At 43.0% G+C, this 57,671-nt stretch carries 51 protein-coding genes (1 of these 51 only partly in view); 17 read left to right on the forward strand and 34 right to left on the reverse strand.

Annotation, left to right across the window (positions count from 1 at the left end):
• Window positions 1-964, reverse strand: the 5' portion of a protein-coding gene (locus tag DS891_RS05555; protein WP_174169125.1) for an MATE family efflux transporter. The gene continues 410 nt to the left of window position 1, outside the view; 964 of the gene's 1,374 nt are visible here — the first part of the coding sequence; the start codon lies at window positions 962-964; the stop codon falls past the left edge of the window.
• A 95-nt stretch (window positions 965-1,059) separates the two neighbouring features.
• On the opposite strand from DS891_RS05555, the gene DS891_RS05560 reads away from it, so the two are divergent.
• Window positions 1,060-1,932 carry a LysR family transcriptional regulator gene (locus DS891_RS05560; protein WP_174169126.1) on the forward strand — a complete coding sequence of 291 codons (873 nt, stop codon included), beginning with the start codon at window positions 1,060-1,062 and terminating at the stop codon, window positions 1,930-1,932.
• 213 nt (window positions 1,933-2,145) lie between these two features.
• On the forward strand, window positions 2,146-2,655 hold the full coding sequence (locus tag DS891_RS05565) for a hypothetical protein (RefSeq protein ID WP_174169127.1): 510 nt from the start codon (window positions 2,146-2,148) through the stop codon (window positions 2,653-2,655).
• A gap of 62 nt (window positions 2,656-2,717) precedes the next feature.
• Here DS891_RS05565 and DS891_RS05570 read toward each other — a convergent pair whose 3' ends face one another.
• On the reverse strand, window positions 2,718-2,954 hold the full coding sequence (locus DS891_RS05570) for a helix-hairpin-helix domain-containing protein (protein ID WP_010605577.1): 237 nt from the start codon (window positions 2,952-2,954) through the stop codon (window positions 2,718-2,720).
• Between the two features lie 37 nt (window positions 2,955-2,991).
• Complete coding sequence (locus tag DS891_RS05575; RefSeq protein ID WP_174169128.1) at window positions 2,992-3,411, reverse strand: nuclear transport factor 2 family protein; 420 nt, start codon at window positions 3,409-3,411, stop codon at window positions 2,992-2,994.
• A gap of 368 nt (window positions 3,412-3,779) precedes the next feature.
• Here DS891_RS05575 and DS891_RS05580 point away from each other — a divergent pair, with 368 nt between their 5' ends.
• On the forward strand, window positions 3,780-4,271 hold the full coding sequence (locus DS891_RS05580; protein ID WP_029215811.1) for a GNAT family N-acetyltransferase: 492 nt from the start codon (window positions 3,780-3,782) through the stop codon (window positions 4,269-4,271).
• Between the two features lie 85 nt (window positions 4,272-4,356).
• Here the strand turns inward: DS891_RS05580 and DS891_RS05585 are convergent, their stop codons facing one another.
• Window positions 4,357-5,112: a DeoR/GlpR family DNA-binding transcription regulator gene (locus DS891_RS05585; protein WP_010605574.1), complete on the reverse strand. Its 756-nt coding sequence runs from the start codon at window positions 5,110-5,112 to the stop codon at window positions 4,357-4,359.
• Window positions 5,113-5,256: 144 nt separating this feature from the next.
• Between DS891_RS05585 and DS891_RS05590 the strand changes: the two genes are divergently transcribed.
• Both DS891_RS05590 and DS891_RS05595 read left to right on the forward strand, forming a co-directional pair.
• On the forward strand, window positions 5,257-5,904 hold the full coding sequence (locus tag DS891_RS05590; protein WP_174169129.1) for an HAD-IA family hydrolase: 648 nt from the start codon (window positions 5,257-5,259) through the stop codon (window positions 5,902-5,904).
• Window positions 5,901-6,188, forward strand: a complete 288-nt coding sequence (locus tag DS891_RS05595) for a hypothetical protein (RefSeq protein ID WP_019647463.1) — start codon at window positions 5,901-5,903, stop codon at window positions 6,186-6,188. The genes DS891_RS05590 and DS891_RS05595 overlap by 4 nt, the downstream gene beginning before the upstream one ends.
• 214 nt (window positions 6,189-6,402) lie before the next feature.
• On the opposite strand, the gene DS891_RS05600 is transcribed toward DS891_RS05595, so the two are convergent.
• The 6 genes from DS891_RS05600 to DS891_RS05625 form a co-directional block, all read right to left on the reverse strand.
• Entirely contained in the window at window positions 6,403-6,873 is a 471-nt protein-coding gene (locus tag DS891_RS05600; RefSeq protein WP_174169130.1) for an RES family NAD+ phosphorylase, read from the reverse strand.
• A complete protein-coding gene (locus DS891_RS05605; RefSeq protein ID WP_010376128.1) occupies window positions 6,873-7,325 on the reverse strand; it encodes an antitoxin Xre/MbcA/ParS toxin-binding domain-containing protein in 453 nt (150 codons plus the stop codon). The genes DS891_RS05600 and DS891_RS05605 overlap by 1 nt, the downstream gene beginning before the upstream one ends.
• A 365-nt stretch (window positions 7,326-7,690) precedes the next feature.
• A complete protein-coding gene (locus tag DS891_RS05610) occupies window positions 7,691-10,852 on the reverse strand; it encodes an EAL domain-containing protein (RefSeq protein WP_174169131.1) in 3,162 nt (1,053 codons plus the stop codon).
• Window positions 10,849-11,799, reverse strand: coding sequence for a cytochrome-c peroxidase (locus DS891_RS05615; protein ID WP_174169132.1), 951 nt, complete (start codon window positions 11,797-11,799; stop codon window positions 10,849-10,851). The genes DS891_RS05610 and DS891_RS05615 overlap by 4 nt, the downstream gene beginning before the upstream one ends.
• A 102-nt stretch (window positions 11,800-11,901) precedes the next feature.
• Window positions 11,902-12,474, reverse strand: a complete 573-nt coding sequence (locus DS891_RS05620; RefSeq protein WP_174169133.1) for an NAD(P)H-dependent oxidoreductase — start codon at window positions 12,472-12,474, stop codon at window positions 11,902-11,904.
• 327 nt (window positions 12,475-12,801) lie between these two features.
• Window positions 12,802-13,161 (reverse strand): MerR family transcriptional regulator, encoded by a 360-nt coding sequence (locus tag DS891_RS05625; RefSeq protein ID WP_102058166.1) that lies wholly within the window; start codon window positions 13,159-13,161, stop codon window positions 12,802-12,804.
• 112 nt (window positions 13,162-13,273) lie between these two features.
• Here DS891_RS05625 and DS891_RS05630 point away from each other — a divergent pair, with 112 nt between their 5' ends.
• From DS891_RS05630 to DS891_RS05640, 3 genes are all read left to right on the forward strand, one after another.
• Window positions 13,274-13,909 carry a glutathione S-transferase family protein gene (locus DS891_RS05630; protein WP_174169134.1) on the forward strand — a complete coding sequence of 212 codons (636 nt, stop codon included), beginning with the start codon at window positions 13,274-13,276 and terminating at the stop codon, window positions 13,907-13,909.
• 25 nt (window positions 13,910-13,934) lie between these two features.
• Entirely contained in the window at window positions 13,935-14,303 is a 369-nt protein-coding gene (locus tag DS891_RS05635; RefSeq protein WP_010605566.1) for a nuclear transport factor 2 family protein, read from the forward strand.
• 146 nt (window positions 14,304-14,449) lie between these two features.
• The gene (locus DS891_RS05640; RefSeq protein WP_010605565.1) at window positions 14,450-14,824 is read left to right on the forward strand and encodes a PH domain-containing protein; all 375 of its coding nucleotides are present in this window, start codon (window positions 14,450-14,452) and stop codon (window positions 14,822-14,824) included.
• Between the two features lie 297 nt (window positions 14,825-15,121).
• On the opposite strand, the gene DS891_RS05645 is transcribed toward DS891_RS05640, so the two are convergent.
• Window positions 15,122-17,251 (reverse strand): winged helix-turn-helix domain-containing protein, encoded by a 2,130-nt coding sequence (locus tag DS891_RS05645; RefSeq protein WP_174169135.1) that lies wholly within the window; start codon window positions 17,249-17,251, stop codon window positions 15,122-15,124.
• A 315-nt stretch (window positions 17,252-17,566) separates the two neighbouring features.
• Here DS891_RS05645 and DS891_RS05650 point away from each other — a divergent pair, with 315 nt between their 5' ends.
• The 3 genes from DS891_RS05650 (at window position 17,567) to DS891_RS05660 (ending at window position 21,065) form a co-directional block, all read left to right on the forward strand.
• Window positions 17,567-18,175, forward strand: a complete 609-nt coding sequence (locus DS891_RS05650; protein ID WP_174169136.1) for a hypothetical protein — start codon at window positions 17,567-17,569, stop codon at window positions 18,173-18,175.
• Between the two features lie 38 nt (window positions 18,176-18,213).
• Window positions 18,214-18,969, forward strand: a complete 756-nt coding sequence (locus tag DS891_RS05655; RefSeq protein ID WP_174169137.1) for a DUF3307 domain-containing protein — start codon at window positions 18,214-18,216, stop codon at window positions 18,967-18,969.
• 563 nt (window positions 18,970-19,532) lie between these two features.
• Complete coding sequence (locus DS891_RS05660; RefSeq protein ID WP_254605717.1) at window positions 19,533-21,065, forward strand: ATP-binding cassette domain-containing protein; 1,533 nt, start codon at window positions 19,533-19,535, stop codon at window positions 21,063-21,065.
• Between the two features lie 132 nt (window positions 21,066-21,197).
• On the opposite strand, the gene DS891_RS05665 is transcribed toward DS891_RS05660, so the two are convergent.
• From DS891_RS05665 to DS891_RS05675, 3 genes are read right to left on the reverse strand one after another with little or no spacing between them, the layout of a single operon-like run.
• Window positions 21,198-22,025, reverse strand: coding sequence for a DUF4198 domain-containing protein (locus DS891_RS05665; RefSeq protein ID WP_010605557.1), 828 nt, complete (start codon window positions 22,023-22,025; stop codon window positions 21,198-21,200).
• 2 nt (window positions 22,026-22,027) lie between these two features.
• Window positions 22,028-23,119: a PepSY-associated TM helix domain-containing protein gene (locus DS891_RS05670; protein ID WP_174169138.1), complete on the reverse strand. Its 1,092-nt coding sequence runs from the start codon at window positions 23,117-23,119 to the stop codon at window positions 22,028-22,030.
• The gene (locus tag DS891_RS05675) at window positions 23,119-25,113 is read right to left on the reverse strand and encodes a ligand-gated channel protein (RefSeq protein WP_174169392.1); all 1,995 of its coding nucleotides are present in this window, start codon (window positions 25,111-25,113) and stop codon (window positions 23,119-23,121) included. Before DS891_RS05675 ends, DS891_RS05670 begins: the two co-directional genes overlap by 1 nt.
• 122 nt (window positions 25,114-25,235) lie before the next feature.
• Between DS891_RS05675 and DS891_RS05680 the strand changes: the two genes are divergently transcribed.
• On the forward strand, window positions 25,236-26,171 hold the full coding sequence (locus tag DS891_RS05680) for a LysR family transcriptional regulator (protein ID WP_174169139.1): 936 nt from the start codon (window positions 25,236-25,238) through the stop codon (window positions 26,169-26,171).
• A gap of 25 nt (window positions 26,172-26,196) precedes the next feature.
• Here DS891_RS05680 and DS891_RS05685 read toward each other — a convergent pair whose 3' ends face one another.
• From DS891_RS05685 to DS891_RS05735, 11 genes are all read right to left on the reverse strand, one after another.
• The gene (locus DS891_RS05685) at window positions 26,197-26,505 is read right to left on the reverse strand and encodes a cupin domain-containing protein (RefSeq protein ID WP_039495367.1); all 309 of its coding nucleotides are present in this window, start codon (window positions 26,503-26,505) and stop codon (window positions 26,197-26,199) included.
• A gap of 297 nt (window positions 26,506-26,802) precedes the next feature.
• Window positions 26,803-27,186, reverse strand: coding sequence for a VOC family protein (locus DS891_RS05690; RefSeq protein WP_174169140.1), 384 nt, complete (start codon window positions 27,184-27,186; stop codon window positions 26,803-26,805).
• A gap of 100 nt (window positions 27,187-27,286) precedes the next feature.
• Window positions 27,287-27,988, reverse strand: coding sequence for a TorF family putative porin (locus DS891_RS05695; RefSeq protein ID WP_010605551.1), 702 nt, complete (start codon window positions 27,986-27,988; stop codon window positions 27,287-27,289).
• Window positions 27,989-28,000: 12 nt separating this feature from the next.
• Complete coding sequence (locus DS891_RS05700) at window positions 28,001-29,218, reverse strand: BCCT family transporter (protein ID WP_174169141.1); 1,218 nt, start codon at window positions 29,216-29,218, stop codon at window positions 28,001-28,003.
• Between the two features lie 151 nt (window positions 29,219-29,369).
• On the reverse strand, window positions 29,370-31,037 hold the full coding sequence (betA, locus tag DS891_RS05705) for a choline dehydrogenase (protein WP_174169142.1): 1,668 nt from the start codon (window positions 31,035-31,037) through the stop codon (window positions 29,370-29,372).
• Window positions 31,038-31,046: 9 nt separating this feature from the next.
• Window positions 31,047-32,510 carry a betaine-aldehyde dehydrogenase gene (gene betB, locus DS891_RS05710; RefSeq protein ID WP_102058152.1) on the reverse strand — a complete coding sequence of 488 codons (1,464 nt, stop codon included), beginning with the start codon at window positions 32,508-32,510 and terminating at the stop codon, window positions 31,047-31,049.
• 1 nt (window position 32,511) lies between these two features.
• Window positions 32,512-33,102: a transcriptional regulator BetI gene (betI, locus tag DS891_RS05715; RefSeq protein ID WP_174169143.1), complete on the reverse strand. Its 591-nt coding sequence runs from the start codon at window positions 33,100-33,102 to the stop codon at window positions 32,512-32,514.
• Between the two features lie 299 nt (window positions 33,103-33,401).
• Window positions 33,402-34,253 (reverse strand): ABC transporter substrate-binding protein, encoded by an 852-nt coding sequence (locus DS891_RS05720; RefSeq protein ID WP_174169144.1) that lies wholly within the window; start codon window positions 34,251-34,253, stop codon window positions 33,402-33,404.
• A 213-nt stretch (window positions 34,254-34,466) separates the two neighbouring features.
• Window positions 34,467-34,679, reverse strand: a complete 213-nt coding sequence (locus DS891_RS05725) for a helix-turn-helix transcriptional regulator (RefSeq protein ID WP_010605545.1) — start codon at window positions 34,677-34,679, stop codon at window positions 34,467-34,469.
• Window positions 34,672-35,172: a hypothetical protein gene (locus tag DS891_RS05730; protein WP_174169145.1), complete on the reverse strand. Its 501-nt coding sequence runs from the start codon at window positions 35,170-35,172 to the stop codon at window positions 34,672-34,674. The genes DS891_RS05725 and DS891_RS05730 overlap by 8 nt, the downstream gene beginning before the upstream one ends.
• 304 nt (window positions 35,173-35,476) lie before the next feature.
• Window positions 35,477-36,388, reverse strand: a complete 912-nt coding sequence (locus DS891_RS05735; RefSeq protein WP_010605543.1) for a GlxA family transcriptional regulator — start codon at window positions 36,386-36,388, stop codon at window positions 35,477-35,479.
• A 101-nt stretch (window positions 36,389-36,489) separates the two neighbouring features.
• Between DS891_RS05735 and DS891_RS05740 the strand changes: the two genes are divergently transcribed.
• A complete protein-coding gene (locus DS891_RS05740; RefSeq protein ID WP_010605542.1) occupies window positions 36,490-37,005 on the forward strand; it encodes a cysteine hydrolase family protein in 516 nt (171 codons plus the stop codon).
• Window positions 37,006-37,099: 94 nt separating this feature from the next.
• On the opposite strand, the gene DS891_RS05745 is transcribed toward DS891_RS05740, so the two are convergent.
• Window positions 37,100-39,277, reverse strand: coding sequence for a malate synthase G (locus DS891_RS05745; RefSeq protein WP_174169146.1), 2,178 nt, complete (start codon window positions 39,275-39,277; stop codon window positions 37,100-37,102).
• 247 nt (window positions 39,278-39,524) lie between these two features.
• Here DS891_RS05745 and DS891_RS05750 point away from each other — a divergent pair, with 247 nt between their 5' ends.
• Window positions 39,525-41,129 carry an isocitrate lyase gene (locus DS891_RS05750; protein ID WP_174169147.1) on the forward strand — a complete coding sequence of 535 codons (1,605 nt, stop codon included), beginning with the start codon at window positions 39,525-39,527 and terminating at the stop codon, window positions 41,127-41,129.
• A 487-nt stretch (window positions 41,130-41,616) separates the two neighbouring features.
• On the forward strand, window positions 41,617-43,665 hold the full coding sequence (locus tag DS891_RS05755) for an ATP-binding protein (protein ID WP_174169148.1): 2,049 nt from the start codon (window positions 41,617-41,619) through the stop codon (window positions 43,663-43,665).
• Window positions 43,666-43,714: 49 nt separating this feature from the next.
• Here DS891_RS05755 and DS891_RS05760 read toward each other — a convergent pair whose 3' ends face one another.
• Window positions 43,715-46,258 (reverse strand): TonB-dependent siderophore receptor, encoded by a 2,544-nt coding sequence (locus DS891_RS05760; protein ID WP_174169149.1) that lies wholly within the window; start codon window positions 46,256-46,258, stop codon window positions 43,715-43,717.
• Between the two features lie 356 nt (window positions 46,259-46,614).
• On the opposite strand from DS891_RS05760, the gene DS891_RS05765 reads away from it, so the two are divergent.
• Window positions 46,615-47,100 (forward strand): hypothetical protein, encoded by a 486-nt coding sequence (locus DS891_RS05765; RefSeq protein WP_174169150.1) that lies wholly within the window; start codon window positions 46,615-46,617, stop codon window positions 47,098-47,100.
• Window positions 47,101-47,175: 75 nt separating this feature from the next.
• Here the strand turns inward: DS891_RS05765 and rmuC are convergent, their stop codons facing one another.
• From rmuC to DS891_RS05795, 7 genes are all read right to left on the reverse strand, one after another.
• Complete coding sequence (gene rmuC, locus DS891_RS05770; protein ID WP_174169151.1) at window positions 47,176-48,657, reverse strand: DNA recombination protein RmuC; 1,482 nt, start codon at window positions 48,655-48,657, stop codon at window positions 47,176-47,178.
• 62 nt (window positions 48,658-48,719) lie between these two features.
• A complete protein-coding gene (locus DS891_RS05775) occupies window positions 48,720-49,406 on the reverse strand; it encodes a response regulator (RefSeq protein ID WP_174169152.1) in 687 nt (228 codons plus the stop codon).
• Between the two features lie 5 nt (window positions 49,407-49,411).
• The gene (locus DS891_RS05780; protein ID WP_010376203.1) at window positions 49,412-49,615 is read right to left on the reverse strand and encodes a hypothetical protein; all 204 of its coding nucleotides are present in this window, start codon (window positions 49,613-49,615) and stop codon (window positions 49,412-49,414) included.
• 18 nt (window positions 49,616-49,633) lie between these two features.
• The gene (locus tag DS891_RS24785; protein WP_081489954.1) at window positions 49,634-49,855 is read right to left on the reverse strand and encodes a hypothetical protein; all 222 of its coding nucleotides are present in this window, start codon (window positions 49,853-49,855) and stop codon (window positions 49,634-49,636) included.
• Between the two features lie 264 nt (window positions 49,856-50,119).
• Window positions 50,120-53,212, reverse strand: coding sequence for a DEAD/DEAH box helicase (locus tag DS891_RS05785; protein ID WP_174169153.1), 3,093 nt, complete (start codon window positions 53,210-53,212; stop codon window positions 50,120-50,122).
• 170 nt (window positions 53,213-53,382) lie between these two features.
• The gene (locus tag DS891_RS05790) at window positions 53,383-54,345 is read right to left on the reverse strand and encodes a ParB N-terminal domain-containing protein (RefSeq protein WP_102058138.1); all 963 of its coding nucleotides are present in this window, start codon (window positions 54,343-54,345) and stop codon (window positions 53,383-53,385) included.
• 13 nt (window positions 54,346-54,358) lie between these two features.
• Complete coding sequence (locus DS891_RS05795; protein WP_102058137.1) at window positions 54,359-55,591, reverse strand: AAA family ATPase; 1,233 nt, start codon at window positions 55,589-55,591, stop codon at window positions 54,359-54,361.
• Between the two features lie 702 nt (window positions 55,592-56,293).
• Here DS891_RS05795 and DS891_RS05800 point away from each other — a divergent pair.
• Entirely contained in the window at window positions 56,294-57,508 is a 1,215-nt protein-coding gene (locus DS891_RS05800; protein WP_010605529.1) for a hypothetical protein, read from the forward strand.
• The last annotated feature ends 163 nt before the right edge of the window (window positions 57,509-57,671 follow it).

Consider the following 57,671-nt stretch of genomic DNA (forward strand, 5'->3'; position numbering starts at 1 on the left):
TGAGCGCCAGCTTAAACATAGTGTGAATGCGCTGGTAAAGGCCTGCTCCATAATAATAACTGATAGGCGGCTGGACACCATTCGCTACGCCTTCTGCGATAAAATAGTAAATAACGCCAAGGTAACCAACCACAGCGAAGGCCGCCACCTCAACTTCACTGGCAAATATCAGCAACTGCTTGTTATGTAACGCAACGATAAAGCCAAAATACAAAAACATCACCAATCCTGCTGCGCCTTGCTTTAGTATTTCTAGGGCTAGGGGCTGATTAAACGCACCTTTGGGTTTATTTTCTTCACCAGAAGTGAGTAAAAAGTAGAGCGCTGCAAGTGCGACTATCCCTTGTGAAATCAGCGTAGCAAGTGCAGCACCGGGAAGTTGCCATTGCATTTCCACAATCATGAAATAATCGAGCACTATGTTGCCGAGCGCCCCTACAATCAGCAAAGCCGTTGCCATTTCTGGTTTACCATTGTTTCTTAGTAGTAACGGCAACGCACCTGCCGCAATGGTAACTCCAGCTCCCCAATTCAATACCTGCAAATAGGCCAAACTGGAATGTAAAAGCTCACCCGATGCACCTTGAAGCTCAAGCAAAGTAGGTCCGAATAATACAAGGACAGTCATTGCAACCACAGTCAAGATAGCGATGAGCCAAAAGCTAGTGCCCATCAGCTGCTGCACATCGGTATTGTCGCCAGCGCCACGATAAATCGACAGCAAACTGCCAGATCCCATCCCGATTAAAACGCCAAAACCAATAATGATCCCTATAATGGGCCAAGCAAGGTTTACAGCAGCCAACCCCTGAGCACCAAGGTAGTGACCAATAAAAATACCATCGACGATTTGGTACAATCCATTGACCATCATTGCGACAACGGCAGGGATGGTATAACGCCAAAAAGTGCGGGTAACGTTGGTGTCTTTTGTGGGGGTTTTGCTCGCTGAATCTAACAGCATGATGAAATCCTTAAGCAAGAAAAAACCGTTATTATCCTTGTAATTGAGATTGGTAAAAGTTAGTATCCATCCGAAATTCGGATAGGTTAATCATTATGCATTGGACACTCGATCAACTTGAAGCCTTTGTTACCGCCGTCAGGTTGGGGTCATTTTCAGCTGCAGCAAGACACTTGGGGAAGGCACAATCTCGGGTCAGCACCGCAATTGCCAATTTGGAAGCCGATCTAGGTTTTGCACTTTTTGACCGCTCCGCCAGACTGCCAGTGTTAAATCAAGCTGGTCTCGATCTGTTTAAAGAAGCTGAAGCGGTGCTCATGCAGTGTCAGCGCCTGCAATCAAGAGCCAATTCTCTTAATAGTGGCGAAGAGGTGTCTCTCACTGTTGCCATGGATGAAGCAGTGCCCATCATCGCATTTGAATCATTGTTTGAACGATTAGCTCAGCAATTTCCGCTATTAAAATTAGCCATTATTAATGGTTCCCAAGACGACATTGCACAATGGGTGAGCGCAAAAAGGGCAGAAATAGGCATTTTATTTCACCAAAAACCATTGCCAGAATCGCTGGATTTCACCTCAATTAGCAGCTTTAAACAAATCTTGATCTGCTCCCCTCACCACCCGCTTGCACAACATCCAGCCCCGAGTATTGAAGAGCTAAATCGACATCGGCAGCTCGTAATACGCGACCGCATTGGTAATACTCAGTCACAAGCCATATCTACAAGCCACTGGCATATTGACAGTTACTATTACATCATGGGTTTAGCTATTAGAGGGGTTGGTTGGGCATTAGTACCTGAACATGTTGTCAACACGCCATGGTACATGAACGAACTGGTCGAGCTATCAACCGAACATATTCCTAACCCGCTGGTCGTGGAAATGGGTATCGTGCAACGCAGAGATCAAAGCAAAGGGCCTATCGTGCGATGGCTATACAACGAAACAGCAAGCTTATTTTGACTAAACGTACACTGTCAATTTAAAGCCATATTGGCTCTGCATAGGCTGGTATTTTTTCTACACTGGTGGTTAAATTAACCTGTTTTGGATAAATTACCTTTTAGCAAACGCCAGTAACAAAAGTTCACATTTACATAGTAGAGTGGAATTAATACTGAGAACAAATATAGGAGCACGTAGTCTTAGCATTTAAGACCGCAGTTAGGATACATTATGTTTGATAAAAATACGCTTATTGAAGCTTACGAAAACGTTTTAATTACACTTATTAAAAAGCGCATCAACGAACTAAAATTTTATGTAAATCAAAGCGCTTATTCTCATATGTCGTTATCTGTTGAGTTTTGGCATTACGATGTAAATTGGAATATCTATAGCCTGCCAGAAAGCCGTTTTGAACAACATAAAAACGTTGCCTCAGACGAGTTTATCATCTTATCTGACTTTGAAGATGACTGCGCAGAAGTCAGTAAACTGAGAGACATTTTCGAGAGCTGGGAAGATATAGAACTCATTGAAGACGAGGACGAGAATATGGACCTGTTGTTCAAGCTTTCTCATGAAGCACTCGCCAAGGCGCTATGCGGAAACGCAGTAAAACCACTATTGTTAGACATCTTTGCTGAAAATAAGGCATTAAAAAACAAACCGCTTAACGAGCTTATCAAAGTAGAAGATCCGGACGGACGTTTCGACCTCAACTTTGTAGAAACTGTTGCTTAGTAAGCCTAGATAATATGTTTACCAGACTACTTTAAATAAGCCCCGTAAAGGGGCTTTACACGCTAGTTCATCTTACGTGCTTTCGTGATTGCAGCTTGAATGGCAGCTTTGGCCTGCGGGCTGTTTTTCCAACAAGTTGTTTGCAACATAGAAGCGACCCGCTCAGCTATTTCTTCAACTTCATAAGTCGCAAGTTCGCTCAAACTGCAAATACCGATTTCTTCAAAACGCTTTATCACCGTTGGGCCGACTCCCTTGAGTGCGAGTAAGGTATTTTTTTCACTTTCAGAGAAAACCATAATTCAGCTATCCTTTTCTTTATCAAAACGCTCAACATTAGCGCGATAATATTGAAATTCTATCACTATCTTGGCTTGAGAAGTCTGGATCAACATAAATATGCATTCTTGTGATCAAGTTATCAGAGAATTCGAACACACTACAAAAACGGCCAGATGAAATTTGATTATCAGGCCAGTGCGTACCATCACGCATCACATCGCCTTCGCGCCCTTCAACAACAACAGTTTTTCCAGACACAATGAAATTAAAATGCGCAATATCGTGCCAAATGCTGTTGAGTGAGCTGCCAATTTTATCGCCAAACTCAAGTAATGCTTGCTTACCAACAGCGTCACCAAACTTTGGAAAAAAGAAAGTCACTTCATCATGAAATAGGTCTAAATAGCTTGAATCTCCAACATCAATCTTTTTAAAGTACTCAGTCACCAATTCAATTAAGGTATTTTTATCCATCGTTTTTTCTTCCTAATCCTTTGCAATTAATTTGTAATCTCACTCTCTTTATTAGGGCAAACAAAATAAAAACAATATAGGTAACCTGAACTTAGATATTTTAGTAACTTAACTAACTTCTTATCCCGAGTTCAGGTTAGGTAATCTCAGTTGAAGAATTTGCGGTGCAAGGCTTGAAGTTAGTATTGTGCATTCCTCGTCTAAAATAATTAACGTTATTTAATGCAATCAAAATACGCAAAATAAAGTCCGATGACGACAATCAACCCCAGCTTACTTTTCTCTACACAAAGCACGCATTGTATACCTCGAAAGGGAATGGTAACTTATTGATGAATTTACGTTTAAATTTATTGAAAGAGAGCTCAATGTTCAAACTAAGACCGTTCCAAGCCAATGATGTTGACAATATGGTCGTGATTTTGAACGATCCCGATGTCGTTCGGTATTTATCAACAAAAATTCCGCAACCTTACACCGAGCAAGATGCCATGTGGTGGGTAAATGAAGGCAGTAAACAAGGCTATGTTCGGGCGATTTGCGATGGTCAGCAGCTTATCGGCTGTATAGGTGTTAACCCTGGCGGGTTTGAATATGAGCGTTCTGGTGAAATAGGCTATTGGCTCGCAAAAAGCCATTGGCGTAAAGGAATTACTCATAAAGCCATTTTACACATTACGTCAGAGGTATTTAACGAGACCAATATTGAACGGATCTTTGCCGCAGTATTTGACGACAATCATGCATCAATGAAGCTACTAGAGAAGTCAGGTTTTGAGCAAGAAGCGGTGTTAAAACGCGCCATATTCAAAAATGAACGTTTCTATAACAATCATATTTTTACCTTATTAAAACCTTAGATATGTAGCTGTTTAGCTCGACCGTAAGTCGGCTACCCTAGCTGCTAAGTAGCCGATATAAACTTGTTAACCTAATGCAACTAACCTAGACCAAAGTAAGCGCTATCTCTAGCGACTCAATCTGCTTTTTTAAGCTTGGATTGATTTCTTCATCGGTAATAATTGTGTCAATTTCGTTAGCTGTAACAATCTGATAAGTAGCGACTTTATCTAGTTTATGACTCGGTCCCATAATCACAGTGTGGTCGCTCTGACGAATAGTAGCAGAAAGGATCTCCGCTTCTTCTATATAGCTCGCGCTAAAACCGTGGTGAATATGGAACGAGCAAATCCCCATAAAAACAATATCAAAACGGATCCGTTTCACCATTTCGATCGCCGTCATGCCTACCACCCGCATTGCTGGTTTAAACATAGGGCCGCCTAATACAATCACATCCACCAGCGAATGATAGGCCAACTCTTTGGCGATCAGTGGACAACCCGTAACCACAGTCAACGGCATATTTTTAGGTAAGTGTTGTGCTAAATAACGGCACGTCTCGCCAGAATCAATCACTATCGTTTGTCCAGGCACGAGCATCGCTAAGGCAGGTTCAATATAACGAATTTTACTGGTATCGGGTTTATCTAAACGCTCGATATAGTCAGGAGTATTATCCTGCAGCGCTAAAGCGCCACCATGAACACGCCGCAGGAGCTTAAGCTCAGCCAGTTTGTTTAAATCCCGACGGATTGTGTCTTCGCTCACATCAAGTGTTTGCGCTAAGGACACTGAGGTGATCCGCCCTTGTAAATTAAGCTGATCGAGAATGAATTGATGACGTTCTGCCAATAGCATTGCATGTTCCTGCATATTTTTGCGTAATTTTACTTGAAAAAGATCGAGATACAAGCGTATTATTTGCACATACATGCATGATAAAGCCGGTTTAATATCAATAAACGCCTGTTTATGCATGAAACATTATCATAAGGAGTAAAAATGGCACTTAATTCACTCAACCTGAACCATTATCAGGGATTGATATTCGATATGGATGGCACACTTGTTGATTCTGAAGTTGCAGTTCGACAGGCCGTCGCGCCTTGGTGTGAGAAACATCATGTCAATTTGGAAATGGTATTAACAACGGGCCGAGGTGCACGTTTCAAAGACTTTATAGAACAATTTACTCCGCATTTAGATAGCCAGCATGAAGTCGAGCTGTTGGAACAAGCTGAAGCCAACCTTGCCCATACCGTAGCAGCCATTCCTGGAGCTAAATCGTTTTTAAGCGAAATAAAAGCACAGCAACGCAAATGGGCCATTGCAACTTCTGCAAATCGCCACAATGCAATTGCACGACTCACCACAGCAGGTTTACCTATTCCTAAAATATTAATTACCGCAGATGATGTTGGGCAAGGTAAGCCTCACCCTGAGCCATTTTTATTGGCGGCCAAACGATTGGGAGTGGCAGCCTCTAAATGTCTTGCATTTGAAGACTCAGATCAAGGGGTAAGATCCGCACTTAGCGCAGGCTGTGACGTAGTCGTGGTTAACCGATTTTGCACAATTCACCACGACCATATTGTTGCCCGTATCAATCACTATCAGGATATCTACTTATCAGAGGAAGTAAGCGAATGAAAACATGGCTGACAGGCTTTTATCAAACGAAAGATACCTACTGGGATTTCGCCGGTGTATTCTTCGGCGGTATCGGTTTTATCGCATTATTCGGCCAGCTACTCAGCGAACTTGAGCGCCAAGGCCCAACCAACTTGTCCTTTACGTTTTTAATCGGGTATGTGTTGGTGTTTAGTTTTTGGCTGATGTATGGGCTGAGATTTCAGCGAATGGCAATCATTGTTACCAATGTACTTTGCCTACTTTTACAGATCTTAATTTTACTAACTGCAATTTTGCGTTGAGTAGTTGGCAAAGGAGAGAACCTTTCAATAAAAAGGGAGGGTGGGTGAGTGCCTACCCAAGAAATCACCGATAAAATGTTTAAAAATGGTGAATAAGAAATATAGGATACATTTTGATATCAGCGACTGAGGGCTAGATTACCTTATTACCTCACAAAGCTAGCTTATTAATACTTGTATTGACTAAACTATTCTTTTGGCAAGTTTTACGTGACTATTTAAAAATTCGAGGATCAAATCCAGACTCAAGTTTCTCATGGTTTTTAAAACTTGCTTTCATTGCAGGGTGATTCGGGTTAACAACATAGTTTTTATCTCTTGGTGAAATGGTTGATGGAACCTGTAGGGCAGCGTATTGAGGCTTTACTGCATTTAGAAACTCATCACCAATTTCCTGTGTTTCTTCACCTGCAGGAATGCTTCTCCAAGTTTTAGGTAAATCCTCTTCGTCAAGCTTTACAATAAGTTCATCAGGCACCTTTATACAGTAAAGATCGTATTGATCTACTATCTTTGGATCATTATTTACATGCACAAATACTTCTAGAGAGCACAGCGACTCTGATTCAGCGAAATACAAAGCTTCTGTTCCCTTAGAGTTCCATCTACCGCCATATAGCTTCGCACCTTCGGGACTAAAAGGCGTGTCCGCAAACTTTTTTTGAGTTAAACGGTAAAGCTTCATTATGAGAAAACCCCGTGTTTAATTCTTCCTATAAGGTCCTTTACAATCTCAAAGTCCACCGTAGTTGACACCATATCGAGCGGTCTCTTGCCACTCAATCCATAGACATTTTCACGAATCCATTCTAATGCTCTTTTCTCATCATTGAATAACTCGGTAGCTAACTTGATTAACATAGCCAACCTATAAATCGCGTCGCTTTCTTGGGTGCTAAAGCGTTCTTCATTTTTAAGTCGGCGCTTGATAGTGCTAACAGGTATATGAGTTACGGTGTGAAATTCATTTTGAGAAAGCTTTGTCATTTCTATAATATTGCGATACACCTTTGGCTTGAACCCCTGATGTACCGCTTCTGTCCGCGCTATATTTGCGTCTTCAATTCCAAGACTAATCCAAAAGTTTGTTTTGCTACTACGCTTGGGCTTGAAGCTTTTTAATTGGGCTGTAGCCATCCTACCTCTCTCATTTTTTCGGCTCATATGACCTAATAACATTGGCTCAAATGAGCTGCATATGCAAACGATAAATTACACCGAACTGTTGAGATATCGTACTGATAGCTTATATGGTGCGAGCAAAGAGCATAATTGCTATGAGTTAAAAATAGGCATAGGCGACGTTGTTTGCTTCATTCTCTATGTAGGTTCAAAAGAATGGACGAGAAGTGGATAAATAAAACAGAGGTAGATTATTTATTGCTAGACTTCCGATATAAGGAGAAAAGTCCTGAATGATATGTCTGTAATAACTGAGCAAAAGCTAGCATGTAAGATCAGACACCACGAACCCTCACCAAATACAACCCAAGCCACACACTTCAATCCAACCACAGTTTGGGAGGTATTCGCTCCGATGCAATGGCAAATTGCTCAACCCAGTCGATTAATCCTTCAACCGCCATTGGTTTGGCATAAAAGTATCCTTGTACATACTGACAACCAAGGTCTTTTAAGCAATCTAGTTGTCCTTGTTGCTCTACGCCTTCGGCTATCACTTTGAGCGATAAACTCTCCGCCATCGACAAAATCGCGTTGACCAAAACGGCAGCATCTTGGTTTTGATCTATATCTTGAATAAAACCTCGGTCGATCTTTAATATATTGATGGGGAAGCGTTTAAGATAGCTAAGAGAAGAGTAGCCAGTGCCAAAATCGTCGATTGCTAAGTTGACTCCCGTTGCCCGTAGGCTTTGAAGCCAAGCAGTTACGGCTTTATCATCTTCAAGTAAGATGCTTTCTGTGATTTCAAGCGTTAGATTTTCTGGAAGAAAGCCTGATTGCTGTATGATTTGTTTAATGGTAGTGGCGTTAAAGCCAAGTCGATATTGCTGACTCGAGACATTTACCGTCAAATAACAATTCATGCCAAGTGCTTTATTTAATCTGCGAATATCATTACATGCCTTAGCAAGTAACCACTCACCAAGAGGAGCAATAAGACCGCTTTCTTCAGCGACAGGAATAAATTCAGCAGGAGAAATATACTGGCCGAAATCAGTTGGCCAGCGCATGAGCGCCTCGACACCATATAATTTACCCGACACCGTATCGACAATAGGTTGGTAATGTACGGTTAAGCGCTGATGTTCAAGCGCAGCTCGGAGCAGCTGCTCCAGCTCAACTCGCCGATTCACCTGTTGCTGCATTTCTTGAGCAAAAAAGTGATACTGATTGCGTCCCGCTTCTTTTGCTTTATACATGGCTAAATCGGCAAGTCGTAATAACTCTTTTTGATCTTTTGCATCACTTGGTAAAATCGCGATCCCGATGCTTGCCCCCGTAAATACCTCAAAGCCGTTGATCACAAATGGTTCGCTCAGTGCTTTGACAATTTTATCGGCTACTTGAGCAGCATGATCCGGATGCGCAATTTGGCTCAATAACAATACAAATTCATCTCCACCAAAGCGGCTCAAGGTATCGCTTTTACGCAGCAGGCCGTTTAAGCGCTTAGCTACGGAGATAAGTAAGGCATCTCCGGCCTCGTGACCCATGGTGTCATTGACACGCTTAAACCTATCTAAATCAATAAATAACACTGCACTTTGATGATGAGTACGGCTCATGCGTTTAATATCTTGCTCAATGCGCTCAAGTAATAGCGTTCTATTCGGCAGTCCGGTCAACACATCGTAATAGGCTTGATATTCAATCTGCTCTTCTTGCGCTTTGCGCTCGGTCATATCAGACAATATAGCAACGTATTGCTGCACCAGCCCTTTGTCATCATGCACGACACTGATTGCTAGCCACTCTGGATATAAAGTACCGTCTTTACGCTTGTTCCAGATCTCACTTGCCCACTGTCCGTGCGAGTTGAGGGTGCTCCACATCTGCTCATAAAAATGTTTGTCATGCTTACCTGAACTTAAAATATTAGGTCGTTGACCGAGCACTTCATGTTCTTCGTATCCAGTAATTTTGGTGAAAGCTGGATTGACCGCGGTGATCTCAAGTTTTGCGTTGGTGGTCATGATCCCTTCTTGCGTTGCATTAAATACCGCCGCTGCGGTTTTAAGCTGTGCACTTGCGCTTTTTTGTGCAGTGATATCTTCTTTGATCGCAATAAAGTTAATGATTTCCCCTTGCTGGTTTTTAATCGGGGAAATAGACGCGTACTCCCAATAGTAATCTCCAGACTTACGGCGATTGTAAAACTCACCACGCCAGACTTTGCCTTGTTTGATGGTTTGCCACAGCGTTTTGTAGTCGGTAAATCCTTGTTTGGAGCCTAGTACTTTGGGTGTTTGTCCTTTCACATCCTCAAGTGAATACCCAGTAACTTGTTCAAACTTAGGGTTAACGTATTCAATGCGAGCACGAGGATCGGTGATCACAATAGAAGAGGGGCTTTGCTCAATGGCATGGCCCCACTTGCGAAGCTCTTCTTCCGCTTGTTTAAAAAGGGAAACATTAACACTCACAAACACTTGGCCATTGTTGTGTGTATTCGTTTGTTTTACCTGTAACCAAGCGCCAGATTCGGTTTGATGCAAATTGGCGTCGGAGTTAAAAATTTCTCCAAACTGCTGCTGCCACTCTTCTAACTTGCGTGGCATTTTTTCGCTATCGGCAATTGCAAAATGATTACGCCAAGCACTGTTACAGAGCAGCAAATTGCCACTGCGACTAAAAAGAGCAAAGCCTTCGGTTAAACGCGCAACGGCATCAGACAAAGTTTGGCTGGTGCTCAGAATTTTATTTTTGGCCACATAAAGCCGATTTGCAAACACAATCAAGAGCAAAAATAGCACAATGGTCAGCAGTAAAAGCAATTCACTTTGATGCTTGGTTTTTTCTATGGTTTCACTGTGATGCTGGCTATATGCCGCGTAAAGGGCTGAAAAAGCTTGATCACTCGGCAAAGACAAAAAGCGTTGTTTTGCCTTTTTTAATTCTGCACTGTTAGCAAGCGCGACGTTAAAATGCTGATAGATAAGCTGCTCTAAGCCACTTTCAGAGTTGATGGTCAGTAAAGGCTCTGCGACAAATTCATAGAGCTGACCCAACATTAAATTAGCAAGCATTCTATTGGCGTGGGTTGCCAGTTCGGGCTCACTCTGCTCCAGCTCGATTAGCAACTCGGGGAGATAAAGCAGGCTGTTTCTAATATTTGCTGCCGCTGTTTTAATGGATTCGACTTGCAATACTTTATTGCTGAGTAGCTGACGATAGGCATTAAATTGCTGTCGAATATCGGGCGTGGCTTCTGCAAATAATGCATCTCGCTGTGGTGTATTCAAAGCGTCGATTGCATGTGCTAATCGCGCTAACTCATCATATTGATTGAGCTGTGCACTAAGCATTTGTAACACCGCGGCATCCAGTTTGGCATCAATACTCTTGGCTTCAAAGAGCAGGGTAACTCGTGCTTGGTGTGTTTGACTGCTGAGCTCTTGTTGCGAGTAAAAATACGCAAACAGCGCAATTGGCGCGCACAGCAGTAACGCTTGCACACCAATGAAGGCCTTATTCTTCATTCGTGGTTTTCCAAATCCATTTCGTGGTGATGTCCTGCTAGGCTGTCAATAAAGGCAACTAGCTTGTTTATATCGGAGTCTGAGATATTACGACCAAGTTGGTATTTGGCCATGGTCGCAACGGCGGATTCTAGGCTGCTATGACTAGCATCGTGAAAAAAGTATGCTTGTTTGCTAGCAAGTCGCAAGCTCGGTACTTTGAACACAAAGCGATCTTGCTCATTGCCAGTTACATTAAATCGACCATAATCCGCTTTTTGAATTGGTGTATTTCTATCGCCAAAATAATCACCAAAGGTGCCCATTTTGGCAAACATATTGCCACCAACATTGCGCCCTTGATGACAGCTAATGCAACCATACCGTTTAAATAACTCATAACCGGCAATAGCCGACTTAGGTAATCCTATGCTGTTATCCTTAAGCCATAAATCAAACGGTGCATTAAGCGTGATTAACGACCCTTCAAAAGTCGCTATTGCGTCTTTTACCGTGTGTTTCGTTACGCCCTGCGAGTACACTTTAGTAAATTGCGCGACCAGCGTTTTATCTTGATTTAACTTGGCAACGACTTCTGGCCAAGTCATATCATGCTCTTTTGGGTTTAAGATGGGTGAGTCGATTTGATCATAAAGCGATTGCGCACGGCCATCCCAAGCTTGACGAATATTTAAAGCCACATTGTAAACAGTTGGAGTTTTTAGCTCACCGAGTGCGCCATTAACGCCACTGGAAAGGGGCTTTACATCCGCGCCATGACTGGGTAATTGGTGACATGACGCACAGCTGACTTGGTTTCCTCGAGAAAGCCGCTTATCAAAAAAAAGTGATCTGCCCAAGCTGACTTTATCGGCATCAAGCCCTATTGCAGGCTCAAGTGGCAGAATTGGCTCATTTGCAGCTCCCAATAATGGAAACGCAAAAAGTAATAAACTCCAAATTCGCATACACTCCGCCCAAGTTGCCATCTTGGTGTAAAAGATAGCAACATTCGGCATTGCAAATTTTGATTTAAAATAAGCTTAGCAATAGAAGTTATGTGTTTTTATTCACTCACCCCGCACGGCTAGACTTGTCACTTCACTCAGCCAGTTATCAATTACCTCAGGCGTTGCTAAGTGCACAGGGCCAAATAGCGTATGTTGAGTTGGCTCTATACCACAAAATCCCAATGTCCCATGTTCTAGCTGAGCCATAAGCCCAGCAGCAACTTCTTCCAAATAAGTTTGCGGCGTGTCTGAGGTGAGAATGACTCTTGCGGTTTTATGCGGTAGAAGCTTTTCAATTTCAGTGCCGGCCTCACTGTATTTAAAAGCAAAGCCTGGAAGTAATGCTCTATCTATTAGCCCTTTGAGCTTGGCTGGTAACGCCAACCACCAAATTGGGCTTACTATCACAATGTGCTGCGCCCACAGTAAGTTCTCTTGGAATTGCTTAAGGCATGGCTCTAATGGTTGGCTCGCTTCATAACCATACATCAAATTGATTTCAAAGTGCATCTCACTAAGATCCATTCTGCGTACTTGATGTTGGGTGTTTGCAGCTTGCTCATAACTTGTGGTGATAGCGTGGCACAGGCCTTTGGTTTTGGGGTTACCGTTTAGTAGCAGTATTTTTTTCATCGTCGTTTCCTTATCACATGACTGAGAAACGAGTGTACTGTCTCCCCTTAACGGGAGAGTCAAGTTACTCTACCTAAGACTAGGATAACCTGAGCTGCGGATAATTAATGCCTTTCTAGCAGCCAGTTTTAGCGCTAACTGCGTTAAATTCACTTCCAATAGCCAGCTATTGGTGCGTAAATTCGCCTTGCCTACAGGATGTAGGTACCTTAGCGAGAGCAGGACGCGGAAGCGGTGTTTTCCCTAAATCTTGCTGGCTAGACAAGGAAAAAACTAAGTTGTGCTTTAGCAACAATGAGTTGGAACATTCCTTATCCAAACCTCAGGTTAGGATAGTTTTATCTGTGGACATTCATCAAGTGATGCGATGCAATGTTCAATACGTTGTATTTTTTGCTGAAGCTGCGCAACTTGCTCTATGCAGGATGCTTTGAGTTCGACTAAAAATGTGTTGATTTCGACCCAGTTGACTTGCCGCCCTTTAATTTCAATCACTTGCTGTAATTGCTTAATCGACACACCGAGCGATTTTGCTTCTTTTATTAATAACAGCAGATCGACATCTACTTGAGAATAGACGCGATATTTACCAACACGCTCCGGGGTAGGAATAAGCCCTTTTTCTTCATAAAAGCGAATGGCCTTGACTGACAGCCCAGTTTGCTTCGACAGCTTGCCAATATACATTTTTGATTCTCCCAGCTAAAAGCAAAATAACGGTTTACAGCCTCCATAAAAGTTGCAACCATCTAATACCAATTGCACGCTAACAAAAAGTATCGTCAAGGAATAGCAAAAGATGTATCAGTTGTTTTACTACCCTCGTAATGCCAGTTGGGCACCACATCTCGTACTTGAGCACCTACAACTAGAAAAAGAACTGCTCTTGGTCGATAGAAAAACGCAACAACAAAAGTCTGCGACCTATTTAGAACTCAATCCTACAGGACGGATCCCGACATTGGTCGACGGTGACCAAATCATCTTTGAGAGTGCAGCAATTTGTTTGCATTTGTGCGAAAAGCACCCTGAAGGAAAACTTATCCCAGCGCCAGCAACCCCACAGAGAGCCACGTTTTATCAGTGGCTTTTTTATTTAACCACGACGGTTCAGCCAGAACTCATGTTGTATTTCTATCCTGAAAAATATCAGCTGTCACCAGAGAGCAGCAAGACCATGTCTCAAGCCGCTGAGCAACGAGTCAGCGGCATGTTTGCACTTATCGACAAGCAGTTAGCAACAAACACCTACTTAGTTGGTGAACAGCTCACGCTTTGTGATTATTATTTATTTATGCTGGCCCATTGGGCAAGTGGGTTTAATACTGCGCCAAAAGACTATGCACATTTGGGCCGATTTATGCGAATGATGGCACAGCAAAAAGTGGTAAAAAGAGTGTGCGAAATTGAACAAACCGATCTAAATTTTTATTAGCATCCATTACACCAAGGAGGAAAAAATGGAAACCTTAGTGAAAAACTATATCTCTGCCTACAATCATTTTGATATTCCGGGAATGCTAGCTCAGCTCACGGATGATGTCGTGTTTGAGAATCTTGCCAATGGTGAAATTACAACGCGTACAACCAGTAAAATGGAATTTGCAGAATTAGCAAATCAGTCTGCTAAGTTATTTTCAGAACGCAATCAATCTTTAACCGCTGCCACGCAAGACAATGATCTGTTTATTGTTCATGTAACCTACAAAGCTAAATTAGCCCAAGACTTAGCCAATGGCATGAAAGCAGGACAAAGCATCTCCTTGCAAGGCCGCTCAGAGTTTGCGTTCCGCGATGGCAAAATTTGTTTAATAAGAGATATAAGCTAACTCCTTACTCCAAACTCAGGTTATTTATTTGGCAAAATCAGCGCGCTTTTCTATGCTGGTTTTGCACTTTCATCATTAATTCATTTCGACCTAAGCACTATCTTGAGATCAGCCTAAGACGAATTGAAATAAAACGGAGAACAACAATGGGACTATTAAGTGGTCTGCTCGGTAATGCAAGCGAAGTAGACAGTAGCGAAGTAGATAAGTTATTAGCAGATACATTAATTGCTGGAGAAGAAGTTGCACAAGCTTACAAGGTGATCCGCGACTTGTTTATTTTTACCAACAAGCGTCTAATTTTAATCGACAAGCAAGGCATGACGGGCAGCAAAGTAGAAATGCTCAGCATTCCGTATAGCAAAATCACAAAATACAGCAAAGAATCTGCGGGTCACTTCGACCTTGATGCGGAATTAAAAATCTGGATTGGCTCAGACCCAACACCAATTAGTAAAGAATTTAAAGCGGGCGACAATATCAACCAAGTATATCAGATCATTTCACAATATTGTTTATAGCCGCGCTTGCTGTAAAAAGGCACATGCGTGTTGTGCCTTTCTTTTCAGTAAGTAAATTAAGTTGGTTTTCGCTCTGCACGCAGGCAAAAAACCGCAGAAAAGAGCAAGGAAACAAATACTTGATTCCAAAAGTTAGAGACAAAGGGATCAGCTACAAACTGAGATGCAATATGCCAAATACTGAGGTTTAGCAGAAAACCAAGTACAAACCCATAGCCTTTGTATTGTGCGAGCAACTGCCCTAGCTCTTACCTAAAACGCTGATATTGAGCTAATTTGCTCATTTTGATACTCCAGTTATTGATTCGCAACCGTAAGCTCTACCACTTCTTTCTTAGCCGATATTCGATTTATCAAAAGCACATCGTTGTCGTTAATGTCGGTGAGATAGTCGACACTGGTAGGCACTTCGCCGAGTATGGTAAACGACGTTTTGTCTAAATCATAGGACCAAAGTTGATTGTCTTCATTGACGCCATATATCCCATTGCCGCGCATTACAAAAGATTTTCCTCTGCCGCCTTGATTGTTTAGTGCACTGATCCGCTGAGGTTCAACAGCGCCTATTTGCCAAAACTGATCAAGTCTATCCTTATACACAACTTTACCGTGTTCACTTTCAAGTGCCCACAGCACAGGTTGCTGCGTCAATATTTGAAACGATTGTTGAGCAAAATCATAAGCAGCTAACTTCATTTCTCCCTTTACCCTAATCTGTGTTAGTGCACGTTGTGTTGCACTTTTCCATTGATATAAGCGTAAAACAGGGTAGGCGTGCGGGTAAGATGTCAAGCTACCATCTAAAGCAATTTGTGTCAGTACACCACTGGCACTGACCAATATGCTTTGGCCATCCTCAGCCCAGTGGATCCCACGAATAAAAGTATCTAACGGGAAGTTAGTCAGTTGTCGCGTGTTATTGCCATCGCTTAGCCACACCTGTTCAGTACCTGAGCGTTCCGACCAAAATGCCACTAAGTCTCCATCAGGCTGAAAAACAGCCTGATCTTCACCAAGGTTGGTTCGTGCAAAGCTGGTGTATGTTTGAGCGCCTTGTGCTAACTGTGTCAGTGGTAATTTTACGATATCACCGTCGTAAGGTCCTTTGATCATCAGTATACTTTTGCCATCAGGGCGAAATTCAGGCTGCCTCATTCGATCCGAAAACGGCAATTGAATTTTACTCACAAGCCCGTCATAAGTCAGACTAAATAGCTGACGTCCGGTACTAAAAATCAATTGCTGGTTGAGTGGGTCAAAACTTGGGTAGATATCGTGAAATTTAGTAATTTCCGGCGGCCGCTGGATCTGATGACTAGAGAGCAACTCACCGTCAGGTTTTAGCATATCGATATAATGTAGGCCATCGGCATGAATACTACTGACCGCGATTAAATCATCTTGAGGAGAATAGGCGTAATCAATCAACGTCCCGTCTTCTACGATATAAAGATCGACACCGCTTTCGCCGTCAATGGAGTAATTGATCAGCTTCCAGCGCTCGCCTTGTTTTTGCTTCAATACCACATTGCCATCGTTCAGCCAGATAGGCTTATCAACCACCGAGTTTTTACACTGGAGAATAACTTTTGGCTGCTGAGGGCTTTCCAATGCCTTAGTAAAATCGAGAGTTACAAGGTCGTAGCAGCGCTTTTGTGTAACTGGTTCGCCACTACAAGCGTCGGTGGCCAAAAACAGCAACTGCTCACCATCTTTTGAGAAACTATGCCTGCCGTATGCTCCAAAGCGCTCTGTGAGTAGGATCTCTTGCTGGGTATCCGCCTTTTTAGCCCATATCTTATTATCGCAAAACTTATCTAAATAGCGATGAAAAACAATGTACTGACCATCTGGGGAATAGCTTGCATCAAATTCTTTGTCGTCAGTTGCGGTCAATGAGCGCAAAGTATCAAAGAACAGTGGTGAAGGTTTTTTGGTGGAAAAATATTGATAGCCAATAGCCCCAAGCAAAATAGTGAAGGCGAGTAAAACAAACACATAAAGGTGTTTATTCCAACTTTGATTGAGGTGCTTATCTTGTTGCATTTCAGGTTCAGGGATTGGCATCACCTCGAGTTGCGGCTCAGCATTCGTCAGCTCGCTCGTTTGCCCTCCCCAACGTACTTCACACTCTAAGCTATACCCTTTTTTAGCATGCGTTTGGATGTAAGCTTGCACCTTACCATCATCCCCAAGCGCCTTTCTCAATTGCGCAATACTACGCTGCAAAGTATTAGGAGAGACCACGGTATCTGGCCATACTGTATCAAGCAAAGTATCAAGACTCATCACTTTGCCTTGATTCTGAGCCAAGCAAGTGAGCACCGCCAGAGCCTTTGGTGCAAGCGTTTGACATTCACCTTGGTGTGAAATCTGGTTACGTGATAAATCGACAAAAAAATCACCAACCCAATATTGTTCTACCATAAATCCCCAGTATGCCTAGCGCACGCGCTAACAATGCCAATTATTATAATTATCAGTATAAGGATAAACAGGGTAAAAATAAACAAAATCAAAAACTTAAGCTTTAGCGACCTGTAAGATTAAGGACAGTTAATAAACGTCTATTTCTCACATATGCGGGAGCTTTGTCTACCTCCATACCTGCGTTCGCTTTGGTAAAATACTACCAAAGCGAACAAACCTTAGCGACTGCTTGCTTTTTATCCAGCTTCATACCAAAATCAATGTAACCAATATCAGTTACTTATTTAAATGTAACCAAATTAAGTTACCTTTATGGCATCAATACCTCAAGGTGCGGTGATCACAGCAGACATTGTCGGCTCACAGTCACTGTCACAATTACAACTTACAAGGCTGCAAAGCGAGTTAAAGGATTACTTAGCTGAAATAGCGACTGTGGAACAGGGCTATTATAGTTTTTACCGCGGCGACGGCTTTCAGCTTGTGTTGCCAGATGCTACGAAACTGTTCAATGTGGCATTACAGCTAAGATTGTTTTTAATTAGCCGACATAGCGATGCCAGACTCAGCCTCGCGATCGGTGACGTTAATATCACAGCAGCAGATTTATCAACCGCGACAGGTGCTGCGCTGGTACTTGCGGGCCGAGGGTTGGACGCAATTGGACAAGCAAGACTCAGGTATAACAATGACAGTAATGCCCACTTTGCACTAAATCTGGCATTTGTGGATTTATTACTTTCGAACTTAACCCAAAAACAAGCAGAGGCCGCTTTTATTCATATTTCACACCCTAAGTTGAGCCATGCCGATATTGCAAAACAACTCAACACCAGTCGGGTGAACGTAACTAAATTACTCAATAGCGCACACTATGCTTTATTAGACCAATTTTTAGCAATTGCACGCTCACACCAATAGTCGAATGCTCAACACTTAAATATCACGAGGTGGACTTAATGAACGAATGGCAAGTATTGTTATTGTGGTTAGTAATAGGCCACACAATCACTGACTTTTACCTCCAACCTATGAGCTGGGTGCATGACAGAAATACCCGTCACTATAAGTCCATCAAGTTGTTGTGGCATAGTGTCGCGCATGGCGGGGCTGCACTTGCAATCATCCTACTTTGGCAGTCGACTTTGTTTTGGGGAGCACAGTGGAATGCGCTGCTCTTTGCGCTAGCGGTAGGTATTAGCCACTATTGTATCGACTTAGCTAAATCCTATTCTAGCAAAGGCGTTATTCCTTTTGTGCTAGATCAATGTGCACATATTGCCATATTAGTGGCCGTCACTTGGCACATTGCTGAGCCTGAAATTGCGCTCAGTGCCTTTGCAAAGCCTTTTGCTAATGTCCAGCTGCTAATATTGGTTGTGGGCTATTTAATGGTATTGCATCCTGCATCGATATTCACCAGCATGCTGCTTGAGCGTTGGCAACTCAATAATTCAGCTCTTGATAGCCTGCCGCAAGCAGGAAGTTTAATTGGTCAACTTGAACGTGTATTACTACTGAGCTGCATGTTACTGGATAGCTGGGCTGCTATCGGCTTTATTCTCGCTGCTAAATCGGTATTTCGCTTTGGCGATCTAACCCAAAGCCAAGACAGAAAGCTCACCGAATACGTGATGTTGGGCACGCTTGTCAGTGTGTTGCTGGCCCTCGTGGTCGGCGTCTTAATCAAACCATTTATGCCCATTCAATTGTAATTTAATCAATTCCGTGCCTTGACATTTAATCTAGGGCCTGTGTATCTTTCAAGTTTATTTTTGCAGCAGTTTGATTGGTATTTATACAAGGCAGAGCCTGCGTAGCATAGTTATTCTATGTGAGTCAGGCGATAACACAGTAGAAATGCTAATCAAGCGCTGCCCTTTGGGTTCACCTGAGTGCGCTTTGTTCATTGTTGCTCAACTTTTGCCTAGATTACTAGGCGGCAAGTCGAGCGTCGCGACCAAAACACACTCAGGAGAACAAAAGTCAAACAGCAAAGATCAACAGGCCCTTGTGCCTGCAAAATAAACGTAGGCACGATTTATCGCTAATTATTTGCCTCTATTCGTTTTATTTCCTCATTAGGAGTTGCCATCACAATGAATAACTAAGCCCTTTGTAACTGACGAACTTATTATTAATTTCCAGTGCAAGGCTTATGGTTATCTTTGAGGCTTCTCAGACCAATCTATAGACTCTCATTTTCTATTTTACTTTTTACCGCTTTTACGAGTCTTTGTGCCTTTAGCCTTTTGCACTGCTGCAACTAGGAGCATTAATGATGCCTTGGATACAGGTAAAGCAAGCAAACTTGACGCTTGCAAATGGTCAATGTTTATTTAGCGATTTCGACTTAACAATAGAGCGGCAATTTATTGCGATAACGGGCCCAAATGGGGCGGGCAAATCACACTTACTCAAAGTCTTATCCGGTGAACAGCCTCTAACCTCGGGCGAGCGACAAAGCCATGGAAAATGCTTCTATCTCCCACAAGATGCGACTAACCGCTTTACCACCATTTCTGAACTACTCGGGCTTAAAGAGAAGCTAGTAGCACTGCATCGAGCCCATCAGGGGTTAGCCTCTGAGCACGATTTTGACTTAATCTCAGATGATTGGCAGTTAGAATCAAGTTGGCAAGCAACACTTGCACCGCTAGAACTCACTTTGGAAACCCCCTTTACAAGGCTTAGTCCAGGAGAGCGAATGCGTGTTTATATTGAGATACTACAATCTCAGCCTGCAATCCTATTACTGGATGAGCCGAGTAACCACATGGACAGCGTCAATAAGCACTGGCTAGCTGAGCAGCTAAAGCACCACAAACATGGTGTGGTTGCCGTCACACACGATCCTATTTTATTGGATGCAGCCGACCATATACTGCACATAAAACAGGGGGAGCTAACTCATCACTCGCTTGGATTTGACGCCTTCAGAGAGACACTCCTTCAAACTCAAGCTCGACAAAAACAACAACATTTGGCAAATCGCGCAGCACAAAAAGCACTTAAACAAGCCATGATTGCAGCGGTTCTGCAACATCAACGGCAGGCCAGTAAAGGAAAAGCACAAGTGCGCGCTGGTAGCCAAAGTAAACTAGTTACTGACTTTAAGTCAGACAGAGGAAGTAAGCGTCATGCCGGACAAACCCATAAAATTCAGCAAGCTCAAGATAGGGTTAAGAAAAATGCAGTTTACTATCGAGAAGACAAACAGCAGTTTCATTTTAATTCAGCTCTGCGAGCGAAAGAAAAGATCCGCTTATGCGAAGCCGAATTGTGCTTTGGACCAGAAAAGACAGTGAACCTTTTTGCGGATACAACACAAAAGCTCAGGATAATTGGAGAAAATGGCATCGGAAAATCGACCTTGCTTAAAACCCTTGCAGGTAAGCTAGAGTTAAAGCGCGGAGAAATTCAGCGCCCTACAACATCTGTTTACTTAGATCAGCACTGCGCTTGGCTTGAACAGGGCCCTTGCGTTTTAGACATTGCCGAGCGCTTACTTGACACGCCACATCAAAATATAATCACCAGTTTTGCAAGCGTTGGTCTGAGTCTAGATAAGATTTCAGGACCTATCACGAGTCTCAGTGGTGGCGAGAGAATGAAAGCGGCCATCGTTCTGGCCGTGCAAACGCAAGGCTTTTTACTGCTTGACGAACCAGATAACCATCTCGACCTTGAAGCACAAGAAGAGCTTGCTGCCATGCTCAATCAGCTTCCTTGTGGATTTATACTGGTCTCTCACAATGAGTATTTTTGCAGTCAGCTTACCAACATAAAAGTTCTACCGCTGCGTGATTAATAGTCATAGAAGGAAGAAAAGGGGGAGGAAGGAACGCCTCCCCCTTTGGGCACTTAGTGGCGTCTCTGTTATGACCACTAAATTAAATGGGCTGAGACGACTGCACGTCTCAAACCACATGGGGACGATGGGTTAAAGCGGTAATACCTCAAGGGTAGTGACATAGCTGCCGGCACGCTTTGTGGCGGGTGCTTGTGCTTTGTCGTCTTCATATTCCACTTCAAACCAATACATGCCTGGCTCAGATAGTGTTAGCGTCACTTCACCTTTGGCATTCGTTGTATATTTGCTTGGTTGACTGTTATCACGGTACTTTTCATCCTGACGTACCACTATCACTTCTGCACCCTTTGCAGGCTCACCATCCATCGTATACTGCAAGGTAATTGGTTCACCGGTGTACAAATCATTAGGGTGAGTAACCGGGTTTAGTTCTAGCCCTTTGCCGGTTGGCTTAAGCGCGGTATTATTTGGTGCGCCCAAAGTTACAAATACTTCTAATCGTCTTGCAACGTCGGTCACACTTAAATCTTTTGCCGTTTTTGGTACTTCTTTGTTAAAGGCTTCTACTGAACCAACTTTGCCGCGTCCTGGCCAGTAATGCTTTTCACCGTTTTCATCAGTCCAGCGCGCCACCAGCGAGCGACTTTGATTAAACACTTTGTAAGTGCCTTGCTGATTGAGCTCAATGTCAAACACACTGCGATACTTAAGTTTTGCGGCGTTCTTAAGCTCAACCTTGCTACCAGAAGGAGACAGTGCAGATAGACGCTCTAGTGGATAAGCATAATGATCTGGGTTAAAGATCCCGTTGGCGATGGCAGCATCAAACGTGATCCATTCGCTGTCACCAGATACCACGGTGGTACTTGGCTTTATCCATACTCGGTGTGCTTCACTTAACGGGCTATATGCGGCTAAGGCAACTAAGACACCAGAAACTAACGTTGAAATTTTCACGATTAAGGCTCCATTGTTAAAATTGTTGTAGCGAGTTCAGATTTACCTTCTGCAATCACAGTGACAGGCGCAGTGATAGGTAAGGTCACTGGCAGTTTCAATACTTCACGACCTCCAAGCTCACGAGCAGCCTCTACAAACAGCGTGTACTCACCCGCAGGTAAAGCTTTAAACTCATCGCGCCAAGGGGTTAAATCAATCTTTGCCGTACCTGGACGCCTTGTCGCACCAGTCACGCCATCTACAGGCATGGATAAGCTACGACCGCTTCTACGCCACCAAAGGCGTAAGTCTTTTAGCCACTTTTCACCCTCTTTATCGGCCATGTTAACGTCATACCAAACGGCAATATCGGCAACTCGCTGTTGTTTGCTGTCTGCCAGCCATACTGCTACATAAGGTGGGTGATATTCCGCAACGTTTAAGCGCGGGATAGTGATTTCAACTTCATCAGCTTTAGCGTGCGCGGGTACCATCAGCACTAAAGCAGGTAATACAAAGCCTGCTGCTACGAGCGGCCAAGTCGACTTTCTTCCTCGAGAATGCTTGTATAAAAGCCATAACCCTGTGAGTGAAAACACTACACAAGCTACTGAAAACACATCAATAAACATACGCCATGCAAATCCTGTATTACGTCCTTTGTGAAGATCGTTAAGGTATGATACCCAACCACGATCCGTGATCTCTTGATAAAACTCACCGCTATCAAGGGCGATGCTAAACCAGCCATCGCCACCAGCTCTTGGCAGCGCAACATACAATTCGTACTCACTCCACTGCACTTGCTGTAGTGCAGGTAACGCCGAGCCTGTGTGTGACTGATACCAAGATTGAAAGCTGTGTGGCAGCGCTGTTTGCTCTGCCGCCGCGTTAAGCTGGGTCAACAAAGCGCTTGGCAGCACCGCTTCTTTAGCATATGTAGTAGGTGCAGCTTCTATCTGGCTTGCGTGATTTAAGGTGATCCCAGTCACGGCAAACAGCAGCATTCCCACCAAACACACGGCAGAGCTCATCCAATGCCAAGTGCGCCAATCAAACAGCTTTTTAAGTCGCCGATTCGACGACTTAGCCGCTGAGCGAGCTCGTGTCATTAAAAGCTCCACGCCAATGAAGCCCAATAGCGACGACCATCTTCAAAGTAGCCGTATTCTGCTTCAGTAATTTCTTCATCGAAGAGGTTGTAAATCCCAAATCCAAGCTTAATTGCTTCGTTCAGTTGATAATTTGCACCTAAATCAGTTAGGTTATACGAAGGTGCGACTAAGCTACTTTGCGAAGGCCCTGTTACAGGCTGGCTTTCTTCACCACGATAATGGAAGCGTAACCACGTGCTCAGCTCATCCGAATACTGATAATTAAGCGAAGTTTGGAACAAATGTTTAGGTAACTGGTTTAATGGGCTACCAGCATACACTCCGGTTTTTTGCTCCGAATCTGTGTAGGTATAGTTTGCGCTAAGCTTTAGTTTTTCCGTCAATTGACCCGAGAAGCTAATTTCACCACCTTGGGTTACGGCTTCATCAACGTTGACATAGGTTGTCGGTAACGAGCCAAACTCGTTAGGGCCGTCCGTGCATTGAGTTAGTGGGCACGAAACCCGTGAAATTTTATCATCAAACTCGTTATAGAATACCGTTGCTGAGGTGCTGATCCCTTTAGCAAGCTCAACGTATACACCTACCTCGTAATTAATTGAGGTTTCAGGGCTTAACTCTGGATTTCCATAAATATTGCCACCACGACTCACTTGGCCCCACGCCGCAGTACTTTGACGCAAGTTCGGCGCTCTAAAGCCGGTTGAGATCCCACCTTTAACCGTCACCGCCTCTGATGCAGTATAAACACCGTATAAGCGCGGGCTAACGTGGCCGCCAAAGTTACCGTCTTTGTCGTAGCGTAGGCCCATAGTCAGGGCAAATGGCTCAACGATGCGCCACTCATCCTCAGCAAATACCGACCACTGATCGTTGTCAACTTGCTGCAAATCACTAATGCGGTTACTGGTTTTGTCGGTCAAATCTTCATTAAGATAGGCAACACCTATTGAGCTAGTATGAGACTCGCCAAGCGGTAACGTCCAAAGAGACTGGAAGTCTACGTTTTTGACCGTCATCTCGCGGGATTTATTATCAAACTCTTCATGTTTTAGGTAACTACGAGAGCTACCAAATGACCAATAACCGTTATGCGTCAAAGAGATTGACTCACTATCGTATTCGGTTGTAGTGGACTCAGGACAACCACGGCGGCCACACGGCTCACCTGGCGCAAGCGGTGCTACCGTTTTACCTAGCGTGGCATCAAGCGTTTGTGAAGCAATACCATAATCCAATAACCATTCGTGTTCATCTGATGGTGTATAGGCCAGTTTTACCTTCAGCGTATCTGCATCGCGACCTCTAAAGCCAGACACGATTTCGTCTTCATCTCTGTGCGTAGTTTGACCGTAAATTTGTACCCCTAAGGTATCTTTGATTAGCGAGCCTGCTGCAAAGAAATTAGCCTGATAAATATCACCTGAGCGACTGTTTTCTTGGCTGGTGGCGTCAACTCTGACTTCTCCATGCCACTCGTCAGGCGTTTTTTTAGTGATAATGTTAATTACGCCACCAATTGCATCAGAGCCATACAGCGAAGACATAGGCCCGCGTACAACTTCGATACGTTCGATGGCAGCAACAGGAGGCGTCCATGCACCTTCAACACCTGGACCGTCACTATTTGGCCGAGTCTCACGCGAACTTTGTCTTTGCCCGTCGACTAAGATAAGCGTGTACTGACTGCCCATGCCGCGAAGGCTAATATCTTCCCTGTCTCCGCCTCCAGTTACTACAACTCCGGGAACATCTGTCATGGCATCAGTAAGGTCTCGATAAAAGCGCTGCTGTAGCTCCTCTTGGTTGATAACGCTAACAGACGCCGGCGCATTTTTTAGCAGTTGCTCAAATCCAGAAGCGGATACGACGATCACTTCCATCTCTTCTTTTATTTCTGATTTTGCATCACTTTGTGCAAGTGAGGAAAAAGGCAGGGCAGCTGCAACAGCTAAAGAGAGTGGCGCCAAACTACGACAGGCCATCAACATCGAGAAACCTCCATGATAGAATACAAGATAAATAACAATTATTTTCATTTGTAATGTTATGATGATTGCGTATTTTGGAGCAATGCGATTTTTCTTAAAGGTATTTTAAGCAGGGCTTAACAATGAATCAAAAATTGACTCGCGGACTTAAAGTGTTCGCCAAAACAGTAGAAGCAGGCAGTATGAGCAAAGCCGCTGACTTATTGCACATGACCACCTCAGCCGTTAGCCAGCAGATCAGTAAATTAGAGCAAGACATAGGCCTAAGTTTATTTAATCGTAATACTCGCAGCCTAACACTCACTGAAGCTGGTACTATCTATTACAAGTCCGCGATACAAATACTGCAAACCGCAGAACAGGCAGAGCATGAACTTGAGTTATTACAACATACGCCATCTGGCATATTGAAGATTTCTGCCCCCATCGGGTTTGGAGGAGGGCTACTCAGTAAGCCACTGCGCTATTTGAGTGAACAGTTTCCACAAATAAAAGTCGATTTGATCCTGACTGACGAGCCCATTGACATCATTACTGAAGGTGTCGACTTGGCTATCTGTATAGGCCCTTTACAGGACTCAAACCTCATTGCTCGTCATCTTGCTGACTGGCAACTTATCCCCTGCGTTAGTTGCCACCATCCATTGGCACAACTCAATATATCGCACCCAGAAAGCTTAGCGCCTCACGCCTTGATTGGTCATTCGAGTAGTAAACAAAACCCTTACCATTTGAGCCACCAACAAACCCATCAGCGAATAGCGCTGCCGGCAGCGCGCTTTATGGTGAATAATATGCAGGCTTGTATTCAGCTCACCCTAGATGGCATCGGCTATGGTGTTTTACCTGAACCAGAAATTAGGCACCACCTTTCATCAGGGAGGCTAAAACGGCTATGTTCAGAGTGGTCATTACAAAAATATAGCGTTTACGCCGTGACGCCGCATCGCGATACCGTTGCGGCAAAAACAACCGCTGCCATTGAAAGCCTAAAAGAGTGGTTTACCCAAGTTTCCAACGACAACCAAGTGTTTGTTGGCGACTTTAGTTTTATCTAAGCTTCGCTCAGTTGAACTTTGGTGGTTAATAAAAAATTGCGAGCCATATAGTTGGCTCAGAAGTGTCTGTATAACTTACTTTATGCTTTTGATGTGCGGGAATATTAAGACTGTCACCCGCCTTTAAGGTTACTATTTTACCATCATCAAAAGTCAACTCACCACAGCCCTTTAATACCAGTACCCATTCGTTTTCGTCTTGGTCGTAATATCCAGAGCTTGGAGAGGTATGACCGTTTGATACTATCCGTTCAATACGAATATTTGGATGAGACAGCACCGTTTCAAAAATTTCTTCGGTTACATCAGCTGGAATATCTTTTAGAAAGTTCATAAGTTTGAAACTTGGGCCTAGCAATTAGTCAAGGATAGAGAAATAATTTGCCGCAACAGCACATCCGTTTATCTGGTAACGGCAAATTGGGAGAATGGTACAACTTGATCTGTAGAAATGTTCAATACGTCGTTCTCAATCTTTCAAAACAATCCATCAGGCGATTGGTGAAAAATCCCCTAACTTAAGCGACTCCACTCGGACTTCTTACCTAGCTGTACAGTCACCATTAAAGTTACACAATTTAACAATGTTTGTAAAACAAATTTTAACATTAAATAAACAAGAATGAATTTACTAAAATCCTTTAAGTTCCACACGCCAAGGAGGATCCAGTCGATTTTCACCAGCCCAGTATAATTTGATCTTGTTCCCTGCGGGGTCAAACAGTATGGCTTCTCGCCACAGATAGCGCTGTTTAGTCGGCAGTTGCTCAAATATGATACCTCGGGCTTCAAGCTCAGTGACCCACTCATCTAACTGTTCATGTTCAAAGTAAATAACTGCACCATTCTTGATGGGAGGCGTTTCTAAAGATAACGAGAAGGTTGCATTACCTTCAGGGCATTCAAATCGAGCATAGTGAGGTGTATCAACAATTTGAGTAAAGCCTAGCGTTCGATAGAATTGACAAGCTGCATCCATATCATCAACGGGCAGGGTAACTTGGTTAAGATTCATAATCATCATCCTTATAACAATACTGAATCATTGTGCCTTGTAGGCAAAAAAATACCAGCCTAGGTTAGGCTGGTATTACAATCATACATCTTAATGCGAGTTACAAAGCAAATGTTCTCGACACAGAAAGTACGATACGTTCATCTGCCGTATCCCAATCTAAGCTCGTATTTTCAGCCGCCACTTCAATATCAAACCCTTTAAATGCAGTTTGATAAGCAAGGCGATAGTGATTGTAAGATTTATCGTTACCATCCCACGTATATTTATCGCCATCCAATGAATTGGAGATATCAAAGCTTGCTCTTAGTGCATGACCTTCTGCAATTTCAAAAGTATGTGCTACCATCGCAATAGTGTGACCCGCTTCGGTACCAAAATAATCCCAGCTGTACCAGAAATTAAATTCGGTTTGGCCAAATTCACTGGCGTAACCAAACTTAGTATAGATCTCTGGGTAATTACCGTCGCTTGAGTTGTCACCACCATGATAAGAATAGTAAGCAATACCATAGTCAACGCTCCAGCTTTGGTTCAGCTCGACGAAGCGACCAACGTAAAAGTCCCACTCTAGATCTGTGTCACCACCAAAATCGACGTTAGACGCCCAGCTTCCAGCATATACACCGTTTGAAAAGGCTTTATCTATACTGCCTTGTAGGGCTGGGTCATTTTGCGTTTGACTCACACCGTTAAAGGTATAATCAGATACACCCGTTAGGGTTGCAGACCAGTCTGCCGCCGCATAGTTAGACGCGAGTAAAAGTGGTAGTGCACAAAGTGTTTTCTTTAAGGTTGTCATGTAGTTGTATCCCTAGTTTACTGATTCAATTTTTCTAAAGTCGATAAGGTTGTCTTTTGGCGAGCTATCAATCTTGCTCACAGTTTTGTATTTGCTATAAGCAATGTAACCAAAACATGAGAAGAACAAGCCTATAACTAACGCACCAACCCATTGGATCTGTAAAAAGTTTAGTTTAAATAACAGCGTAAGCAGTGATAACGCCACGATATTAAATAAAATATAGTTTCTTTTTCCTAAACGGCTAACCGTGAGGTTAAGGTTGTCTGTATATAGGCGGATCAAAGAGTCGAGTGAGTTAATCACAAACACCACGCCAACAAAGACCATTGCAAAGTTTTTAATACCCGCAGTAGGGATCCCAGCCTCATGGTAGTGATAAAGCACACTAAACCATGCTGCGATTGGAATAGACGGGAAAATTAACATCGCCGCTAGCACTTGATAGGTTTTCAAGCCACCGACAAAACGCGATGTGAATTGCCCTATCATGATGCTCCACGCAAACCACCAAAACAGATAAAACTCGTGATAGTCATTCAGTGGCAACACAAACTGATCTAAATTGGTAAAGTAACCGCCGATCAGTGCCAAGTTGTTGGTATAGCTCGACATTGCACTGTCACCAAAGACAAACGCTGACGCCCACATAAAGGCGATTAAACCGATAAAGACCCATGTTGTCGTGATACTTAAAAAACGCACGTACTTAAGGCTAGTGCTTGAGTAAACCGCAAAAGCAATCGCCGCAAACACAATCAGATAGAAACTAGGAATAATCGACTCACCGTCGCCTAAACTGGGTAAATACCAAGGTAGATTAGACAACAATAAGAATGCAGTAAACGCACAAGTACCGATAATAACTAGGTTATTAATGAATTTAACCCAAGGAATTTCAAAGAATTTTACCTTGGGCTCTATTACGCAGAAATAAAAGCACGTAAGAAAGTAGAACCCCCAGATTAAAAATCCCCAAAAACCAAACTCTATGGCCAGCGGATTAGTAAATGCATACTCTGGGCTTGCTTTTATGTCTGCGTAACCCGCAAACTCCGTAAGCGGAAACATGATGAGGCCAACATCTAGGCCAGAAGTAAATAAGATTGCAATAAAAGTGAACGTTTTAACCGGTGTAACACCAACGCACTGTAAATTCCCCCACTTCAATAAGATAAAGGCAATTGCCAATAGGGTGAAAATGATGCCTGCACTAAGCCATACTGTCATTGTCACCCTCCCAAAATTGATAGAAGTAACTCATTTTTTCTCCGTTGTTTTTATTTACATTATTCCCGCATTAACGCAGTGCAAACGATTTGCACTGCATGCCACTGCAGGTCTCATATGGGGCACGAACTTTCCCATACGAGTGGCGAAACTAGATCTCCGAACTACGTTGAACCTGTTGCCAGTTTTGTGTCATAGCAACGTTTGCTCCCTCAGCGGCAAGTGGTGAATTGCCTAAAATCATATCCGCTGCTTTTTCCGCGACCATAATAGTCGGCGCGTTGAGGTTGCCATTTGGAATGGTTGGGAAGATAGATGAATCCACAACGCGTAGCCCCTTTACACCGTGCACACGGGTTTGCGAGTCTACAACCGCCATTTCATCCTCACCCATTTTGCATGAACAAGAAGGGTGATAAGCACTTTCTACCGCTTGACGCACAAAGGCATCAATTTCTTCATCGGTTTGGATATGCTCACCAGGTTGGATCTCGCTCTGTCTAAAGTCATCAAACGCACTTTGCTCGATGATTTCACGAGTCAACCTGACACATGCTCTAAACCCTTCGATGTCTTCTTGTTCTGCCAGATAATTAAACTGTATTTTAGGCGCCACCGTTGGATCTGCTGATTTAATCGTTACTTCACCACGGCTCTTTGGTTTATTGTGGCCGACATGAACTTGGAACCCATGACCATCAAAGGCACTTTTACCATCATAGCGAATGGCTGCAGGTAAAAAGTGGTACTGAAGATCTGGCCACTCAACGCCCGCTTTCGAACGAATAAAAGCACAAGACTCAAAGTGGTTGGTCGCGCCAAGACCTGACTTATCAAGTAACCATCTTGCACCGATCAAGCCTTTAGAAATTAACCCCAACTTGCCATTCAAGGTGATGGGCTGCTTACACTTGTATTGGAAATAAAACTCCAAGTGATCTTGAAGGTTTTTGCCCACTCCGGGTAAATGGTGTTTTACTTCAACGCCTGCGGCAGTCAACGCTTCTTTATCGCCAATGCCAGATAATTGTAATAAGTGCGGTGAACCGATTGAACCCGCACTCAAAATGACTTCTTTTGCAGCATTCACTATTTTCAGGTTACCTTTCACACTGTATTCAACGCCTGTAGCGGTTTTGCCATCTAACAGTACTTTTTGTACCAAGGCACCCGTGACTATGGTGAGGTTACTGCGATGTTTAATTGGATCTAAATAGGCGCGACTTGATGAACAACGCTTACCACCTTTTACGGTCATATGCATTGGCCCAAAGCCTTCTTGCTGCTCACCGTTATAGTCTTTAGTAAACGCATAACCCGCTTGCTCACCGGCGCTAATAAAGGCGCGATAGAGCGGGTTTGCCATTTCATTACCATTATTGGTGCCAAGAGGACCTTGCTCACCACGGTACTCGTCGCCACCTAAATACCAAGATTCAGCGCGCTTGAAGTAAGGTAAACAAGACTGATAATCCCAACCTTGAGCACCACTGTCTTGCCACTCGTCAAAGTCTTTAGCATGACCTCGAACGTACACCATGCCATTGATTGACGATGAACCACCAAGTACCTTGCCGCGAGGACAATGCATAACGCGATTGTCTAAGTGCGGCTCTGGCTCAGTATGGAACTGCCAAGCATATTTATCGGTATTCATTGGAATAGATAGCGCAGTTGGCATCTGAATAAAAATACTCTTATCACTACCGCCAGTTTCGAGTAGTAGCACTTTGTGCGCTGGATTTTCCGATAGTCGGTTTGCAAGCACACAGCCTGCAGAGCCTGCACCTACGATAATATAATCAAAATCAGTCATCATACTCCTCGATTAAAATGGACTTTCAATATCGCTCATACCAATATACACAGACTTAGTCTGGGTATATTGATCTAGCGTCTCGATGCCATTTTCGCGGCCAATGCCCGACTGCTTATAGCCTCCAACGGGCATTTCAGCGGGTGAGTTGCCATAACTATTGATCCAACAAATGCCAGCTTCTAGCTGGTGGATGACACGGTGTGCACGTTGAATATCTCTACTAAATACACCCGCGGCCAAACCTAAGTGGGTGTTGTTTGCACGTTGAATGACTTCTTCCTCGTCATCAAATACCAATACCGACATCACTGGACCAAAGATCTCTTCTTTCACTATGGTCATGTCATCATGACAGTCGATAAATACGGTCGGTGCGACAAAGTAGCCGTTTGGCGCGGTTTCAGGACTAAGTGCCTCACCACCGGTCAGTACGGTTGCACCTTCAGCTTTACCTTTTTCAATGTAATCCATCACCAGTGTGTGATGCTGCTTTGAGATTAGGGCACCAAGATTTACGTTTGGATCGAGCGGATCGCCCGCGATGATATTTTGTTCGGTACGCTGCTTTAACTCAGCTAAAAAGGCGTCGTAAACCTTACGCTGCACAAATACGCGTGTGCAGTTGGTACACACTTCACCTTGGGTGTAAAAGTTGCCCAACATCGCGGCACTTATCGCTTGAGAGATATCAGCATCTTCAAAAACGATAAGCGGTGATTTGCCGCCTAGCTCCATCGTCACTTCTTTTAAATTGCTTGCCGCACTTTGCATTACTTTTTTGCCAGTACCCACTTCACCGGTGAACGATACTTTTTCAATATCAGGGCTGGTAGTTAGCCATTGGCCCACCTCAGCGGCACCTTGTACCACATTGAATACGCCCGCAGGGACACCGGCTTCAATAAATATTTCGGCCAGCTTAATCGCGCCTAGTGGTGTTTCTTCCGATGGCTTGAAAATGAGGGCGTTACCAGCGGCAAGTGCAGGGCCTGATTTCCAACACGCAATTTGCAGTGGATAATTCCACGCGCCAATGCCTGCACAAATCCCTAGAGGCTCTTTGCGAGTATAGAAAAAGTCCCCTCCCACAGGCTGCTGAGTGCCAACTTGAGCGGGAGCCAACCCTGCAAAATATTCAATTACATCAGCGCCTGTTTGAATGTCTACACATTCCGCCTCTTGCCAAGGTTTACCTGTATCTAACACTTCAATCTTGGCAAGCTCATCATTGCGCTCGCGCAGCAGAGATACCGCTTTATGTAAAACACGACTACGCTCAATTGGCGCCATCGCTGACCATAATGCAAAGCCCGCTTTGGCACTTTCAATCGCAGCTTGCTGAACATGACTATCGGCAACTTCTACCTCGTAGATCACTTCATCCGTTGCTGGATTTTTTACTGCAAACTTTTCGCCTGAGTGGTTTGCCAAGAACTGGCCATGAATAAAATTTTGATATACAGGGACTGTCACATTATCCTCCAAACTGCTTAATAAGTGATTGAATGTAGTGTTTTGCGAGCGTTTCACTGTGATGAAACGCATGATGGTCAGCTTTGCTTAGCACTGCTCTTAACCAGAGTCCGTCAATCATACCGGCGGCAAGCTCAGCCGCTTCTTTTGCCTGTGCTCGCGGCATAAAAGCAGCAAACGAAGTCGCTAGGTTACTCTGCAGACGGCGACTGTTAACGCGCTGTAGTCGGTGAAGTTCATCATCGTGCATAGATTGCGCCCAAAAACTCAACCAGGTACGCGTCGTATTTGACTGCTGCTGTACCATGGCAAAGTTAGCTTCTACGATATACATGAGTCGCTGCTCGGCACTACAACCAGCGCAGGTTTTGTCCAACAAACTGTATTTCAAGTTGTTTAATAGATAGCGCACGGTTGCTTCAATCAAGCCTTGTTTACCACCAAAATAGTGGCTGATGATCCCCGATGAGAGACCCGCTCTTTTACTGATACTATTAATAGTGGTTGCTTGTAATCCTAACTCGGCAACTGACTCTAAAGTGGCGTCAATTAGCTGCTGACGACGAACAGGTTCCATTCCGACTTTTGGCATAGCTTTTTATTAATTGACCATTCAATTAAAATAAAGCTTAGGGTGATAAAGGTGAGACTTCAAGGTTGACTTTTTGTAAAAAGCCAAATTTTTGACGTTTGTACCTAGGTTAATCCCATGATAGCTAAGGGGTTTTAAAGGATTACAAAAAATCTTAAAAAATTTTAAAAAATCTGAGATTTTGCAGGTATTTGCGATAATTTACCGTTTTGATGTGACAATTTGATTAAGTTTGGTTTGGCTATAAAACAACCAAAACCGAACCAAATGATGGAACTGAGTACGACTAAACATCCTTGCTAGTCAAGATTTGAAAGCGGTAACGGTTGGTAACGAGGAAACCTATTTGAGACAGTGGAAACCCCAAAAGACGCATTTGACTGATAACTCGCTACTAACAATTCAATCTTAGGTTTAAGCGCTAAGATCGCCTCATCAATTTTACTTTTCAGCCTCGCACTAAAAACATTTTTACGCAGCAAAAAGTGTACTTGGTTATCATGTACCACGTAAGGCCAAGCCTGCGCAGCGTCAAGCCCTCGCTCTTTGATAAAATAGTTCCCCGTGATCACATCATCCACAATAAAATCAACGCGCGCTTTCATTAGCATTTCAACCCGCCGTTGCGCACTGGCAATACTCACAAATTGATCTTTATAGCGGGGATCTTGTTTAAGCTTATCAAGTTCCTCTCCATAGTAAGATCCGATGCTCAACCCTATGGTTTTCGATTGCTTTAGTAATGAAGCTAAATCGGCAAGCACTGTGGGAGGTGATAACGAAAATAATCGCATACGTTCAAAACGGTAGGGCAGAGAGAAATCTCCGTATGCTTCTCTATCTTTAGTGTAGCTAACCATTACTGCGACATCTATCACTCCTTTTGACATTTCTTCAAAAGTGCGAGCGCTGGAAGGGAGGCGAATATAGGTGGTACACACGGCAACATGCTGGAACACCATTTCGGCAATGTCTACGTCTAGGCCCCAAGGCCCAAGCTCATCAAACACAGTTAATGGCGGCCAATCGGCAACAACGCCAATATTCACCGTTTTACTGCATTCGCTCGCACTGACAGGGGGAAATACCAAACCCCACACTAATATAGCCATGCCAATCAAGTTATTCACTGATATGTACTGCTTAACCATGACACCTCGTGAGCAAGTCTATGACAATCGGCCTTATAACATGACGACTCAGTTCATTGCATAGGCACTATCTTTAGTAGTAACAATATATTTACCTAAAGCCTAGATTACAATGCCTAATTATTAAACTATTTAAGTCAAAAAACGTATCGGTACTCACAGAAACAAAAAAGCGTGACGTAAACCCCCTTTACATCACGCTTGTTTTGCACTTTATGGCTGATATTCGAATACTTCTTCGATAGGTACATTAAATACATGAGCGATTTTAAAGGCGACTTCAAGCGAAGGGGAGTACTTGGCAGCTTCAATGGCCATAATCGTTTGTCTCGTAACACCCACTCGCTCAGCAAGCTCTTTTTGTGTCATTTCACCGCTCATAAAGCGTAGCATTCTGATTTTGTTTTTTATTGGTAAATCAGCCATACACAGCTCCCAAACGAGCTTTGACAAGCTGGGTTCCATAACCGACCAATTCAGCCAGCAAAAATGCAATCACTAAAATATGAAGTGGTGCAAACGGTAGTTCAAAAGGAAGCGCTTGCGACCAATTTTGCGCTTCAGCAGAATACTGGAAAATAGAGATACACACACCAACCTGAAGCACCCAATAGGCAGGTTTGCACCCAGATAGTGCAATCAACTTTTCACGCTCATCTAACGGCTTATCCATATCTTTATCGCTAACAAAGCTCAGTAGCAGCTGACCTGCTATAGATGTCACGATAGAAATAACAATCACCTTAAGCAACAATCCTGATACCCAACTCGGATCTTGACGTAACTGCTCTGTAGCCGCTGTTATTTCGCCTAAATAAAAATACAAGATATAACCTGTTACCAAAAACTCTATCGCAACCGTTAAGTCACGGAAACTCAACGAGTCTAAAAACGCTTTAATCTTATTATTGCTTTCCATGTTACCCTCACTTTACTCAAGGTTAAGTATTTTTTACATCAAAAGCGTAAACTTTGACCAACAACAAGTCAAATATTTTTTACTTTAAGTCAAGTTTAAATAACTAACCTGAACTCGGGGAAAGAAGTAAGTTAAGATACTAAAATACCTAAGTTCAAAAGCGTAATATCACTCTAGCCAGAAGTTATTTCTTAGTACAAGGCAAATTTGTGCGTCAATAGCTGGCCTATTGCAAGCAAATTTAACGCAGTAGTAAGGGATAACAGCTGCTAGAGAACAAGTTGTTATCCTGGGTTCAGGTTAGCTAGAAACGTTTTCGAAACTCGCTTGGTGTTAAGCCCATACACTTATTAAACACCTTACGGCAGGCTGTCGTATCCTCGTATCCTACCTGGTGCGCAATCCAATCAAATGGTTTGCTCGTGCTTTCTAATAAATCACACATTTTCTGCACCCGAAACCGTTGCAGATATTGATTTGGATTGAGTCCGAGCACCTTAGCAAAACGTCGCTGTAAGGTTCTTTGCGTAAGTAGAGCGATATCAGCTAGTTCTGTAATTGAAATATTGTGACCATAATGGGTGTTAATATATTGCTGAGCGCGCAGCACAGCATCGTCACCATGTTGAAAGTTTGGCTGAAATTGATGATAGTAGCTCTGCTCCCGCTGAGCCGTATCTACGACAAGCGTTTTGCCTAACTTGCGCATGACTAAGTGACTGCTATATTTTTTGACTAGCTCTAATCCAAGATCAAGCCATGACATCATGCCGCCAGCCGACATAATATCATTGTGATCGATTAAAATTTTTCGTGTATCAATAGACTGGTTAGGAAAGTGCCGTTTAAATGCCTCAGTTAACCCCCAATGCGTGGTAAGTAAGCGCTGATGACTTAGCCCCGAGGCCGCAAGTATAAAAGCCCCCGCACAGGCAGAGGCGATAACTGCACCTCGTTGGTGCTGCTCGGTTAACCAAGCAAGTAATTGAGGTTCAGGTTTAAGGTAATAATCAGAACTAACACTCGGCGGCAATAACACAATATTGTAATCCCCCTTTACAGCACTACTAAAGGTGACAACATGTGTTGTAAAGCGGGTATCCTGTGACTCTTCGATACAAATTCTATCTGCTAGAAAAAACAGCTCTTCTAGACCATACACAGCCGACTTCATCGCATGAGGATAGTGACAAATCGCCACTTTGATTGGTTTCATCTACATTGTCGAATTTGAACTCAAAAATGTCATTTTAGACACTCCAGTCAAAGTTACAACTCCAGCACAATACCTCTGCAAACTAACTAACGAGGTAAAAAATGAACAACAGCGCACTATTGGTTATCGATATTCAAAATGACTACTTTCCTGGAGGACTTTTCCCGCTATGGAATAGCGAAAATACACTAGCAAACATCAATACAGCTATCCAAAAAGCAGCAGAGCAAAACATGGAAGTCATTTATGTCCAGCACATAGCTAATCCAGAGCAAGGAAAAGCACCATTTTTCAATGCCGACACAAGCGGTGTCGAGCTTCATAATGGCCTACGCCAAACGCAAGAAAACGGCCACCATATCGTAAAGTCCTATGCCGACAGCTTTGAGCAAACCTCCTTAAACGATTTGCTCCAATCTAAAGGTATCGACACTTTATATATCTGCGGCATGATGACACAGAACTGTGTAACCCATACCGCGCTATCGAAATCGGCGGAGCAGTACAATGTCTACATTCTCAGTGATTGCTGCACTACCATAGATGAAATGATCCACAAAATTGCACTCAACGGTGTTTCAACACGAGTACCTTTGATTGTCGTGTCGCAAATATAGCCCATGTAGGTCGAGGTTTACCTCGACACAAGCAGAAAAACCAAAAAGGCTGGGTGAACCAGCCTTGATTTGAGTGATATCGAAATGAAAGAGACTAATTAGCCTGCTGCTTATAGGCTTGTCGATAGGCGTGAAGTAGCGGCTCGGTATAACCATTGGGTTGTACTCGGCCTTCAAATACCAAAGACAACGCCGCTTTATAGGCAAGGTTTTCAGTAAGCGGTTTATGGTCATTGAGCATTGGTTGGTAGAGGCTGTCACCTTCGTTTTGACCATCTACTACAGCCGCCATGCGTCTAAAAGTTTTTTCTACTTGTTCTTCGCTACAAATGCCATGATATAACCAGTTAGCGATATGTTGGCTTGAAATCCTAAGGGTTGCTCTGTCTTCCATTAAACCAACGTGATTGATATCAGGCACTTTTGAGCAGCCTACGCCTTGGTCTATCCAACGCACCACGTAGCCCAAAATACCCTGCGCGTTATTGTCTAATTCGGCTTGAATATCCTCCGCAGACAAATCGTTTTCTAACATCAACGGGGGCGTAAGTAAGTTATCGAGCGATGCCTGCTGACGTGTTTTTATCTCAAGTTGGCGTGCAAACACATCCACATAGTGATAGTGCATCGCATGGAGCGTAGCTGCGGTAGGAGAGGGCACCCATGCAGTATTAGCACCAGACTCCGGATGGCCTTGCTTTTGATCCATCATTAACGCCATTTTATCTGGCATTGGCCACATTCCTTTGCCTATTTGTGCCTTTTTCCTAAAACCGGTTTTAAGGCCAATATCCACATTTTGGTCTTCATAGGCCGCTATCCAAGACTGTCCTTTAATAGCCACTTTGGGCAATACAGGGCCCGCCAGCATTGAGGTATGAATTTCATCGCCTGTTCTATCCAAAAAGCCAGTATTGATAAATACTACACGCTGCTTAGCGGCAGCAATACACGCTTTTAAGTTTACCGAAGTACGGCGCTCTTCATCCATAATCCCCATTTTAATGGTATTTTTGGGTAGCGAGAGCAGCGCTTCAACACGACTAAATAGGGCATCAGTGAAAGCGACTTCTTCAGGCCCGTGCATCTTCGGTTTCACGATATTGATACTTGCTGCCGTCGAGTTTTTGAACGGACTATTGCCTTGTAAATCATGCAGCGCAGCCGTGCTTGTCATGATGGCATCTAAGATCCCTTCAAACTGCTCGTTACCTTCTGCATCCAGTACCGCTGGCGTTGTCATTAGGTGGCCAACATTGCGCACAAACATCATAGAGCGACCTTTTAGTGTCATACGCTGGCCTTGTGTATCTACGTAACTTCGGTCGGCATTTAGCGTCCGAGTCAGCGATTGACCTGACTTTTCGAAGGTCTCACTCAAGCTCCCTTTCATCAAGCCTAACCAATTTTGGTATACCAATACTTTGTCTTGTGCATCCACCGCCGCAACTGAGTCTTCACAATCCATGATTGTCGTAAGTGCAGCCTCAAGGACGACATCTTTGATCCCGGCTTTGTCTGCCTGTCCGATCGGATGGTGTGGATCAATTTGGATCTCAATATGCAGATCATGGTGGCGCAACAATACCGCGCTTGGATTTTGTGCCTCCCCCTGATAACCCACTAGCTGATCAGGCTTTTGCAGTGCAACTTGGGTGCTGTCGTTGAGTGTAATCACCAAATTGCCGTCTAGAATCGCGTAGTTCGTACTTTCTATGTGAGAGCCTTCTGCCAACGGCAGTGCTTTATCGAGGAATTGCCTAGCATACGCCATGACTTTAAACCCACGGTTCGGATTATAGGCTTGAGTACGCTCAGCACCATCCTCTTCGCCAAGAACATCCGTTCCATAGAGCGCATCATACAAAGAGCCCCAACGCGCATTCGCCGCATTGAGCGCAAACCTTGCGTTACTGACAGGCACCACTAACTGAGGACCGGCTGCGCTCGCAATTTCAGGCTCCACATGCTCGGTTTCGATGGCAAAATCTTCAGGCTCAGGCTGCAAATAGCCGATAGATTCAAGAAATGTCCGATATTCTGCCGATTGCCAATCAGGATGAGAGAGATGGTAATCGTCAATTTGCTGTTGCAGGGTATCGCGTTTGTTGAGTAACGCTTGGTTTTGCTTCCCAAGTTCCGAAAAAATATCCACTACGCCTTGCCAAAATTGATTGACCGCGATCCCCGTACCGGGAAGTAGAGATTGCTCAACAAAGTGCGCCAGTGGAGTCGCAATTTGGAAGCCTGAATGAGTGACATACTTGCTCATGGAGAGTCCTTGATTAACATTTTTTGAACGGGATAGGTCAAACATAAAACAATTTTTGGAAAAACGAACCCCTTTTCCCATTCACAAAAAATATACTCGCAATAATAACTATAAATTTAAAAAATCTAATTTATCGGCCTAGTGTTTAATTAAGCCCGCAGCCAACCACTCTCACACCGGTTGGTTTCGTGTAACAAACAACCAGAATTTAATTTGATTTATAGTACCCGTTCAAAGGAAGCTAATTATGTCTCAGTATCAAACTCAGTTAGATCATTTCTCTAGTCTATGCCAAAGCCAAGGAAAAACTTGGCAGTCTATCAGTCCTGAGTATGCCAGCCGTATGCACCTACAAAACCGTTTTAAAACCGGTTTGGACATTGCAAAATACACGGCAAAAGTGATGCGTGAAGACATGGCAGCGTACGACGCAGATAGCAGCCAATACACGCAATCGCTTGGTTGTTGGCACGGTTTTACCGCGCAACAAATGATGATGGCAGTGAAGCGTCACAATAAAACCACAAAACGCTCTTACGTCTACCTAAGTGGCTGGATGGTTGCTGCGCTGCGCTCAGAGTTTGGCCCACTACCAGACCAAAGTATGCATGAAAAAACAGCGGTTCCAGCTTTGATTGAAGAGATCTACACCTTCCTCAAGCAAGCCGATGCGCGAGAGCTAGATCATCTCTACAAAGATCTTGATGCAGCGAGAGCAAAAGGCCAAGACACAACTGAAATCCTTAACAAAATCGATAACTTCGAAACCCATGTCGTGCCTATCATTGCTGATATTGATGCCGGTTTTGGTAACGAAGAGGCGACCTACCTTTTAGCTAAACAAATGATTGAAGCGGGCGCTTGTGCAATTCAAATCGAAAACCAAGTATCGGACGCAAAACAGTGTGGCCACCAAGCAGGTAAAGTAACGGTTCCTCATGAAGACTTTTTAGCCAAGATTAACGCTGTACGATATGCTTTCCTTGAGCTTGGTGTTGAAGATGGCGTTATCGTCGCTCGCACTGACTCATTGGGTGCAAGTTTGACGCAAAAAGTGCCAGTATCAAAAGCGCCAGGCGACCTTGCGAGCCAATACACTAGCTATTTAGACACCACGCCAGTTACCTCGGCCGCTGACTTACAAGAAGGTGAGATGGCAATTAAATTGAGTGGCGAACTGCAAAAGCCAGTTCGCTTAGACAACGGTTTATACCAGTTCAGAGCAGGCACAGAAAAAGATCGTGTGGTACTAGACTGTGTAACCAGTCTTCAATCAGGCGCAGATCTATTGTGGATTGAAACCGAAAAGCCAAATATCGAGCAAATTGCCGAGCTAGTTAACCGAGTTCGCGAACAAGTGCCTAACGCTAAGCTTGTGTACAACAACTCGCCATCGTTCAACTGGACATTAAAATTCCGTGAACAGGTATACCAACAATGGCAGGAGCAAGGTAAAGACTTATCGGCATACCCAAACCCAAGCGCGGATGCAAAAGTATTGATGGCGCCAGAGCTAGACGCAACCGAGTTGGCAACCGAAGCCGATCTACTGGTGCAAAACTTCCAGCGTGACTCGGCAAGAGAAGCGGGAATTTTCCATCACCTTATTACACTGCCAACTTACCATACAGCAGCGCTCAGTACTGATATTCTGGCTGAAGGCTATTTTGGTGACGCGGGTATGCTTGCCTATGTACGCGATGTGCAACGACAAGAAATCCGTCGCGAGCAAGCATCAGTTAAACACCAAGACTTGGCGGGCTCTAATATCGGTGACACGCACAAAGAGTATTTCTCTGGTGAGAACGCACTCAAAGCAGGCGGTGAAGCCAACACCATGAACCAGTTCTAAACACTGGATTTAGATAACGACTTATATAGTTCCTTAATCAGCAAGGGCCGTCAGGCCCTTTTATCTATGTGGATCAGATTTTTACTAGCCACTGGTCACTGAGATCACGTATTTACCAACATTAGTTATTCAGATCATATTTTTACTAACCTAGACCTATTTGAGATCAGAATTTTATTAACTCAATACCTAACGATCCCGATCTTTACAGTAAAGATCTAAGATCCAGACAAAAAAGAGCGCATTTGTGACTTTTTTCACTTTCACAAACCAAAATTTTACTAACTAAACCAGCGACAGGTCACATTTTTACTAACTTACTTAGTAAAATTTTGTTCTGTGTTTATTTTGACTAAAAATCAAAATATGACTAACCTCAGATTTATAAGCACTTCATTCTGCTGTAAACCCCCTTTACACTTTCCATATTTACCCCACTTTTCCATGTAAAACTATAAAACTGATTACAGTACATTGAAGTTGATACATGACCCCCATTAAGAACTTAATAAAAGCAGTAGCACTGCTTACAGCGATGCATTGCCAGGCCGGGAATACAGTTATCAAGGAAATAGAAGATTTAGAAAAGGCAGGAAAATACACCGAAGCCTTAGTTAAAATTGAAACGGCCAGCGTCAGTGAAGAAGAAGAAACGCGATATCAAGCGATTTATTTGCAGGCCATGATTTATCGAAAGCAAGACTTATATGAGAAATCAATATCTACTCTTAGCTATATCGAAAAGCAGTTTTTCCTTACCGAAGCGCGCAAGTATGATTTATACAGAGAGATAGGCATTAACTATCGTAACTTAAGCCAGCTTGAGCAGGCCGAGTCTTTTTACTTAAAAGCGCTCGCTTCAGCCGAGGCAATGGATAAATCAAATTTAGTGGCGCAAACCTATAATAATCTAGGTGTTGTTGCCGACCATAGAAATCTGCTTGCGCAATCTATGCAATATCACTTAAAAGCCTATGAATTACTAAAAGGAACTGATCAGTACGAAAAGCAAGGGGCTAACTTTTACAATCTCGGTGATATTTCTGTGCGTATGGGGGATGAGGAAAATGCAGAGTATTTCTTTCAACAAGCTCTCGTTGCAGATAAAGCTTCAAAAGAATTACGCAACGTCGCAGGCACGGCCCTTCGCTTGGGAGAGCTGAAGTTTAAGAACGGTAAAACGGACGAAGCATTAGCGCAAACAAAAGAGGCCATTGAATTTCTAAAAGAACTCAATGCTAGGGTTTCACTCGCTAGGGCATATCGAAACTCCGCATTGATCCATATAGCCAAGGCAGACTTAGACAATGCCCTGTCGGATGCACTTGCAGGCATTGAATATGCCACTCAAACCAGTTCAACACTGCAACAATTTTACGCCTACCTGACGGAGTTAGAAGTTAGGCTAAAACGTAAAGAATTAGCCAAAGCAAAAACACTACTCACCAAGCTGGACGCCCTAACCGAAATAGAAACGGCAGAGGTGCTGCTCGAAAAATATCATCGCCTTAAAGCGATAACGCTTGCTGCACATCATGAATACGCTCAAGCTTTTCAATTTATGAAGTCGACTTCAAAGCTACAGACTCAACTTCATGAAACATTACTAGAAAAACAAGTAAGTACCTATAAAGCCAGTATTGACGCGCTTATTCAATCTCAACAACTGGAGCAAGCACGCTCTGCACAAGCCATAACCGAGGTTAACTTACAAAACGCCAAGCTATCCACACAAATGTGGGTGATCACTGCAATCTCGACCTTTTTAGCTGGATTATTTCTAGTCGGATTTTTTGTCGTCAAGCATAGAAATGCGGCGCTAAAAGCAAAAATGTATCAATTGAATATTGAGCATAAAGATAAAATGCTGGCCGATATTTCCCACGAGTTACGCACGCCACTCAGTGTCTTAAAACTCCATATAGAAGCGATGGAACACAATCTTATTGATGACAGCACACTTGCGTATGCCAAGATCAACAACAAGATAAATCAGCTAAATGAATTGATCTCGAACGTATATCAATTGTCTCAAGCAGATCATGACGCGCTAGTGATCCATCCCCAGCAGCATGGCGCGAAAACGGTTATCCAAAGCTATGTGTACGATATTGAAAGATTAGTAACAAGTAATCAGCTGCAATTTATCGCCGACATTCACGTCGATGATATGAGTATTTACATTGATAAACCAAAGCTAGATAGGGTTATCGATAATCTTGCTAAGAATGCATGTTTATACACAGATAAACCCGGCAAGGTAAGGTTTAAAGCTGTGGTCAATAAACAAGAACTATTCCTACAAGTAGATGATAGCTCACCAGGCGTATCTGAGGCCGAGCAGAACAAACTGTTTGAACGCTTGTACCGTGTCGAGGCATCGAGAAGTCGTGCAACAGGAGGCTCAGGTCTTGGCTTATCTATTTGTAAGAGCTTAATTGAAGCGATGAATGGAAAAATCACAGTGAAGTCAGGGAAGTATGGCGGTTTGTGTATTCAGATAAACTTACCTCACGCGGTAGATGTGCCAGCATAAAGTACAAAAGGCCAAGCAGATGCTTGGCCTTTTGTCTTTCTGAGCTTGCTTAGAAACGGTAGCTGATATTGCCATACACAAAACGACCATCGGTGTTATATGCCGAGAACGCAGAGTAAGGGAAGATCTGGTTAAACGTTGTATAACCAATATTACTAACAGTATCTTGAGGATATTGATCAAATAAATTGTTAGCGCCTACAGCAAACTTCCAGTTGTCACCTAGGTTATAAGCCACTTCTAAATCAGTGATCCATTTAGCGTCTAATACTTCATCGCCTTCTACTGCGCTAGAAGAGTCCACCGTTTCACCATAGCGTGTGGCACGTAATGTCGTCTGCCAATCGCCAAATTGCCAAATTGCAGCTAAGTTCCACTTATCTTTTGGTGTTCCATCTTCAAATCGTGCAATTTCACGACGAGCAAAGTACTCATAGCTGTCACCAAGGGCTTCAAGCTCAGCAGGATTTGCTTTTACATGCGTCACTTCAGTGTCATTGATGTTTACCGCGGCACTTAAACGCAGATTACCGTAGTCGGCAAGATCAAAACTGTACGTTGCTACGATATCCACACCTTGAGTGCGCGAGTCGATAGCATTAGTGAAGTACCTTACACTTTGCGTATTAAGCTCACCCGCTTGCTGCAAAATATTAATGACCTCAGGACCGCCCAAGTTCTCAGAAAGGACGATGCGATCGTCGATGTCAATTCGATAGGCATCCACAGTAAATGAGAACGCGTCTAGTGTGTAGACAAAGCCCGCCGTCATATTGACCGACTCTTCCGGTTCAAGCTCTCGAGCACCCAGCGCTTTTGCAGCTGGCGTATCAACAGGGAAGTGGCCAACTTCACTCGGTACGCCATTTTCAAATACCGTAGCAATTGATTTATAGGACGTTTGAGCCAATGAAGGCGCTCTAAAACCTGTGCTTACTGCACCACGTAGTGAAAAGTTATCCGACACCACATAGCGCGATGCCAGTTTACTGGTGAAAGTGCTGCCAAAATCACTGTAATCTTCAAAACGACCCGCCAAGACGACATTCCAGTCCTGCGTTAAGTAGGTATCAAACTCTGCGAATAAAGCGATGTTATGACGAGATTCATCGACAGCACTTGCTGGTGAGAAACCAGCGAGCACCTGCGCACCACCAGCTGCAACGGGATTGCCTTCTGCATCAAGCACGGTGAGGTAAGACGCTTCTTCACCGACTTCAATTTCATAGGTTTCGCGGCGATATTCTGCACCAATCGTGAAAAATACGTCATCCGGTAAGCCCAAATCCAATGCCGTTTTAGCATCAGCATTCACAAGCCACTGTGAATAGACTAAAGCGCCGTTATTAAACTCAGTCGGACTTGTTACCCCCATCGAAGTATTCAAACTATTTACGACACCCAAAGCGAAGTCATTCACACCATAGTTTGTACTGATATCGTAATCCCACTCACCTTGAGTGCCTTTTACACCAACCGCAAAAGAGTAATCATCTACATCGCTGACGATTTGAGGCAAGAAACCATCTGGGTATACCGCAGTTAAGTTGCGGCTGTCATTTGCGCGACGATAGAAACCACCGGAGTTACCTTCACGTGTTGAGTAGCTACCAAATGAATAAAGTTCGGTTTCCGCATCTAGGTTGTAACCCGCATTATAAAATAGTGCAAAGTCTTCCACTTCAGCTTTACCAAAACGGTGGTTGTAGCGATCGAATGAAAACTCTCTTGAGTCAAGTTGACCATTTTCATCACGAGTATATTGCTCTCTTGGATCAAAGCCTGAACGATTAGTCGGTTTTTTATCTCTATATTCGGCAGACAGATTAATAAAACCTTCATTACCTAAAGCAAAACCAACGTTGGCACCAATTGTTGTAGTACCGCCATCATTGCGCTTGCGGTCATCTCCAAGCACAAAATCTAAATCGCCCGCAGCGTTTGCACGGGTTTGTAATAAGTCAGGGACACCTGCCATCTGTGTATCGTGCTCACCATAGGTCACACTAATACTGCCGCCTTCTTCGGCATCTTTAAGCACAATATTAATAACGCCAGCAATGGCATCTGAGCCGTATTGAGCAGCAGCGCCATCACGCAGTACTTCTATACGCTTAATCGCGGCAGCTGGGATAGTATTTAAATCAACCGCCGTTGAACCACGACCAACGGTACCATTTAAATTCAATAATGCGCCAGCATGACGACGCTTACCATTAACCAGCACTAAGGTGTGATCCGGTGCTAAACCTCTAAGCACTGCCGGACGGGCGTGATCCGTACTATCCGCCAGCGTTGAATTTGGGAAGTTAAAACTTGGCACGAGCGTAGTGAGTACTTGGCTCAGCTCCAGCTGACCGGTACTTTGCATATCTTCTAAAGAAATCACATCTACCGGCACCGTGCTCTCGGCAATACTACGAAGACTTCTTCGCGTACCAGTGATTTCGATGACTTCAACACTTTCTTTGGCTTCAGTGTTGTTACTTTCTGCTTGCGCATGAATTGAAATAGTTGAAAGAAGCGCAGCACCGACAGCCAACGAGATTGGCTTGCGAACAGCGTTTTCCAGCTTGTTATTAATAAATTGCATAGTTTGTCCCGTGAATATGTTGAACGCAGAGTCTGTAAAAGACCGATTATTACTTAATTTAGTCGATATGAAGATAAATCAAGACTGAATAGGTACCCAAGTAAATAACACAAATTCGGTACGACACCCATTAGACTTAAGACTAAAATGTTGGTACTTACTAATTCAATACCACCCTAAGATTAAGCAACTCTCATCAGAAAAGATGCGAATTTTAGAATTATTCTTTCATCGACAATAAAGAATTTTTAGATCTAACTTATACCTCATAAGGGCACTGGTCTGATGTTTACTCACTCCATCTTTACTCCACATTGAAGCGCTTAAATACCAATATGCAGAAACGGAGAGTACCAATGACACAACGGACGCTAAAACATGCTGAATGGTTGAAAATTGTTGAATCTAGAGCGAACCAGCAGCAACTTCAAATAAAGCCAAAAAATAAACTATCACCAGCTGTGATTTGGACTTTTGTACTAGCCACTATTATTTCACTGATAAGTGCATGGGCATTTGTTACCGAAACGCCTGAGGCACCCACTCAGCAGCTTAGTAAAGAATCCCAAATGCGTATCAACCGCTACTTTACCAAACAGTATATGGTTGGAAGCTGGCAGTTCTCACATTTAAAAACCAGTAAAGATGACATCAATGTGTTTATCCGTATCCCGACTAAATTAACATTAACGGGACAGGCACTGAAGGGTTATATCGAGCAGTCACTATGCCCACCGGCCAATAGCAATGTTTGGCGTGATGTCAGCCAGTTTGCGCTTTATATGCACTTGTATTCGGATACGCCACGCCACAGTGACTATGCCAAGTGCAAGACACCTTAATCATTTCAGGTTAAATTCTTTTATCTTTCGTTCAAAGGCCCAATGGGCCTTTTTTGTTTTTTTGGATTTCAAGCGTTATTTCGAGCTATCGTGGTTGCCAAGCTGACTTACCGGCTCGAGCTCAAGTTTAGCTTTTTCTTCGAGTTCTTCGGGTAGCTCCTTGACTACGGCAACGCCTAGTTCTTTAAATTCAGAAGCTTGCTTAATTAAGTTGCCTTTACCCATATATAACTGAGAAAACGCTCGCTCGTAGCTCTCTTTTGCTTTATCAAGCTGTTTACCCACCCCTTCCATACTATGTAGGAAGCTATTGAGCTTGTTATAAAACTTCTCAGCTCGAAGCGCCAGCTCTCTGGTATGCTTGCTTTGCTCTTCAAAACGCCATAACTGTTTAACGATATTAAGACTGGTTAAAAGCGTTGTTGGCGTTGCCACCAATACATTGTTTTGTAAAGCGTCCTGATAAAGCGTTGGCTTATGCTTAACCGCCTCAACAAATGCAGATTCCACAGGGATAAACATGATGACCACCTCTGGGGAGTTAAGACCTGGTAAGCGCTCATAAGATTTACTACCCAACTCTTTGATCCGTGCAGTGATGGCTTCGGTGTGTGCCACAATGGCTTGATTCGCTTCACTATCGGTTGTGGCATTAATATACCTTGTATAGGCATTCAATGAGGTTTTAGCGTCAATTACCAGGTGACGAGATTGCGGTAAGTAAACCACGACGTCAGGGCGAAACTTGCCTTCGTCGGTATTAAAGTTGACTTCTCGCTGATAGTCGTAACCCGGACGTAGCCCAGCGCTATCTAGCACATTTTCGAGCATGAGTTCGCCCCAGTTGCCTTGTGCTTTCTTTTGCCCTTGTAACGCCGTGGTCAAACGATCTGCTTGCTCGGTCATGGCTTTATTGTTGGCTTGTAAGTGCAGCAATTCGGTTTTTAATGACGCCCGTTGCTTCAGCTCTTCACTATGAATGGCTTCCATTTTATCTCTAAAGCCCTTTAATTCACCTTGTACTGGCTGCAGCAACTGCTGGATTTTTTCTTTGCTTTGATGACTAAAGCGCTCGCTTTTCTCATCAAATATTTGATTCGCGAGATTGTGAAACTCTTCTTTCAGCTGGACCTTCGCTTGCTCAAGCTGCGCGAGCTGCTGCTCAAAGCTCAGTTGCTTTTGCTCCAGCAAGGTTTGCAGATTGGCCATTTCAACTTCTAGCTCATGAGCATGCACTTGAATTTCTTCCTTGGCATCGAGCTCTCGCTGCCACAGCTGCTGATATTCAGCGGCTTGCCGTTGACGCTCAGCTAATCTCGCTTGCAATTGCTGCTGTTGGCCATGACTTTGTAGTTGCTGTGCTCTTAATTGCTCAGTGAGTTGCTCAGCTTGGCTTAGTTGCGACCTAAGTGCTTGCTCGGAGGCGAGTTGATTATTGAGTTGATTCTTGAAAGTGCTGCGCATAACCCAAACGACGGGGAGTAGGGTAGCCGCACCGCCTGCAAATAGCGCAAGACTATACCATGCAGGCGTATTGGAGAGCATTGACCAAAGCATATTGAGATCTCATCGGTTCTTCTGCTTTGATAATACCTTAGATATAAATTTCAATCACTTAGTCATTCAGTGATCTGTTGACCATTGTAGCGATATCCGGCGCCATATACCGACTCTACAATTTTCGGAGATAAATCTAATCCTTTGATTTTCTTTCTGATATTTTTAATGTGGCTGTCGATTACGCGATCCGAAATATCAAAGTTATCCGGCTGAATATAATCAAGAATTTGCTGTCTTGAAAAGACACGGTTTGGTGCGTCATATAAAAGCGCAAAGACGTCAAACTCAACTTTGGTTAAGCCTAATGTACTGCCATTCAGTTTAACCGTTAATTCTTCCCGATTTACTTCGATAGGCTTTTGATACGCATTGGTATTCACACAACGACGTAAGATCGCTTTCATGCGCATCACTAATTCAGCGGCGCTAAAAGGTTTACATACATAATCATCTGCGCCGACTTCTAAGCCCTTTAAACGGTCTGCTTCTGCCACTTTGGCAGTCAGCATCACAATTGGTACTTCAGAAAATGCTCGAATTTGACGCATACACTCTACGCCATCTTGGTTCGGCAACATGATATCCATCAAGATTGCATCTGGTTGATTTAACTTTACCCAAGGTACAACTTCGGCACCGTCTGCAATATGAAACATTTCAAAACCGGATGCTCTAAAAAACAACAGCACCTGCTCTGCAATATCTTGGTCGTCTTCGACAAGCAAAATTCTTGATGAGGTAGACATAGGATTTATTTACTCTTTGCTTTTAACTTCTTCAATTGTTGTCTAACTTGGCGCTTTAACTTATCTGAAAGCGTGTCATCGAACAGTAACATGGTAAGTATACTAGACAAGTCTTCTGAACTCGCAACTTCATTAAGTAGATCATAGTCAGATTCTGATTGCGTCTCAATAAAGTTTAAGTGTGAAATTGTCGCGTCGTAGCAAAGCATAACGTTATCCTAATTGGTCTATGGCGTTTCTCCGTTGTAGTTATTAAAGCGCGAGATTATGGAATAAAAATGGAGTGAAAGATGTTTTAGGGCCTGTTGACCTTTGCTGTTTGATTTTTGTTCTTCTGAGTGTGTTTTGATCGCGACGCTCGACTTGCCGCCTAGTAATCTAGGCAAAAGTTGAGCAACAATGAACAAAGCGCACTCAGGTGAACCCAAAGGGCAGCGCTTGATTGGCATTTCTACTATGTTATCGCCAGACTTACATAGAATGACTATGCTACGCAGGCTCTGCCTTGTATAAACACCAGTCAAACTGCTGCAAAAACAAACTTGAAAGATAAACAGGCCCTAGAGCCAGAAAAAAGAAAAGCCAACTTAATTAAGCTGGCTTATTACAATCAGTAACAAAGGGGGAAAATCAACATATGCCTACTGTTTCAACAATGTCACAACAAGCACTATCATAGACCTTCACCTTTGTTGATTAGTTCCAAATTATTTTTAATTTTTTATCAGCGCTAGCATTTGCGACTCATCAAACTGACCAAGATTGACTCCAGAGTCTGCAAATAGGGCGTCAACAAGGGCTTGCTTATCGCGCTGCATCTTAAACACTTTCTCTTCGATAGAATTCGCCATAATCAACTTGTACACGAACACCGGCTTATCTTGTCCGATACGATAGGCGCGATCTGTTGCTTGATTTTCTACCGCAGGATTCCACCAAGGGTCGAAATGGATAACCGTATCTGCTTGAGTCAAATTCAAACCAGTTCCCCCTGCTTTTAGGCTTATCAAAAAGACATTGCACTTGCCTTGAGTAAACGCCTCAATGGCTTTATCCCGTTGTCTGGTCTGCCCTGTCAGCATAGTGTATTTCAACTGTTGCTGTTGACACTGCTCAGCAATGAGATCTAACACGCTGGTAAACTGGCTGAAGATAATTATCTTACGGCCCTCACTGAGTAGCACAGGCAGGTGTTGTGCAAGCCACTCAAATTTAGCGCCATGTTGGTCGGTCAGTGATTTATCAACCAATTGTGGGTGACAGCAGATCTGACGTAACTTTAACAAGGCATCGAGAAATGCCAGCTTGCTTCTTTCAACGCCTTGCTCCTGAAATAGATTGAGCAATTTGCTTTCTACTTGGTGCTGAACACCTTGATATAGCTTATGTTGTTCATCAGAGAACTCTAATTCTTTGATGAGTTCTGTCTTATTGGGTAGCTCTTTCACTACCTCAGCTTTGGTACGACGAAGAATAAAAGGTGCGATCAGCGATCTGAGTTCTCGAGCTCTAGGGCGATCTTGTTCTTTTTCGATTGGGATCTGGAAGTGTTGCTTAAACTGCTGCTTAGTACCCAGCACATCAGGCATGACAAAATCGAGCAGCGATTTAAGCTCGAGTAAATTGTTCTCTACCGGTGTGCCACTTAAACAAAGTTTAAAACGCGCGGATAGGCTCTTTACGCATTTAGATATTTGTGCGCTTTCGTTTTTAATATATTGCGCCTCATCCAACACAATAGAATCAAAATCTAGCCCTTTATAATACGCCACATCGCGCTTAAGTAGCGGATACGTCGTTAGAATAAATCGTGCACCTGACAAGTTAGTGAGTGCTTCCTCTCTATTGGAACCATGAATAATAGTGAGAGGTAGATGCGGTGCGAAACGTTTAAATTCGTCACGCCAGTTCCCCACTAAACTCGTCGGACAGACAATTAAACTTGGTTGTGTCACTAGCGTATTATGCTGAGAAATAAAGTAAGCAATAACCTGAAGCGTTTTTCCAAGGCCCATATCATCGGCCAGAATGCCACCTAACTGGTGACGATTAAGGAACTTAAGCCAGTTAACACCTTGCACTTGATAATCTCGTAGGGTGAAGCTCTGTCCTTCGCTGGCAGGGATCACGTCAAGATTTTCTATCGGTTTATCTAGCTCAGCGAGATACTCAAGTAGCTTTTGATCGTCTGAGTCAGCATGAATATGCGTCAGTTCAAACAGCTTTTTGGCATACGACAACGGAAATTTAAATTGTGAGCTCGAAAGGTAATAACTAAAACGAGATTTCAGCTCCAGCAATTCATCAAATATGGATTTGCTAATGGCATAGAACTGCTCGCCAATTTCGACGTAGCGATATTCATGGGCGAGGTTGTTAAGCTCATGAACCGGATGCTTATCCCAGTTGAGCGTAACGGGCTTGTCATCTAACATCACCTTTCCAAGCACATGATGTTGCTTATCTCTCTTAAGGCTTAACAGCACTTTTGGTGTAACAACGAGGCCATTGCTTGGCAGCTCGTCAACAATCCAACGTTTACCCTGCAAAAGCGGCCTGATCTCCCTGTTAAACCAATGGACTTCAACGCCATCCTCAGTTGGTAATAAAAATTCGTCGCCCTCATGGATAAAGCCGAGACCAGTGAGTACCTGCTCCAGCCTTGCTAATTGCTTTTTCGTCGCGCCTTTTCCAAGCGGCTCAATTGCAAAGCGAATTTTATTTGGCCTATCTAGTTTTATAAGCTTAGCAACATTAGATTGCTTACTCGCTAACTGCGAAAACCCAGCAGGAGGCGCAATGACATCATCCGTAAAGATATCTTGGAAACGCGCCATCACCTGCTCTAGCTTTTCAGCCGTGATGGTAGGCATAGTATGAAGATGGGCGATTTCCTGCGCGGTAAGCTCTGACTCAATTCTGCCAACGACCAAGTTTTCAGTATCTAGATACACCGGAGGTTCGGTTTTAATCAAGCGCCAGTGTTCAACATTCGCTAGACGGCTTTTAAGTTGGTATTCATTGCCTTCTTGATGCCAGTAAAAATCAAGCGTTTGCTTATGCCCTAGCTCCAAAGGTTGGCGCTGGTTACGATAAAAACAGCGATGGGTATGCACAAGTTGTGTGAGTGCATTAAAGCCCCAGACGCCAAATAACTCAAAATGACCCGGTGTATTTTGCGAGCGGATCCAGCTAAATAAGCGAAAATCGTTTTCTAATAGACCAGCTGGAGCGACCTGGCTATTGAGCTGTTGCTCGGTTAACACTCGGCCTAAGGGGTAAACACCGTCGGGCCGATTTGGCGATACCTTTGGACTTACAAGGATTTCGTTTGCTCGAGGCTCTAACACGAAGAGTAAGACGTTTTCTGCATCTGCTTTATCAATTTGCTGCAACTGCCCTAGTTCGTTAAACCAGTCATTAACTAAATAAGCCTCACCAAAGCCGCCAGAATGTTCAATTTTAAGTTTGAGTAATACCGCAGCAATGTGCCGACATTTAGGATTATTTGAACACGAGCAGTTTGCTTCGACCGAAACGCTACTTTGCGTTTGGTTTATTTTGATGTGCTGGGTGAAGGTATTGCCGTAATTTCCCAATACCTGTGCATCAATTTGCGCGAAGTTTTCGCTGTGTTGAAGGTAACAGACTTGCTCGTCTTTCAAATACTCCTTAGCTTTCGCAAGTAAAGCTGAATTGAAGTATTGACGAAGAAAACGTTCAGACAAAGGAAATTGATTAGCCTGCTCCTGTTTGATCTCTTCAAATAAGGCGAAAAGTTGCTCTTTAGATAACTGCGAAGACATTAAGTGCACGTCAAAATTAAAATAAAAAGCCAGTATATGAAATTAGTGATTTGAGCTAAAGAGAGAAATGTAAGAAATTCGCTAAAAAAGGACTGGTTGGAGGTCAACTGACTAGAAAAAGCGCCGAGTTGCTTGATAATTCAACCAACGCGGCAATTTTTGAACGAACCTTAATTATAACTGCTTAGCAGCTTTTGCAATTGTTCCAGACGCTTATCAGTCAATACTCGATTATCTATTTTCACGGTAACATCACCACTCTTTAGATTTCTCTGTACTCGAATGTAGTCGTTCTCTAGCATGGATTCGACACGTGAATCGCTACTTCCGAATGTGGTCAAGAATTTAGTGATCTGAACAGCACGTTTCTCGTCCGACATCTCTTCTGTCATAAAGTCTTGCGCTTTTAGTGCAGCAATTTGCTCTGAAAACTGCTCAGGCTGTTCTTGTTTTGCTGTGATGAGCTTTTTAGCTGCTTCACGGCCTAAATGATTTGCCGTTGGATACAACTGCAATACTTCGACCGGAATACTTTCATAAGCTTTCAACGCGTCTGCGATAGCTGTGTGAGAAACACCTTCCACGGCAGCGATTTCTCGATACGATCCTTTTTGGCCCTGTTTGATCAAGTTATGCTTAGTATCAAAATAGGCTTTACCCAATTCCCAAAGGCTCGGGGCGATGTATTGATCGGAAGATACCGCTAATGTTTTTGCATCTTCATCACTAAAGTCTTTCGAGCTCAACACCACATAATCCGCTTCGGCCAGCATACAGGCTTTACGGCGTCTAGAACCCGATAAAACGTGAAGTTTGCCATTGTGCTGCCAACATAGGGCAGGGTGGAGATTACGTTTATCTTTTTTAATGGCAGGTAATATATCTGCGACCGCTTTTTCGCTTAATAGGGATTGCTCACGACGATTCTGCCCATAAACTGTGGTTTTACTCTCAATTTCGCTAAACGGTACCACTTCACAGGTCAGTACTATGGTTTTTGTCGGATCGCTTGGCGCAGGCATAGTAACCACATCACCTACTTTCGCCTGATCTAAAAGATCGTCGAGGCTACTGCCTTCAACCGCAGTAGCAAAAGGATCTATTCGAGTGTCATTTTTACGTTTTCTAGCCATTATTAATACCCTTTTATTCTGCTAGCGAAGACTGTGTTGAAGGCCAATTTGAACGGATCAGCATTTCTAATTCATCAACCACGTCTTTGATATTTTCTTGCGCTTTTAGCAATGCTTCGCGACTTGCTAAGCTATCAGAAGTCTTTTGATCAAAAATAGTGTTAAACGATGAAGAGCTCGCCGTAATTGCAGAGCTGTGATTAATTGGATAACTCATTACTTGACGGCCAAAAGCACTACGTACATCTTTAACGATATCGCGCTGAGAATGATTGCCTTTAACATAGTTAGTGACTAAAAATTGCATAAAGTCCCAGCCTTCGTGACCAAGAGCTGCAACGGTATGGTATATCTCACCAAGACGTTTCAGATATTTATTATTAGCGTCGAAGTCTACGGCCTCTGGATGTACAGGTATTAACATAGCCGTAGACGCCATCAATGCGTTATAGAACATAAAATTAAGTGAAGGCGCGGTATCTACTAGGATAATATCAAACTCGTCTTGTACGGGCTCTATAACCTTCTCTTTAAGCTTATGGTAATGACGTGTCTTTTCGTAGCTTGAACTTTCTTTTAACTCTGTTGCTGTTTCGTGTTCAAAGTAAAAGTCATCCATACCAGAAGGTAATACGCGAATATTTGGAATGTGGGTTTCTTGGAATGAATTAGAGACAAGATCTTTCCATGTTTCACCTTCATCTAATTCGATGCAATCTCTCATCAGATCACCAACTGTGATCGGTTCATGATCATTAGATGGAAAAAAGCTTGATGATGATCCTTGCGGATCAAGATCAATGATCCCGATGCGATAGCGCTTAATATTCGTTGTAGCTAGAGCTGCTGCAATATTCACCAAACTTGTTGTTTTACCACAACCGCCTTTCAAACTATTAATCACAATGACTTGTAATTTATCGCTAGGCTTTCGTTGATCAGCATTTACACCCAGAACATCTGCCATCGCAAAGATATTTGCTAATGTGTATGCATAATGACCGTTTGCGCCTTTCTTTATATTGATGGTATCAAAGTCACCTTGGTCATGACGTCTTTTGAGTGTTCTATTATTCACACCAAGTAGATCTGCAGCAGCTTTTTGCGTGTAAGTTCTAAGCTCTTTTTCTTCAGTTTTAAGATGAGCTCTATAATGTTGAATACGACCAGCAAGTGATTGTTCTGCTACTTCTGCTGTAGCTTTCAACAGCCGGTACGTTGATAGCGCATTGTTATTTATAGACATACACATTATCCTTTATTTGATAACGATTATTATAATGTCCATATATTTTGCTGTAAACACAAAAAAACAAAGACATTTGTAATTTTGATTTACATCTAAGTATAAATAAGAAAGTTTAGATATGGTTAGATATATAGGTATTAAAGGCTAAGGCCAAGAAATTATATTATATCCTACTGTTTTACATAACTTTTTTTAATTTTCATAGATCTACTTTTTACTAGGTTAAGATCTGATCTCTTATAACTCCCAGATCGAAATTTTACTAACTACTATTTCAAAAAGTTATATATAAACAGCTTATACACAGAATTACTCACAGGTATGGTGGTTGGGATCGATTTTTTACCAAGTAAGATCAAACAGTTATGCACAGGTGATATAAGATCAAGTGCTTTAAGGTATGTATAGATCTGATCTCTACCTAGCATAGATCAGATCTTTACTAATTAAGGACCTAGTTTTCCACAAGGGCGTCGGATTTGCCGTTGTAAATCCGCTAAATATGCCTTAAACAAAGGTTTTTCAGCGATCATTTTACCTTTGTTAGTAAAAACTTGATCTGAAAATGAGCCTTACTTAGTAAAACAATGATCCCAACAAAAAAAGTTACTTCGGATCACTTTTTTACTAACTTTAATCATTAACTTTTTCTGTCGAATATGTTGTTATTAGACGTCATGAAAATTTGGAAGTAAAACAATGAGCCGGAAGGTGAACATCTCTGTTGACAATTTGCCCGATTCACTTCGTGGACAGATCCATGGTGTAGAAAGTGCAATCGATAACGAAAGTTTGGCGTTGTTTACGGACAATAAAGATGTTCGAGTATCTTTAGAAAATGCAGCCCATGGGTTAAGAGCTTATTCTAACACCTTTAATCATTACGATTTATGGGGACGCTTTGTTCGTTCTGGACATAAAAAATTACCATTAGAAGAAGCGCCCAAAAAAACAATCGTAACGAGAAAAATATCAGAAAAAGTAGATGGTATTCTATACGAAGGTGAGATAAAAATTACCCCTGCTGTTGTTAGTACTAAAAGAGATGGTGATGACGAAGAGTTTTTAGTTTGGCCATCTGACCGAGAAGAAAAAGTTGAGCGCGCACTGATCCGCCTAGCTTCTAAAGGTAAGATTGTTAAAATAAATTTTAAGTCCGGTATTCAATACGCGGTTATTTTTTCGATGAACGAGCTTGCTCAAGAATTAAAAGCTGTTGGTCAATCAATGCCTTATCCGCAAATTAAGGAATCTTTGGAAGCTCTTCAAGGTTCTAAACTTTCGTTCAAATATACGGCTACAGATACTAAAAACCCAAGTATTGATGATTCATTTTACGAATCAAACATGAACTTTCTGTCGTCGCTACACTTTAGTGGTAAAAAAGGGCAGGGTGGGAACATCAAATGTGTTGCATGTTTAAATGCATTTGTTCATAACATGATCGATAACTTGGAGTATAAAGGCTATTATTTCAACAGTGCTCAAGAGTTAAAACGCGGTTTGTCTCGTTGGATGATGCTACGTTTGTATCATCTATGGCGTTACGCAGCTCCAGGTAAAACTTATCATTTTCGCCTAATTTCAATTATGGAAAAGTACGGTTCAATTTATTCTGATGATGAAATAACAGAGAATAAATTGAAGGCACTTCGTCGTGATATGACCACAACAATGAAAGATTTGATCGAGAAAGGGGCAATATCCGAATACAATATTTCAAATGTTAAGGATGAAAAGTCCGGGAAAATCGTTGATTATGTGTACGAAATGCACCCATCAGCTCAGTTCTGTGATGAAATATTGGCTCTCAATAAACACCATAAACGTATCGAAATTCAAGGCGGAAAACGGATCGTTGAAAATGTTGAAGTAATTGATGAAGATACATTAGAAGAAATCGTTAAAAAATAAAATTTCTTATTTTGGCTAGAATGGTATTTCTAGCCAAAACAAAAAACTTTTATATCAAAGCTAATTTCTATTTCAACTTAAGATACTTTCTGAGCGAAATTTATCACAACCCAATTCTTCAAAATGATGAAGTCTATAAAGCTAAAAATTTTCTGTGGTGGAA

The organism is Pseudoalteromonas sp. JC28 (assembly GCF_013319255.1).
In the GTDB taxonomy this organism is placed as follows: Bacteria; Pseudomonadota; Gammaproteobacteria; order Enterobacterales; family Alteromonadaceae; genus Pseudoalteromonas.

Bases quoted from the DNA above. Each gene is read 5' to 3' on its own strand.
- DS891_RS05690 (WP_174169140.1), bottom strand. From the start codon at position 27,186: ATGAATCTTAACCAAGTTACCCTGCCCGTTGATGATATGGATGCAGCT.
- DS891_RS05800 (WP_010605529.1), top strand. From the start codon at position 56,294: ATGAGCCGGAAGGTGAACATCTCTGTTGACAATTTGCCCGATTCACTT.
- DS891_RS05700 (WP_174169141.1), bottom strand. From the start codon at position 29,218: ATGACAGTATGGCTTAGTGCAGGCATCATTTTCACCCTATTGGCAATT.
- DS891_RS05795 (WP_102058137.1), bottom strand. From the start codon at position 55,591: ATGTCTATAAATAACAATGCGCTATCAACGTACCGGCTGTTGAAAGCT.
- DS891_RS05645 (WP_174169135.1), bottom strand. From the start codon at position 17,251: ATGGTAGAACAATATTGGGTTGGTGATTTTTTTGTCGATTTATCACGT.
- DS891_RS05595 (WP_019647463.1), top strand. From the start codon at position 5,901: ATGAAAACATGGCTGACAGGCTTTTATCAAACGAAAGATACCTACTGG.
- rmuC (WP_174169151.1), bottom strand. From the start codon at position 48,657: ATGCTTTGGTCAATGCTCTCCAATACGCCTGCATGGTATAGTCTTGCG.
- DS891_RS05610 (WP_174169131.1), bottom strand. From the start codon at position 10,852: ATGAAGAATAAGGCCTTCATTGGTGTGCAAGCGTTACTGCTGTGCGCG.
- DS891_RS05740 (WP_010605542.1), top strand. From the start codon at position 36,490: ATGAACAACAGCGCACTATTGGTTATCGATATTCAAAATGACTACTTT.
- DS891_RS05640 (WP_010605565.1), top strand. From the start codon at position 14,450: ATGGGACTATTAAGTGGTCTGCTCGGTAATGCAAGCGAAGTAGACAGT.
- DS891_RS05680 (WP_174169139.1), top strand. From the start codon at position 25,236: ATGAATCAAAAATTGACTCGCGGACTTAAAGTGTTCGCCAAAACAGTA.
- DS891_RS05730 (WP_174169145.1), bottom strand. From the start codon at position 35,172: ATGGAAAGCAATAATAAGATTAAAGCGTTTTTAGACTCGTTGAGTTTC.
- DS891_RS05600 (WP_174169130.1), bottom strand. From the start codon at position 6,873: ATGAAGCTTTACCGTTTAACTCAAAAAAAGTTTGCGGACACGCCTTTT.
- DS891_RS05580 (WP_029215811.1), top strand. From the start codon at position 3,780: ATGTTCAAACTAAGACCGTTCCAAGCCAATGATGTTGACAATATGGTC.
- DS891_RS05735 (WP_010605543.1), bottom strand. From the start codon at position 36,388: ATGAAACCAATCAAAGTGGCGATTTGTCACTATCCTCATGCGATGAAG.
- DS891_RS05720 (WP_174169144.1), bottom strand. From the start codon at position 34,253: ATGGTTAAGCAGTACATATCAGTGAATAACTTGATTGGCATGGCTATA.
- DS891_RS05675 (WP_174169392.1), bottom strand. From the start codon at position 25,113: ATGTTGATGGCCTGTCGTAGTTTGGCGCCACTCTCTTTAGCTGTTGCA.
- DS891_RS05760 (WP_174169149.1), bottom strand. From the start codon at position 46,258: ATGCAATTTATTAATAACAAGCTGGAAAACGCTGTTCGCAAGCCAATC.
- DS891_RS05625 (WP_102058166.1), bottom strand. From the start codon at position 13,161: ATGTATATTGGCAAGCTGTCGAAGCAAACTGGGCTGTCAGTCAAGGCC.
- DS891_RS05565 (WP_174169127.1), top strand. From the start codon at position 2,146: ATGTTTGATAAAAATACGCTTATTGAAGCTTACGAAAACGTTTTAATT.
- DS891_RS05685 (WP_039495367.1), bottom strand. From the start codon at position 26,505: ATGAACTTTCTAAAAGATATTCCAGCTGATGTAACCGAAGAAATTTTT.
- DS891_RS05615 (WP_174169132.1), bottom strand. From the start codon at position 11,799: ATGCGAATTTGGAGTTTATTACTTTTTGCGTTTCCATTATTGGGAGCT.
- DS891_RS05620 (WP_174169133.1), bottom strand. From the start codon at position 12,474: ATGAAAAAAATACTGCTACTAAACGGTAACCCCAAAACCAAAGGCCTG.
- DS891_RS05780 (WP_010376203.1), bottom strand. From the start codon at position 49,615: ATGCTTTGCTACGACGCGACAATTTCACACTTAAACTTTATTGAGACG.
- DS891_RS05775 (WP_174169152.1), bottom strand. From the start codon at position 49,406: ATGTCTACCTCATCAAGAATTTTGCTTGTCGAAGACGACCAAGATATT.
- DS891_RS05570 (WP_010605577.1), bottom strand. From the start codon at position 2,954: ATGGTTTTCTCTGAAAGTGAAAAAAATACCTTACTCGCACTCAAGGGA.
- DS891_RS05635 (WP_010605566.1), top strand. From the start codon at position 13,935: ATGGAAACCTTAGTGAAAAACTATATCTCTGCCTACAATCATTTTGAT.
- DS891_RS05605 (WP_010376128.1), bottom strand. From the start codon at position 7,325: ATGGCTACAGCCCAATTAAAAAGCTTCAAGCCCAAGCGTAGTAGCAAA.
- DS891_RS05750 (WP_174169147.1), top strand. From the start codon at position 39,525: ATGTCTCAGTATCAAACTCAGTTAGATCATTTCTCTAGTCTATGCCAA.
- DS891_RS05560 (WP_174169126.1), top strand. From the start codon at position 1,060: ATGCATTGGACACTCGATCAACTTGAAGCCTTTGTTACCGCCGTCAGG.
- DS891_RS05725 (WP_010605545.1), bottom strand. From the start codon at position 34,679: ATGGCTGATTTACCAATAAAAAACAAAATCAGAATGCTACGCTTTATG.
- DS891_RS05785 (WP_174169153.1), bottom strand. From the start codon at position 53,212: ATGTCTTCGCAGTTATCTAAAGAGCAACTTTTCGCCTTATTTGAAGAG.
- DS891_RS05755 (WP_174169148.1), top strand. From the start codon at position 41,617: ATGACCCCCATTAAGAACTTAATAAAAGCAGTAGCACTGCTTACAGCG.
- DS891_RS05695 (WP_010605551.1), bottom strand. From the start codon at position 27,988: ATGACAACCTTAAAGAAAACACTTTGTGCACTACCACTTTTACTCGCG.
- DS891_RS05630 (WP_174169134.1), top strand. From the start codon at position 13,274: ATGTATCAGTTGTTTTACTACCCTCGTAATGCCAGTTGGGCACCACAT.
- DS891_RS24785 (WP_081489954.1), bottom strand. From the start codon at position 49,855: ATGCCAATCAAGCGCTGCCCTTTGGGTTCACCTGAGTGCGCTTTGTTC.
- DS891_RS05650 (WP_174169136.1), top strand. From the start codon at position 17,567: ATGGCATCAATACCTCAAGGTGCGGTGATCACAGCAGACATTGTCGGC.
- betA (WP_174169142.1), bottom strand. From the start codon at position 31,037: ATGATGACTGATTTTGATTATATTATCGTAGGTGCAGGCTCTGCAGGC.
- DS891_RS05660 (WP_254605717.1), top strand. From the start codon at position 19,533: ATGATGCCTTGGATACAGGTAAAGCAAGCAAACTTGACGCTTGCAAAT.
- DS891_RS05670 (WP_174169138.1), bottom strand. From the start codon at position 23,119: ATGACACGAGCTCGCTCAGCGGCTAAGTCGTCGAATCGGCGACTTAAA.
- DS891_RS05745 (WP_174169146.1), bottom strand. From the start codon at position 39,277: ATGAGCAAGTATGTCACTCATTCAGGCTTCCAAATTGCGACTCCACTG.
- DS891_RS05590 (WP_174169129.1), top strand. From the start codon at position 5,257: ATGGCACTTAATTCACTCAACCTGAACCATTATCAGGGATTGATATTC.
- DS891_RS05575 (WP_174169128.1), bottom strand. From the start codon at position 3,411: ATGGATAAAAATACCTTAATTGAATTGGTGACTGAGTACTTTAAAAAG.
- DS891_RS05790 (WP_102058138.1), bottom strand. From the start codon at position 54,345: ATGGCTAGAAAACGTAAAAATGACACTCGAATAGATCCTTTTGCTACT.
- DS891_RS05585 (WP_010605574.1), bottom strand. From the start codon at position 5,112: ATGCTATTGGCAGAACGTCATCAATTCATTCTCGATCAGCTTAATTTA.
- DS891_RS05765 (WP_174169150.1), top strand. From the start codon at position 46,615: ATGACACAACGGACGCTAAAACATGCTGAATGGTTGAAAATTGTTGAA.
- betI (WP_174169143.1), bottom strand. From the start codon at position 33,102: ATGCCAAAAGTCGGAATGGAACCTGTTCGTCGTCAGCAGCTAATTGAC.
- DS891_RS05655 (WP_174169137.1), top strand. From the start codon at position 18,214: ATGAACGAATGGCAAGTATTGTTATTGTGGTTAGTAATAGGCCACACA.